The following is a 56,190-nucleotide window of genomic DNA, read 5'->3' as shown; positions in this document are numbered from 1 at the left end:
GGCGATCCGGGGCGCCAGGCGCCACGTTTTCCTCGAGAACTACATCATCCGCGACGACGAGATCGGCCGGGAGTTTCGCGATGCGCTCGTCGAGCGCGCGCAGGCCGGCGTCTTCGTCGCCGTCATTTCCGACTGGGTCGGCGCACTGGGCCAGTCGCGCAGCGCATTCTGGAATCCGCTGCGCGGCGCTGGCGGCGAAGTACGTATCTACAACCCTCCCCGTCTCGGCTCATCGTTCGGCTGGATCAGCCGCGATCACCGCAAGCTGCTTGTCGTCGACGGCGAGGTGGGATTCCTGTCGGGCGTATGCATCAGCGCGAAATGGCTGGGCGATCCGGACCGCGACGTCCCGCCGTGGCGCGACACGGGCGTATCGCTGCGCGGGCCCGCCGTGACGGAACTGGAGCATGGATTCGCCGATAGCTGGTCGACCTGCGGCGAAGCGCTGCCGGACGACGAACGGCTGCGGCGCGACGCGGACCCGCTCGCGGCGGGCGACGTGTCGCTGCGGGTGATCGCGACCCAGCCCAATACAGCGGGTATGTACCGGCTCGACCAGATGATCGCCGCGATGGCGCGTAAAACGCTATGGCTTACCGACGCCTATTTCGTCGGCGTGGCGCCGTATATCCAGGCACTGTCGGCAGCAGCTCGCGATGGCGTGGACGTCCGTCTGCTGGTTCCCGGTTCCAGCGATATTCCCATGGTCGCCAGCATGTCGCGCGCGGGCTACCGTCCGTTGCTGAAGGCCGGTATCCGCGTTTTCGAGTGGAACGGCTCGATGCTGCACGCCAAGACCGCGGTCGCCGACGCCCAGTGGGCACGCGTGGGTTCGTCCAATCTCAACATCGCCAGCTGGCTCGGCAATCGCGAAATCGATGTCGCTATCGAAGATTCGGGTTTCGCGGCAAAACTCGCCGCCCAGTACGAACGCGATCTGCAGAACGCCACCGAGATCGTCCTGAAACCGAAACGCCGCCGTCACGGCAACGAACAGCTCAGCAGCAACGAACCGCGCCCGCCACGCCCGCGAGGGGCAGGCGGCAGTTCGGGTCGCGCCGCCGCCGGTGCGTTACGCCTGGCGAATACCGTCGGCGCCGCTCTCAGCGGTCATCGCGTGCTTGGCGATACGGAAACCGGGCCGTTACTGGCTGGTATCGCGACGCTGACCGTCCTCGTCATCGTCGCCCTCCTGTGGCCCGCCGTCATCGCATGGCCGCTTGCCCTGCTGGGCGCATGGTTCGCGCTGAATCTCGGCATTCGCTGGCGGAACCTGCGCCAGCGACGAAAGCGTCGGGCACAACCGGAAGGGTGAACTCAGGACGGCTTGCGCGGACGGAATTCGAGGGGCTGTACGTCGGACTTTGCCGCCGACGGCCCACAGCTGTTGCACGAACCGCAACCGTCGCCGCAGCTACCCGTTGCCGTGGCCGGCTGAAGCCGCCGACCCAGCGCGCGCATCCATGTCGCGCGTCCGGACCGGTTGAGGCTGGCCGACCAGTTCGCCTGCCAGCGTTTCGCCGTCGCGGGCAGCAATTTGCGGAAAGCCACGACGGCACTCGTCAGGACGACAAGTCCGATGATGACCGCCTGCACGATATCGAATGCGGTCATGACAGCGCGCTCGCGATCTGGAAAGTAGCGAGCGACGCAAGATACGCCAGACCGAACAGATAGCCGGCGGAAATCGCCACGTTGCGCCACGAATTGGTTTCGCGACGGATCACCGCCAGCGTGGACATGCACTGCGGCGCGAACACATACCAGGCAAGCAGCGAGAGCGCCGTGGCCAGCGACCACTGATGGGCGATCAGGGGCCCGAGCTGCGCGGCGACGGTGTCGTCGCTGCCGGACATCGCATAGACGGTACCCAGTGCGGCGACAGCGACTTCGCGCGCGGCAAGACCCGGTACCAGCGCGATGCATATCTGCCAGTTGAAACCGATGGGCGCGAAAACGTATTCCAGAAGGTGACCGATACGGCCGGCGAGGCTGTAATCGATAGCCGGTTCCGTCGCGCCCGGCGGCGGCCCGGGGAAGCTGGACAGGAACCACAGCAACACGGTCAGCGCGAGAATGATGCCGCCCACGCGCTTCAGGAATATCTTCGCGCGTTCCCACAGACCGAGCGCGATATCGCGCACGTTCGGCAGGCGGTACGACGGCAGTTCCATGATCAGCGCGTGTTCGCTCTTGTCCTTGCGCATCCGTTTCATCACGAAGGCGACGCCCAGCGCGCTGAAGATACCGGCGAAGTACAGGACGAACAGCACCACACCCTGCAGGTTGAAGACACCGAGCACCGTACGGGCGGGAATGAATGCCGCGATCAGCAGCGTATAGACCGGCAGGCGTGCCGAGCAGGTCATCAGCGGCGCGACCATGATGGTCGTCAGACGGTCGCGCGGGTCCTGGATGCTGCGCGTCGCCATGATGCCGGGAATGGCGCAGGCGAAACTCGACAGCAGCGGAATGAATGCCCTGCCCGTCAGTCCCACCTTGAACATCATGCGATCGAGCAGGAACGCGGCACGCGGCAGATAGCCCGATTCCTCGAGTATCAGGATGAAGAGGAACAAGATCAGGATCTGCGGCAGGAACACCAGCACCGCGCCAAGGCCGGCGAAAATGCCGTCGTTGAGCAGGCTGTGCAGCGCGCTGTCGGCCGGAAGAAACCCCGTGACCCAGGCGCCGAGCGACGCCACGCCGGTTTCGATGCCGTCCATCACCGGCTGGGCCCAGGAGAACACGGCCTGGAAGATGAAGAACATCAGCACACCGAGGATCGCGAGGCCGAAAACCGGATGCAGCGCCCAGCGGTCGAGCACATCGTCGATGGCCACGGTCTGGCGCGGCATGCTGACGGTGGCCGCCATGATCTCGCGAACCTGCCCATGCAGTTCCTCGACCGTGACGTCCTCTTCCTTTGCGGCGCCAGCCAGCGTTACGTCGCGATCGATGTGTTCGATCAGCGCTTTCGCACCGCCGCGCTGCACGGCGATGGTTTCGACGACGGGCACGCCCAGGCGGCGGCTGAGTTCGGCGACATCGATGACGATGCCGCGACGGCGCGCTGCGTCCATCATGTTCAGCGCGAGTACGACCGGCCGGCCCAGACGGCGCACTTCCAGCACGAAACGCAGGTGCAGGCGCAGGTTGGTGGCGTCGGCCACGCAAACAATGAGATCCGGGGCTGCTTCGCCCGGATAGCGCCCGTAACAGACGTCGCGGGTGATCGCCTCATCGGGGCTCGTCGCCTCGAAACTGTACGCGCCGGGAAGATCGAGTACATGAAGCGTGCGACCGGACGGCGCGACGAAGCGCCCTTCCTTGCGCTCCACCGTCACGCCCGCGTAGTTGGCGACTTTCTGCCGGCCGCCGGTCAGCTGGTTGAACAGCGCCGTCTTGCCGCAGTTCGGGTTGCCGACAAGGGCGATACGCATTGCCGTGGCGCTCATGCCTGACCGTCCAGTGCCACGGTGATGCGGGCGGCTTCGGAGCGGCGCAGCGCGAAACGCGTCGAGCCGATCTGCACCAGCAGCGGATCGCCGCCGAGCGGCCCTCGCGCCACGATGCGCACGGGTTCGCCGGCGACGAAGCCGAGATCGCGCAATCTCTGCGCAATCAGATCGGCGGGATGGGCTTCTTCGACTTGTCGAACCACGGCAGGGGCACCTTTAGGTACGTCGGACAGGCGCACGGGGCGTACTCAAATAAGAATTGTTCGCATTGTATGCCTTTGTGTTCGCCGCTGCACGCAAGCGGTCTCAACCGCCGGAGCGAGTGGGCCCGTTATGATTGAGCGACCTAGCCCGGGAGCCACCCATGTCCGCCGTCATCGTCCAACGCGAGGGCTCCATCGCCCGCATCGTCATGAATCGCCCGGAAGTGCACAACGCTTTCGACGACGGCCTGATAAGCGATCTCACTGCCGCCATCGCGGCCGTAGGCAGCGACGACACGGTGCGCGCGGTGGTGCTGACCGGTGAGGGCCTGAGCTTTTCGGCCGGTGCCGATCTGAACTGGATGCGCGGTATGGCCGCCGCCAGCGAAATGGACAATCGCGCCGATTCGCTGAAGCTGGCAAAGCTGATGCGCGACCTGCAATTTCTTGCGAAACCGACGATCGCGCGCGTCAACGGCGCGGCTTACGGTGGCGGCGTCGGCCTGATCGCCTGCTGCGATATCGCCATCGGCGCGGAACACGCGAAGTTCGCGCTGTCGGAAGTAAAACTCGGACTGGTGCCCGCCGTTATCTCGCCTTATGTCATCGCCGCGATAGGCCTGCGCGAAGCACGCCGGCTATTCCTTACCGGCGAGGTTTTCGACGCGGAGCTCGCCGTGCGCATGGGGCTGTTGCACGAAAGCGTACCAGCCGATGCTCTCGACACCACGGTGGCGCGTTGCGTGACCCTGCTGGCCAAGGGCGGCCCGGTGGCGCAACACGAAGCCAAGCGCCTTGCGCTGGACATGGGTGGCATGACCGAAATGCAGGCCCATCACGTCGACGAAAAAAACGCGGCGCTCATCGCCCGTCTGCGTGTGTCGTCGGAAGGACAGAGCGGCCTGGCGGCCTTTCTCGCCAAGACGACACCGCCCTGGATCGCGGAATGACGAAGGCGCGCGTCGCCCTCGCCTGCTTCGCTCTGTTCGCGGCGCAGGCGGCGGGCGCCGAGGAGACGAGCGCGCTCGCCACGCGGATCGACGCCCATGTCGGGCAGCCCCGGTTCGCCGCCGCGTCCTGGGCCATCGAAGTTGCCTCGCTCGACGACAACCGCATCGTGTATGCCCACGAAGCGAACCGGCTCGTCCAGCCGGCGTCCACCGCCAAGCTGTTCACGGCAGCGCTGGCTCTGGACACTTTGGGCGCCGCTTATCGTGTCCGTACGAGCCTGCTGGCATCGGGCAAGGTCCGCGACGGCACGCTCGACGGCTCGCTGGTATTGCGCGGCGGTGGCGATCCGACGCTGGGCGTCGCACCCTCCAGCAACGACTGGCCGGAACGTCTCGCCGCCGCGGTGGCGCAGCAAGGCATTACCCGGGTCCACGGCGACCTGGTCGCCGACGACACTGCTTTCCAGAGCCCGGCGGCGGGCAGCGGCTGGGAGGCCATCGACCTGCAGAGCTATTTCGCCGCACCGGTTGCCGCGCTTAACGTCGGCGAGAACGTCGTGGATGTCACGGTGAACGCGGCGACCGCCGCTGGCCGGCCCGCGCACGTCGCATTCGAGCCAGGGGACGCCGCCATGCCCCTGAACAACCGTATCGCTACCGGTGCAACGGGATCGGCGGCGGACCTCAACCTGTATCGCGCTCCCGGCGCGAACGCGGTGGATGCCTTCGGCTCCGTACCGGCCGGTTCGCCTTCGACACGCATACATATGAGCGTCCCGGATCCCGCGCGACTGGCGGGCGAACGGCTGCGCCGGGCACTGCAAGCGCGTGGCGTCCGCGTCGACGGCAGCCTGCGCGCGGTGCACTGGCCGACGCGCGATGCCGTACTGACCGGTAGCGACCTGCGGGAGATCGCCGCCATCGACTCCCCACCCATGGGCGAGATTCTTCGCTCCGGGCTGAAGCGTTCGCAGAACCTCTATCTCCAGGCGATCTGGCTGCTATGCGGCGTTCACGCGCCGGACCCCGATGCCGTCGGATTTACCAGTACCGAGACACACGCGTCGCATGCGATGACCGAATGGCTCACCGGACTCGGCATCGGCCCCGCGACGACCCTTCTGGAAGAAGGCACGGGACTTTCCCGCCGCGATCTGACCACCGCCGGCGCACTGGTCCGTCTGCTCGTGCATATGGACGGCCAGCCGTCCGCCGCGACTTTCCGCGATGCGCTTCCCGTGGCCGGCGTCGATGGCACGCTCAGGGGACGCATGCGCGGCACACCCGCCGAAGGCAACCTGCGGGCCAAGACGGGGAGCATGACCTTCGTCAATGCGCTGGCGGGGTATGTCACCACGAAGGCCGGGCAGCGACTGGCGTTCGCGATCGTGCTGAACAACTATCAGCCGCCCGATGCGGAGGGGTTGCCTTCGTCGTCGGGCGATGTGGATGCTATTGCTGTGATGTTGGCGTCGCTGGACACCCGAATGTGACCATCGCGCGCAGACGCGCGCCAACAGAAAGCGTCACCGATGCTCTCTGTGGGAGCGCGCCTGCGCGCGATGGGTGCTTGCCTTAGCCCACCACCTTCGGCAAATCCTTCCCGATCTTCTCCGGCGTATCGGTCGGCGCATAACGCTTGACGACCTGCCCGTCCTTGTCGACCAGGAACTTCGTGAAGTTCCACTTGATCGCTTCGCTGCCCAGAATGCCCTTGCCTTCGTGCTTCAGCCAGCGATAAAGCGGGTGGGCTTTGTCGCCGTTGACGTCGACCTTGGAAAACATCGGAAAGCTGACCTCGTAGGTCAGCGAGCAGAAATTCTTGATCTCTTCCTCGTTACCGGGCTCCTGATGACCGAACTGGTCGCAAGGAAAACCCAGGACTTCGAAGCCACGCTCGTGCCATTCCTTGTAAAGCGCCTCCAGCCCGGTGTACTGCGGGGTGAAACCGCATTTGGAGGCCACGTTCACCACGAGGAGAGGCTTGCCGCGGAATTCGGCCAGCGAACGTTCGTTGCCGTCGATATCGCGGGCCGAAAAATCGTAGATGCTCGTCATCGTCTCAGGACCTCCAGAGGGCGTCCGGACATTGTACGCATGATCCCGGGCGGGTCTCGTCCGGTACACTCCCAGCCTGGTTTTGACCGAAGGCCCCACCCGCTCGTGATCCGATTCGCCGCCGTCACCAAATCCTACCGGGTCAACGGAGCGGACGTGTCCGCGCTGCATCCGGTCGACCTCGAGATCGCGCCGGGCGAAGTCTTCGGCATCATCGGCCATTCCGGGGCCGGCAAGTCGACCCTGCTGCGGCTGATCAACCTGCTGGAGCGGCCCAGTTCGGGCCAGGTCTTCGTCTCCGGCAAGGACGTGACGCATGCCGAGGGCGCCGAGCTGCGCGGGTTGCGCCGTCGCATCGGCATGATCTTCCAGCACTTCAACCTGCTGTCCTCGCGCACCGTCGCGCAGAACGTGGCGTTCCCACTGGAACTGCACGGACATGCGGATACCGCTGGCCGGGTCCGCGAGTTGCTGGCACTGGTCGGTCTCAGCGAGCATGCCGACAAATATCCGGCCCAGCTTTCCGGCGGCCAGAAGCAGCGCGTAGGTATCGCACGCGCCCTGGCCAGCAAACCCGAAATCCTCCTCTGCGACGAAGCGACCAGCGCGCTCGATCCGCAGACGACGGCCTCGGTACTTGAGCTGCTGGCGGACATCAACGAAAAGCTCGGGCTCACCATCGTACTCATCACACACGAAATGGACGTCATCCGTCGCGTGTGCGACCGCGTGGCGGTACTGGATGCCGGGCGCGTCGTGGAGTCCGGCAGCGTGGCCGATGTGTTCCTGCATCCGCAGCATCCCACCACGCGCCGTTTCGTCGCCGAAGCCGAGCACGAAGAAGGCCGCGGTCCCGACTACTCGGGCGTGACGGGGCGGTTGTTCCGCCTGTCGTTCCGTGGCGACACCACCTACGCGCCGCTGCTTTCGCAAGTGGTGCGCGACACGGGTGTCGAATACAACCTGCTTGCCGGTCGTATCGAACGCATCAAGAGCATGCCGTACGGCCAGCTGACGCTCGCCATGCGCGGCGACAACCTCGAAGCCGCGCTGGAACAACTGCGTAGCGCCGGCGTCGACATCGAGGACATCGCACGATGAATCCCTTCCTGCATAGCCTGTTTCCGAATATCGACTGGGTGGAGATCGCGCAGGCCTGCCTCGATACCCTGGTCATGCTGGGCGGCTCGCTGCTGTTCACCGTCGCTACCGGCCTTCCGCTGGGCGTGTCCCTGTTCCTTACCGCGCGTGGACAGCTGCATGCGAAGCCGCGCCTGTACGGCGTGATGTCGCTGCTGGTGAACGTCCTGCGCTCCGTTCCGTTCATCATCCTGATGATCCTGCTGATTCCGCTGACCAAGGCGCTCACGGGCGTCAGCATCGGCATTCGCGGAGCGATCGTGCCGCTGGTCATCGGCGCGGCGCCGTTCTTCGCCCGGCTGGTCGAAACCGCTTTGCGCGAAGTCGACCGTGGGGTGATCGAGGCCAGTCAGGCCATGGGTGCCACCACCTGGCAGATCGTGCGTCGCGTGCTGCTGCCCGAAGCCCGGGCCGGTCTTATCGCCAGCGCCACCGTCACGGCCGTGGCGCTGGTGGGCTATACGGCCATGGGCGGCATTGTCGGTGCCGGCGGCCTGGGCGCCCTCGCCTACCAATATGGCTACAACGGCTACAAGCCGGACTACATGCTGGTCACCGTGACCCTGCTGATCGTTCTGGTGCAGATCCTGCAGATGCTCGGGGACCATCTCGTGCAACGGTATTCGCGGAGATAACCCACTCTTTGCATCCGGGCGTATGGACGTCTATGCTGACGCACCGCAGCATTCGCCAGGACGCCTCATGAAGAAGCTTATCGCCCCGTTCGTCGCCGCCGTCGTGCTGATCGCCGCCGGCTGTTCCGGTGGCGACAAGGCCGCCGAGAGCACGCACCTGTCCGTCGCCGCGACGCCGGTGCCGCACGCGGAAATTCTCAAGGAGATCAAGCCCCTGCTTGCCCAGCAAGGCGTGGATCTCGACATCAAGGTCTTCACCGACTACGTGCAGCCGAACACGCAGGTCGCGCAGAAGCAGATCGACGTCAACTTCTTCCAGACCGAGCCCTACCTCGACTCCTACAACCGCGACCACAAGACCGATCTGGTCAAGGTCGTCGGTGTACACATCGAGCCGTTCGGCGCCTATTCGCGCAAGTACAAGTCGATCGACCAGCTTCCCGACGGCGCCAACGTCGTCATCCCGAACGATCCCAGCAACAACAGCCGCGCGCTATTGCTGCTCGCCAGCCATGGCCTGATCACGCTGAAGAATCCCAACGATCGCCTGGCCACGCTGAAGGACATCGCCACGAATCCGAAGCATCTGGCCTTCCGCGAGCTGGAAGCGGCGATGTTGCCGCGCGTGCTGGACGAAGTGGATCTGGCGCTGATCAATACGAACTATGCGCTCGCGGCGAATCTGAATCCGGTCAAGGATGCGCTGCTGATCGAGGACAAGGATTCCCCGTACGTGAACTTCCTCGTGGCGCGCCCGGACAACAAGGACGACCCGCGTGTGCAGAAGCTGGCGAAGGCGCTGACGAGTCCGGAAGTGAAGGCGTTTATCGAGAAGACGTATCACGGGGCGGTGCTGCCGGCGTTCTGAACCGACGCAGGTACGACGTCCGCTTCGGTCATCCTCGCATTCACCCTCATCGTCATTCCGGCGTGCGCCGGAACGACGATGAGGGTCGTCGTGCCATAACGAGCAGCCAGCGAAGCGAGATATCCTCGCTCACGCAATATCGAACACCCGCCGCAGATACGCCACGTACTCCACGTCGTCGCTCATATTCTTCCCCGGCGTATCGGAAAGCTTCGCTACCGGCTGCCCGTTGCAGCGAACCATCTTGATAACGACCTGCAACGCATCGGGCCCGACGTCGTTCGTGAGGTTCGTGCCCACGCCAAAGGCAAGCTGACAGCGCCCGCGGAAATGCGCGTAGAGCTTCATGACTCGCGGAATATCCAGCCCATCGCTGAAGACCAGCGTCTTCGTACGCGGATCGACGCGGTTCGCCACGTAATGCGCCAGCACCCGTTCGCCCCACTGGAACGGCTCGCCCGAATCGTGCCGCGCGCCATCGAACAGCTTGCAGAAATACATGTCGAAATCGCGCAGGAAGGTATCCAGTCCGTAGACGTCCGATAGCGCGATACCCAGGTCGCCGCGATACTCCTTCGCCCAGCCTTCGAAAGCCGCCACTTGCGAATCGCGCAGGCGCGGACCGAGCGACTGGAATGCCTGCAGGAATTCGTGCGCCATGCTGCCCAACGGAACGAGACCATGCCGCATGGCGAGCCATACATTGCTGGTGCCCGCCAGTTGCCGGCCGAGTTCGTCCTTCAGGATCGTCAGCATTTCGTCGTGCCAGGCTCGCGAGAAACGACGGCGCGTGCCGTAATCGGCAATACGGCAGGTTTCGTAACCGTCCGTATCGCGAAGCAGTTCGATCTTCGCGCGAAGGCGCCTGCGTCCCTCGGCCAGATCCATATCCGGATACCGTGCCGAGAAATAGATCTCGTTGACGATGGCCAGGATCGGCACCTCGAACATGATCGTATGCAGCCACGGGCCAGCGATGGCGATCTCGATCTCGCCATTGCCTTTCGCCGACGGCTCGACGCTGACGTACTTCGCGTTGAGGTGGAACAGGCCGAGAAAATCGACGAAGTCGCTGCTCAGGAAGCGCTGGCTGCGCATGTACGCCAGCTCGTCGTCGGTAAAGCGCAGCGTGCACAGCGCATCGATTTCCTCGCGGATTTTTTCGATGTACGGCACCAGGTCCACATCCGGCGTGCGGCACTTGAAACGGTATTCCACCTGCGCCGCCGGATACTGGTGCAGTACCACCTGCATCATCGAGAACTTGTAGAGGTCGGTATCCAGCAGCGAACGGACGATCATACGGTGGCCCCCGTCGCGGCAATCTGTTTGTTCACGGCATCCACGAATGCATCGGTTCCAGGCCACGCCGTGATCCGGCCGAGCTTCCTGCCGCGATGGAACAGGAAGAACGCCGGAATGCCATGCAGACCGAAGCGTGTCCCCATGCGCGGATCGTCGTATACGTTGTCGTGAAGCCAGCGCACGCCGGGCCATTCGAATCGTTCCGGCGTCAGCAGCATCGACCGCTTCGCGATATCGCAGTTGGGGCAGTCGCGCCCCCACAGGAACAGGATCGCGATGCGGTTGTCGTCGACGCCAAGATTGGCGTCCAGATCGACATCGGCGATGCGCTGCATCGGGAACCGGTCGAAGAACTGAGGGACGGCGCTGTCTGCCATGGCTGGACTCTTTGCGTACGTAACGCACGCGATATGGGGCGTAATAGACGATAATCCAGAGTACGTGACCGGATTACGTGCAGACAGGGAAAACGCCGTGCGTGCTTTGCTGGGAATCATTCTGTCGCTGGTCGCGACCACCGCTTTGGCCGCCACGCTGGAGATCGACACCGGCCACGGCCGGCGCACATTCGATACGGCCACCCTGCTCGGGCGCTCCGACATACGGACGATCGACGTGCCCGGCGATATCGCCTACCACCGCACCATGCGCTATCGAGCGGTCCCGCTGCGCGCGCTACTGGGCGACATGTCGCCCGATGCCCATCTGCAATTCGTCGCGATGGACGGCTTCGCGGCGGAAATTCCAGCCGCTCTACTGCTGAACGATCGTGGCGCCGAGCCCTGGCTGGCTGTGGAAACGCCGACGGCACCCTGGCCGAAGCTCGGCGACGACAAGCCCGGCGGCGGCCCTTTCTACCTCGTCTGGCTGCATCCGGAACGCGCTTCGATCGGTCCGGAACAATGGCCATACCAGATCGCATCGATCCGTACTCTGACCGATCCGGCCAGCCGTTTTCCCGCCATGCGTCCGGATGCCGCGCTGCCTCGCGACAGCGCCCCGGTACGCGGCTTCGCCGTCTTCCAGCACTACTGTCTGGCGTGCCATACCCTCAACGGTCAGGGCGACGCAAAGCTCGGACCGGATCTGAACATGCCGCATAGCCCCACCGAATACTTCCGCGAAGACACACTCCGTTCGCTGATCCGCGACCCCTCGTCGCTGCGCCGCTGGCCGCAGAGCAGAATGCCCGGCGTCGGGCGCGACACGCTGAGCGACGGCGATCTGGATGCGCTGATCGCCTACCTGCGTCACATGGCAGGCAGGCCCAGGCCGTAGTCAGGCGTTCTCGCCTTCCTCCACGCCGAGATTCGTCGACGCGCGGTTATAGATATCCACATCGAGAATGCCGCGCTCGCGCGCGACCAGCACCGGCACCACCATCTGGCCGGTGACGTTCGTCATCGTGCGCATCATGTCCAGGATGCGGTCGATGGCGACCAGATAACCGATGCCTTCCAGCGGGAGGCCCGCCGAGCTGAGCACCAGCGTGACCATCACGATCGCGGTCCCGGGCACGCCCGCCGTGCCGAACGAACCGAGCACCGACGCCAGCAGGATGATGAAGTATTGCGAGGCATCCAGGTTCAGATGGAAGTACTGGGCGATGAAAACGGATGAGATGGCCGGGTAGATCGCACCGCAGCCGTCCATCTTGATACTCGCGCCCAGAGGCACGGCGAAGGCGGCGTATTCCTCTTTCACGCCCATGTTGTGCACCACGCTGCGCAGCGCGACCGGCATCGCCGCGAAACTGGACGACGAGGTAAAGGCCACCTGCATGGCGGGGAACGCCGCGCGGAAAAACCGGATCGGATTAAGGCGATGGGCCATCAGCAAGCCGCCGTATACGACGAAGATCTGGATGGCGCAGGCCAGGTAAAGCGTAACCACGAAGGTGGCCAGCGGCAGCAATTTGGCGAAGCCGTAGCTGCCCACCAAGGCCGCGATCAGGCCGAAGGTGCCGATCGGCGTAACTTCGAGCACGAAACGGGTCACCTGGATCATTGCGTCGTTGGCCTCGCCGGCGAGCGCGCGCAAGCGCGAGGACTTCTCGCCGATGCGCACCAACGCAAGCCCGAGCAGGCCGGCGAAGAAGATCACCTGAAGGATTTTCCCCTCGGTCAGCGCCCGGAACGGATTGGCGGGAACCACATCCAGCAATACCTGTACGGGCGTCGGAACCACCCTGACCTTGTAGTCGCTGGCCATGGTCAGTTCGCCGACACCGAGACCGGGGTTCGTCAGGTGAGCGATCGCCAGGCCCACCACGACCGCCAGCGCCGCCGTGATGGCGAACCAGACGAAGGTCCTGCCACCCAGGGCGGCGACGTCCTTTACGCCATGCAGGCTCGACACGCTGTGCAACACAGCGAAGAACACCAGCGGCACGGCGATCATCTTGATCAGCGTGACATACAGCTCGCCCAGCGGCGCGAACCATGTCTGCGCGGCCGGGCCCATCAGCCAGCCCACCAGCGCGCCAAGCACGAAACCCGCCGCGACCCGCTTCCAGAAGCGGATACGGAACCAGAAAGAGAAAAGCGCCACGCCGTGTTTCCCCATTGAGCAGGGTCCGACCTTACACCGCGAAGCCATCTGGCGGGAACAGCGAACCGGACGCTGTGTTTCCTCTCGCGAACGCTGAGGGGGTTGCAAGCGGTCCGTCGGGACCCAGCTCGTACGCAACTCCGCATCCTTCCAAGGCTTCACCTCCATGCGCAATCCGACCGTATCCCGCTCGCTGTTCGAGCCCACCCGAGCCGGCGATATCGAACTGGCCAACCGCATCGTGATGGCGCCGCTGACGCGCGATCGCGCGGGCGCCGGCCGCGTGCCGACACCGCTGATGGCCGAGTACTACGCGCAGCGCGCCGACGCCGGACTCATCGTCGCCGAGGGCACGCAGATTTCCCCGGAAGGCCAGGGCTATCTCGATACTCCGGGCATCTACAGCGCCGCCCAGGTGAAGGGGTGGAAGGCCGTGACGGACGGTGTGCATGCGCGCGGCGGCCGTATCGTGCTGCAGTTGTGGCACGTCGGACGCGTCTCGCACGTCAGTCTGCAGGCTGGCGGGAAACAGCCCGTGGCGCCTTCGGCGATCCGGGCGAAAACCAAAACGTTCACGGCGGCGGGTTTCGAGGACGTCTCCGAGCCTCGTGCCCTGGACGCGGGCGAGATGCCGCGCCTCGTCAACGACTACCGCCGCGCCACCGAGCTGGCGATGGACGCGGGGTTCGATGGCGTGGAAGTCCATGCCGCCAATGGCTACCTGATCGACCAGTTCATGCGCGACGGCAGCAATCGTCGCCAGGACGCATGGGGCGGCAGCATCGACAACCGGACGCGCCTGCTCCGCGAGGCGGTCGCGGCGGTGGCGAGCGTCGCCGGCGCCGGCCGCACGGGCGTGCGCTTCTCGCCGGTCACGCCATCCAACGACATCCGCGACTCCCGTCCCCAGGCTCTTTTCGAGCGGGCGGTAGACCACCTGGCACCGCTGGGCCTGGCCTATATCCACGTCGTCGAAGGCGCCACCGGTGGCGACCGCCATGTCGAACCCTTCGACTACGCCGCGCTACGTGCGCGTTTCGGCGGCACATGGATGGCTAACAACGGTTACGACACCGGTATGGCCAATGCGGCGCTCGCCAGCGGATACGCGGACCTGATCGCTTTCGGGCGGTCGTTTATTTCCAATCCGGATCTGGTGCGCCGTCTGCGCGAGGGTGCACCGCTGAACAAGCTCAATCCGGCGACGCTGTATGGCGGCGGAGCCGAGGGCTATACGGATTATCCGGCGCTCTGAGGTAAGGACGACAGAGCTGAAGGAGGCCTGTGGGAGCGCGCTTGCGCACGAAAGCCAACGGAGCGATGACGCTATGCGCGATGACCGCGAGCCGGGACGATGGGCTCGCGATGCAGGTCATTCGCATCGCCGTTCCATAGGCTTTCGCGCGCAGGTGCGCTTCCACAGAAGCGCCGCACGGGAAAACTAGGGAGTGGTGGCAAGCGCCTTGAGCTTCTCATCGCGCACCGCCTGCTTCAGCTTGGACAACCGCCGCACCTCGGCGAAGAACACGTCCCAGTCACCGTGCGCATCGGCGAACACGCGCGCGAACGATGCCGTCCACTGATCGTAAAGCCCGAAGGGCAAAAGCCGTGCGTTGTTGATCGGCGCCGCTACCCAGCGATCGTAACGACGATCGCCCTTCCCTTCGGTATCTCTCCACACCGCATAGCGCTCCCGGAAATCGACGATTTCATTCGCCTTCCCCGCACGCTTCATCTCGACGGAAATATCGCTCGTATAGAGTTTCGCGAGCCGGTCCCGCAGATCCATCACCTGCTGCGTGAAGGCCTTCGTCAACACGGCGCCCGCCTGGTCCGGCGGCGGTAGCCCCTTCGCCTGTCGCCACTGCCGCACGCCTTCTTCCTCGACGAAACTGGCGTACGACTCGTTGAAGGCCGTGTCGTCCTTCACGTATAGCTTCTGGTGCGCCAGCTCGTGAAATATCGTTCCCACCAGTTCGTCGTCGTCCCAACGCAGCATGCTGCTCAGAATGGGATCGGCGAACCAGCCCAGCGTCGAATACGCGGGCACATCGCCGACATAGACGTCGTCGCCCTCGTCGTGCAGCCGCTTCGCCTCTGCGTCGGCGAGGTCTTTACTGAAATACCCGCGATATGCCACGCAGCCGGCGACAGGAAAGCAGTGCGTTACGGGAACGAGCGACAGCTCGGGCGTGGCGAAAACGTTCCAGACCACGGCCGGACGATTCAGCTCGACGAAGTAGGTATAACTGCGATTGCGCGGCAGCTTCAGCGTGGTCGACGCGAACTCGCGCGCTTCCCCGGCGGTGCCTAGCCGTGCCGCCGTGCGCGCATCGGTCGCCGGATCGGCTACGACGCGCGCGATGGGCCGGCGGTCGAGCAGCAACGATGTCTGCCCGCGCGCCACGTGCGCGTAATAGCGAACTGAAGTGCAGCCCGAACAAAGGGACATGAGGATGATCAGGGCGATCGCGAAACGGCGCGGTAGAAGCATCCCGCATTGTGCCGCAACGGATCGCTATTCGCGTTCCTTGGGAGACTGTTTCCAACCGCGATTCGGCGCGCCTTCGGGTGCCTCGCGTCCCACGGGCCTGCTTTGCGGTCGACCGCCGTCGCCACCGGGAGGCGGTGACGGGCGATTGCCGCCACCCTGACCCTGCCAGCCACCCGGAGGCGGCCTGTGGTCGCCACCGCCGGGCGGACGATTACCGCCGCCCTGCCAACCGCCAGGGGGAGGACGATGGTCTCCGCCACCGCCTTGCCAGCCGCCAGGCGGCCGCGATCCATGATCGTCTCGATCGTTTCCGTTCCATCCACCCGGTCGACCGCGATCGTGATCGCGGTCGCGGTCGTAGTCGCGACGACGATCGTAATAGCGACCGTCCCGTCCGTCGCGATACCAGATCGTGGAAACGCCGATGCCGGAGTTATAGCAACAGCCGTAATAAGGGTCGGCATAACCGTAGCCGTATCCCGGCGAAACCACGGTCGTGGTTTCGCTGCCGTAATAGGCATCGCCGCCACCGCCGTTCCGGACATAGCGGTACCCCGTGTCGTAACAGCCCGAGAGCAGTGACGCGGAAGCAATGGCGAAACAGATGGCGACGGCGCGGCGCATTGTCGTACCCCTTGGAGTGTCGACTACGACACTAGGCGCGTGTGGTTGAACGGCCGCTAAAAAACGGGAGCCGCCACGCGCGGCTCCCATCCATTCGTTCAGCCTTTGCGTTTGTCCTGGTCGCCACGCTCGTGTGCCGTGGTGGCGTAAGTGGCTTCGGGCGAAGGAGCGCTGGGCGCATCGTGGACGTCGGCCTCCGGCGAGTAAGCGGGCCTGGATGCGTCGTCGGTGGGCCAGGAGGGACCCTGCGCCACACGCTCGCGCTTGGCGTCCAGCAGCGCCTGGATGTGCGCTACGGCCTCTTCCTGACTGATGTGCTGCACCGGCTCGTCCGGGATCGGGGCGGCGGGGACTGGCTGCCTACGCGCCACGGCCTTCGCCGGCGACTTCGAAACAGGTTTGTGTTCCACGACATGCGCACCGGCCTCGCGGTTGCCGACTGGCCGGGTTGCGGGCTTCTTGATCGGCGCCGCCTTTGCGGGCTTTACGGGTTTCGCGACGACGGTACGCGCGCTACGGGCCGGCGCGGCCTTCTTTACGGGTGCCTTGCGAACGGCGGCTTTCTTCACTGCCACCTTCTTTGCGGCGACTTTACGTGCAGGCGATTTCTTCGCCGTGGCCTTCCGGGCAACCGGCTTCTTCGCTACCGACTTCCGGACCGCCGATTTCTTCGTGACGGTCTTCTTCGCTACGCCCTTGCGAGCAGCGGTTTTTTTCGTTGCCGCCTTTCTTGCGGACGTCTTCTTCGCCGGCGCCTTTTTCGCAGCGACCTTGCGGCCCGCTGCCTTCTTCACGGCGGTTTTCTTTACGGACGATTTCTTCGCTGCCGCCCTCTTCGGAGCCGCTTTCTTCACGGCAGCCTTTTTGGCGACCTTGCGAGCACCGACCTTACGCGCGGGCGCTTTGCGTGCCGGGGCTTTCTTTACTGCGGTTTTCTTTACTGCTGCCTTTTTTACCGCGGTCTTCTTCGACGCTTTCTTTGCCGCGGACTTCTTCGCGGCGGACTTACGGGTAGTAGCCATGCGCTCATTCCTCCTGCGGTGGTATGCGACGCGAACTACCCGCGCTGGGGAAACTCGCGTTCGTCCGGAAGATGCCTATCGGAGATGGATGACGTTCCGGTGGCTCATCATCACTCACTCAACGCGCGAAGTCACATCTCCCGCGCAGCTACAATTCAGGAACGGAATATCAACGGAACGTCGGCTGGCTGATCTGGGCGATGAAATCGCCGAACACGGACGGGTCGATGAGCAACGTGACGGCTATGCCATACGCGCCTCCCCACAGGTGCGCGCTATGGTTGACGTTGTCGCCGCCACGCCGCTCCATCACGATCGAATAGGCCACATAAAGCACCGCGTACAGGATCGCCGGCATCGGAATCACGAAGACGAGGATGCGCGTCCAGGGCGCCATGAGGATGAAGGCGAACAGCACCGCGGAGACAGCGCCCGACGCGCCCAGGCTGCGGTACGACACGTTGTTCTTGTTTTTCAGGTAGGACGGCAGGATCGAAACCACCAGACCGCCGATGTAGAACGTGACGAAGCCCAGTGGGCCCATATGGGCGTTGTAGAAGCCTTCCATCACGCGGCCGAAGAAGAACAGCGTGAACATGTTGAAGAACAGGTGCGAACCATCGGCATGCACGAGCCCGTAGCTGACCAGCCGGTAATATTCGCGGCTGCGCGACAGCGCGGGAGGCCAGAGGATCAGATCGTTCATCAGGCGGACGTTCCTGAACGCCAGGATGGATACGACAGCGGTAACCAGGATGATAAGCAGGGTAATCATGCGAAGAAGCGATTCCGTACGCGAGTCGACCGCGCATCTTCGCCGTCTTGGGGGCCTCTTGTCGATCTTCGGGGCGCATAGGGGCGTTCGGACGGCTATCATGAACGATCCCCGTCACGCCCCGATCCCGACCCCATGTCCCTCATCCGCTACATGCAACTCGATGTTTTCGCCGCCCGGATGGGCGGTGGCAACCCGCTTGGCGTCGTCGTCGATGCCGCCGGCTGGACAGACGACCAGATGCAGCGCTTCGCGCACTGGACGAATCTGGTCGAAACCACCTTCCTGCTGCCCGCGACCGATCCGCGTGCCAGCTATCGCGTCCGCATTTTCACACCCACGCGCGAGATCGCGTTCGCGGGCCATCCCACCGTCGGCAGCGCGCATGCCGCACTCGACAGCGGGCTGATCGTGGCCGATGGCGACGGGCTGGTCTGGCAGGAATGCGGCGCCGGCACGCTGCCGATCCGCGTCGAAGGCCAGGGTAGCGGGCGCGAGCTCTTCGTCCAGGCGCCAAAGGCACACGTTCTCAGCGAAGGTGGCGACGCCGAAGGCCGCCTCGCCGGCGTACTCGGTGCAACCGTAGCGGGTGCCCTGCCCCCCGCCTTCGTCGAAGGCGGCCGGCGCTGGTGGATCGCCGAATTCGCCGACGAGGCCGCCCTGCGTGCATGGCAGCCCGATCACGCGGCCATTGCCGCGCTCGCGAAAGCCAGCGACAGCCTTGGTCTTTGCGTCTTCGCGCGCTCGGGTTCCGGGATTGCCGTACGGGCCTTCCCCGCGGGCGTCGGTATCGTGGAAGACCCCGCCTCCGGTGCCGCCAACGGCCTTATCGCGGCGTATATCGCCCATGCCGAACCGCAGGGACCGCTTGCACGAGGCTACGAGGTCAGCCAGGGACGCGAAGTCGGCCACGATGCCCGCATCCTCATCCGTATCGATGGCGACGCGGTATGGGTAGGCGGCCGGACCAATACGGTCATCGACGGCCATGTGCACTGGAATCGGGCCTGAGCGATGAAGATATGGGTCGATGCCGATGCCTGCCCGGTCGTCATCAAGGAAATTCTCTTCCGCGCGGCCGAACGCGAGAAGATCGATGTCACCCTTGTGGCGAATCAGTGGATTCGCGTGCCGGCATCGCGCTTTATCCGCTCGATCCAGGTCGGCAGCGGCTTCGACGTAGCGGACGGTGAAATTGTCCGGCGCGTCGAGGCGGGCGACATGGTGGTGACCCAGGACATTCCGCTTGCCGCGCTGGTGCTGGAAAAAGGCGCGCTCGCGCTGAATCCGCGCGGCGAGCTGTATACCGCCGAGACCATCTCGCAGCGCCTGTCGATGCGTAATTTCATGGACGAACTGCGCGGCTCGGGCGTGGATACCGGTGGGCCACCGGTTTTTCATGCACGCGACCGCCAGGCATTCGCCAATCAGCTGGATCGCTGGCTGGCTCAACGCAAGCGCTGAAGCCCCGATCCGTTGTTTGTAGGAGCTGCGTCGCTGTGGAAATGCGGCTTATAACTCGTCCAGCCGCAGGGTCAGGCATTTCGCCGCGCCGCCGGATTTCATGAACTCGTCCAGCGCTACCTCGATAACGACGAACCCCGCATTCTCCAGCCGCAGCCGCAGATCGGCGCTGGCTCGGTTGAGTATCACGATTTTCCCGAGATTCACGGCATTGCAGGCGAATGCCAGGGCGTCGGCCTCTTCGACCGCGATGCGCTTGTCCGGCGACACATACGTTTCTATGACACCCAGCGATGCCTCGTCGAATGCCGACGGGAAATACACCGTATAGCCTCCCGCCAGCGGACAGAAACACGTGTCGAGGTGATAGAACCGTGGATCGGTAAGCTGCAACGGGAGTACCTCGACGCCGAGCATCTGCGCAAGCGCAGGCGCGGCCTCCCGGTCCGAGCGGTGTCCGTGCCCCATCCACAATCGCCGGCTCGCGCCGCGATCGAACAGCGCATCGCCGGCGCCCTCGAAAAATACGCCACCCGGCAGATCGACGATATCGAACCCGTGGCGGACGAACCAGGCGCGGTCATGCGCTTCTTCGTCGCGTCGTTCGGCGAAGCGGAAGCGGCTCGGGACAAAGGTATTGCGGAAGACCAGGCCGGCATTGGCGGCGAAGGTCATGTCCGGCAGGCTTTCCGCGGGTGGCTGCAGCACGACGTCGGCATGTTGCGCGACGGTTTCGCGCAGCGCGTCCCACTGGTGGCCCGAACGTTCCGGCGTCGTGTCGTGGACGTGGTGGGTCATCCACGGATTGATGACGTAGCTGACCTCGAAAAAGGTCGGCGCACACATGAGGACGCGCGGGACGGTGCGCTCGACCATCGGAGACATCGCTTCTGCCATGAACGGACTCACCGATCGGAAGACGAGCCCCGATCATGGCAGAACGACCGCGAATTCAGCCAGACAAACCGTCGACGATGGCGTTGACCGACTTCGGCGAGAAATGCAGTTCTTTCAGCGCCTCGGCGAGGCTGTCCCGGGAATTGACCTCGCTTTCGACCTGCTCGCCCACGCTGCTGGGCGACACATGGACGAAATTTTTGCCGTCCTGATAGGCAATGCCTTCGTCGTGCACGTTCTGTTTCGTCAGCACCTTGTATGTGCCGTCGCCCGACTCCCTGACCGTGATCGCGCGACCTTCCAGCTCGCCCTCGTACACCACCTTCCAGCTTGCCGTCATAACCACACCCCGCTGCCGCACCCAACGTGCCGGTTCATTCTGGCGAATACCGTGTGGTGACGATTGTGAAGAACGAACCTCAACGATCTTTCAGGTGTGCCCGGCCGGCCGCTACGCGCGCCAGCGCCGACCAGTCCAGGTCGCCATCGCCTGCCGCCATGGCTTCCAGCAGGTTGTCGTGCACGACGCTGGCGAACGGCATCGGCACGCGCTTTGCTTCGGCGGCACTGCGCGCCAGCCCCACGTCCTTGAAGCCCAGCGACATCTTGAACCCAGCAGGCGCGTAGCGTTCCTCGGCGATCAGACCGCCATAAGTCTTGAAGATCGGCGAGGCGAACAGCGAACCCGTCATCACTTCGAGGAAATCGCCCGCCGAAACGCCATAGGAGCGGGTCAGCGCCGAGGCCTCCGCCATGCTTTCGATGGCCGTGGCAATCATGAAGTTGCCGGCGATCTTCAGAATATGCGCGCGTATCGGGTCGTCGCCCAGCGGCCAGACTTTCTGGCCCAGCGTGTCGAGCAACGGCTGGACGCGCTGGACGGCGGCCGGGTCTCCGGACACGACGATATTCAGATTGCCGGCCGCGGCGACCTCCGGCCGTCCGAACACGGGCGCGGCGACGTACCCGATGCCGCGTTCGGCATGGGCCGCGATCAGTTCCTGTGCCAGCGCGATCGAAATCGTGGCGTGGTTTACATGCACGCTGCCGCGCGGCATCGCATCGAGCACGCCACCGTTTTCGATAACCTCACGCACGGCGGCATCGTTGGCCAGCATGCTGTGGACCACCTCGCCGCGTGCCGCGTCGGCGGGTGTCGCCGCAACGCGCGCGCCTTTCGCCTCGAGCGCCTTCGCGGCCTCCGGCGATCGATTCCACACCGTTACCTCATGGCCGGCCGCCAGCAGCTGGGCCGCCATGCCGGCGCCCATGGCACCCAGTCCAATGAATCCGATACGCATTGCCTGATTCCTCTGTCTACAGGGCCGAACCGGCCGCATGGCCCGACGCCCAAGCCCACTGAAAATTGTAGCCACCCAGGTGCCCGGTCACATCGAGCACCTCGCCGACGAAGTACAGGCCCGCGTGCTGCTTCGACATCATCGTGCTGGAGGAGACTTCGTCGGTATCCACGCCGCCCAGCGTCACTTCGGCGGTGCGATAACCTTCGGTACCGCTGGCCACGAAAGGCCAGTCCGCCAACTGTACGGCGATGTCCCGCAATTCCGCGTCACGATACTGTTTCATCGGCCGGCTGCCGAACCACAGCTCGCACAGACGCTCGGCCAGCCGGCGCGGCAGCAGCGACGAAAGCACGGTGCGCAATTCGGCCCCCGGGCGTTCGGCCCGCTGCGCGGCCAGCGCCTCGAAAGCATCCGTGCCCGGCAGCAGATCCAGGCGCAGGTCGTCGCCTGGCTGCCAATACGATGAAATTTGCAGGATGGCCGGCCCGCTGACGCCGCGATGGGTAATCAGCATGGCGTTGTGGAACGACTGTCCTCCGCAGCGCGCTTCCACCGGCAAGGCCACGCCCGCCAGTTCCGCGAAGCGCTCCTGGTGCTTGCCGCTGAGGGTCAGCGGGACCAGGCCTGCCCGCGTCGGCAGGATCGTATGGCCGAACTGGCGCGCCACGTCGTAGCCGAATCCCGTCGCCCCCATGCTTGGAATCGACAGACCGCCCGTCGCGATCACCAGGGCATCGGCCCGGACATGTCCGAGCGGCGTTTCGGCTGCGAAGCCGCCTTCCACCGCGCGAAGCCGGCTGACCGGACAATTCGCTTCCACCCGCGCGCCCGACGCCGCGCATTCGTCCAGCAGCATGCGCACGATCTGTTTCGACGAATCGTCGCAGAACAGCTGGCCCAGCTCCTTTTCGTGCCAGGCGATGCCATGGCGATCGACCATGGCGATGAAATCCCACGGTGTGTAGCGCGCCAGTGCGGATTTACAGAAATGCGGATTGTTCGAAAGATAATTCTGCGGGGTGGTACCGGTATTCGTGAAATTGCAGCGCCCGCCCCCGGACATCAGGATTTTCTTGCCCACCTTGTTGGCGTGGTCCACCACCAGCACGCGCCGTCCGCGCTGCGCGGCGACAATGGCCGTCATAAGCCCGGCGGCGCCTGCGCCGACGATGAGGGCGTCGTATTCCAAGAGGGGATTCCCGAAGAGACAAACGCATATGTTAATGCCTGCGGGGCTGGGCCAATGCATCACCCATCGCCCCATCCCATCCATCTCTCACCGTCGCTCCTGAGCAGGGGCGACGGTGAGAGATCGCGGCATTGCCATTAGAATCGGCGGCGAACCCATCCAAGGACATTCCCATGCCTTCCTTCGACGTCGTCTCCGAAGTCGACAAGCACGAACTGACCAACGCCATCGACCAGGCCAACCGCGAGCTTGCCAATCGCTTCGATTTCAAAGGTACCAGCGCGAAATTCGAGCTCGAAGGTTTCGTCGTCACGCAGACCGGCGACAGCGATTTCCAGCTTAAGCAGATGCTCGACATCCTGCGCAGCCGGCTCGTCACTCGCGGCATCGATATCCGCTGCATGGAAGAAGGATCCGTCGATACGAACCTGGGCGGCGCGAAGCAGAAAATCACGCTGAAACAAGGTATCGAGCAGCCGATCGCCAAGAAGCTGATCGCTACGATGAAGGAAGCCAAGCTGAAGGTGGAAGCCCAGATCAACGGCGACAAACTACGCGTTACGGGCAAGAAGCGCGACGATCTGCAGACCGCCATGGCCCTGCTGCGCAAAGCCGACGTCGAACTGCCGCTGCAGTTCGAGAACTTCCGCGACTGATTAGTGCGTCGCCAGACGGCTGCGGTTGCGGCCGTCGTCCTTTGCCTCGTACAGCGCTTCGTCGGCGCGCCCCAGTAGCGAATTGAGCGATTCGGGCGCGCGCCATACGGCCACGCCGGCGCTCACGGTGATCCTGATGCGGTATTCGCCGTGAACGATGACCATGCCGGCAAGCGCGCGGCGCACGCGTTCGGTCACTTCCAGCGCGTGTTCGGCAAGCGCGCCCGGCAGGCACAGGATGAACTCCTCGCCACCGAAGCGGCCGGCCAGGTCGTCGGCGCGGCACATCGACGACAGAACCCGCATCGTCTCGCGGATGACCGTGTCGCCAGCCAGATGCCCGAACGTATCGTTGACCGTCTTGAAGTCGTCGATATCGACCAGGACAAGACTGAAGGGAATGCCGTCGTTCGCCGCACCCATGCGCACGCGCTCGGCCTGCTCGAGGAAGCGCCGGCGATTCAGCGAACCGGTCAGTTCGTCGGTGCCGGCCAGATGGTTCAGGCGCTCGTTGGCCGCTTTCAGGTCGCGCGTCCGCGCATCGACTTCGGCCTGCAAAAGCACCGCACGGCGACGCAGGTACAGCGTCCGCAGATAAACCAGGCCGAAGAAAGCCGCCACGCCCAGGAGCACGACCGCCAGCAATACCCAGGTACTTTCGTACCAGCGCGGCGTCACGACAACGCGAATGGCCGTTTCCACCGTGCGCGCATCCAGGCCGCGCGTCGTGGCGCGCAATCGCAACGTATACGTCCCGCTGGCCAGATTCGTGTAGATCGCGCTTGGCGGAATACCGCGCGCCACTTCGTTCCAACCGCCATCCGCATCTTCCATCCGATACGCGTAACGGGTTTCCAGCGGCGCCCGGAAATCGATCAGCGCGAAGTCGACGCGAAGATTCCTGCCGTTCCCGCCAAGCTCCAGCCTGCCGTCGTCGTCGGGAATATTCCGGAACGGAATCGGCACGTCGTTGACGGCGATATGCGTCACCGCCAGTTTCGCCGGCGGCGTATCCGGCGCCGTCCAGTAAGGACGGACGACCGTCAGCCCACCCAGTCCACCGAACATCAGTTCGCCACCGGGCGCCTCGGCCGCAGCGCGATGGATATAGCTCGGAATGCGCAGGCCATCGCGAATGCCCAGATCGGAAACCCGGTGACTTGCGGCGTCGACCATGACGACACCGTTGGCCATGGACGCCCATATCCGGTTTCGCTGGTCGATCTGCAAAGCATTGATCTTGGTATTGGGCAAACCTTCGCGCGCGCCGATCAACCCGAAACGGAACGGCCCGTGCGGCTTGAAGTCGTCGATATAGGCAAGGCCGCCGAACGTACCGATCCACAGGCGATGGTGCTGATCGAACATCACCGAGCCGGTGTAATCCTGCGGAAGGCTGTCGCCGTCCTTCGGATCGTGCCGCAGATTCGTGAAGCCGGACGCCCCGTCGAACAGAATACTGATGCCGTTGATCGTTTCGAACCACCACGCCTCGGGCATGCGCACGATATAGCGGACCTGGTCTCCCACCAGGCTGCCCGGATCGTTTGCGTTGTGACGCAGTTGCTCCAGCGTGCCCTTCACCGTGTCGTAACGGAAGAGACCGTCGTAGCCGCCGATCAGAATGACGTCGCCATCGCGCTGCAACGACAGGATCAATCGTCCGTCGAGACTCGGCAGCATGGAACTGGTCAATGCGAAGGTATCGGGGTCGATTCGCGAAATGCCCTGCGCGCCCGCCCAGATGGAGCCGTCGGGCGCCACGACGAACGCCTGCACGTCGCGCTCGGCTTGTTCGCCCCCCAGCTGCAGATGACGCATCGTGCCGTTGGCCAGATCGAGGACGTCGATACGCCCCATGCCCAGGCCGAGCCATACGCGTCCGCGCGGATCGACGAACACCGAATGCACGTTGGCATTTGAAAGGGTATGGGTTTCCAGCGGCGACGGCAGGACCGAAAACACCCTGCGGCCATGCGGGTCGTAGCGCGCGGCGCCAAGTTCCGTGGCCACCCAGATATTGCCTGAGGTATCCCGAAGCAGATCGCGGGTAATATCGCCCGGCAGCGAAGACGGCATCGCGGCGTCATGCGCCAGCGTGCGCAGCCTGCCGGTATTCAGGTCGTAAACGACGACACCGGCACCGTCCGTCGCGGCCCACAGCTCGCCCTGTTCTGACTCGAGGAAGGCGCGCACGGTGCGTCGACGGGCCAGGCCATTCTTTCCGGAGAACCCCGGAACCAGATGCGCGGTTCCCTCTTTGTCGATGTAGATCGCGCCCGACTGCCCCGTACCGACCCAGAGCCGTCCGGCGGTGTCCTCGTGCAGCGCCCATACCTGATCCTTGAGAATCTCCTCGATCGCGGCGCCTTGCTGCGTATAGCGCTCGAAATGCCCGCCGGGCTTGCGGACGAACAGGCCGTTATCGGCGCCAGCCCACACATTGCCCTGACTGTCTTCGGCCACGACAAAGGTACGGGCAACCATGCCGGGCGCGTCTCCGTCCCGGCCGGATTCGTGGGTGACATGCCCGGTAGCGATATCGATCCGGTTCACACCGTTCTCGGTCGCCAGCCAGAATGCGTTCGGTTCGCGTGCTTTGGCGATCGAGAAAATCTTGCCGTTCGACGTGCCGTCCCGCCCTATCGGATAGACGTGGAACCGCGTCGTTTCCGGATCGAACCGGACCAGGCCGCCCGCATTGGTACCGATCAGCAGACCGCCGTCGTCCAGCGGTTGCAGGGCGCGTACATAGGCGTCGGGAAGCACGGCTCCGCCGTAGGAGTCGGGCTCCTGTCCGAAGACCTGCATGCGATAGCCGTCGTAACGGACAAGGCCGCCGAACGTACCGATCCAGATCAGGCCGCGCTTGTCCTGCACGATCGCCGTGGTCGTGGAGTGCGGCAGGCCATCGGCGACCGTCACGCTGTCGAACCATGCCGTTTCGAATACCGTCCAGGGATCGACGGGAACGGAGGCCGCGCGCGCGAACGGCATCGCCAGCGCGAAGCCGGTCAACAGGATAAAAAAGCGTAGCAACCGCCGCGGACTCATAACACTGCGACGTGGTCGCAGTTCAATGGGCATAGGCGGTCATGGATGGTTTCAGATATTGAAGGAACGCATCGGCGGTCATCGGACGGGCAAAGAAATACCCTTGTCCTATATCGCAACCCATATCGCGAAGCCAGTCGGCCTGAGCTTCCGTTTCCACACCCTCGGCGATCGTCTCCATGTTCAGTTTCTTGGCCAGGCCAACGATGGCCTCGGTAATTTCGCGGTCGGCGAGATTGTAGGCGCTGCCGCGCACGAACGACTGGTCGATCTTGATCGTACCCACCGGCAGCTCGCGCAGGTGACCCAGGTTCCAGTATCCCGCACCGAAATCGTCGATCAGCAGCGCGAAACCGTGCGAACGCAGTTTGCGTAGCTGGCGCAGGGTTTCTTCCGGCTGCCGCATGGCGCTGGATTCGGTCAGTTCGAAGCGAATCCGCATCGGATCGACTCCGAACGACTTCACGGCGCGATGGAGCGTATCGACAAACGCCGGACGACTGAGTTCGTGCATCGACAGATTGATGGCGACATAGTCGACCCGGGTGCCGACGGCGTCCCAGTCGCACACTTGCTGGAGCACGCTGTGCAGCATGTATTCGCCCAGCGCATGGATCAGCCCGGATCGCTCCGCCACCGCGACGAAAACAGTGGGCGGTACATCGCCACGGGTCGGATGATGCCAGCGCGCCAGCGCCTCCACGCCCGCCAGCGCCCCGGAGCGCAGGTTGCGCTTGGGTTGGTACTCGACACTGAGTTCGCCGCGCTGCAGGGCTTCGCGAAGCTCCACGGTCAGCGCCAGGCGTTCACGGGCCTGCTCGTGCATGCCTTCCTCGTAGAAACGGAAGTCCGCCTTGCCGGTTTCCTTCACCGCGTACATCGCGGCGTCGGCGTTGCGCAGCAGCGTTTCGGCGTCGCGACCGTCGTGCGGCGCCACGGCCACGCCGATGCTGGGGGACACGGCCACCAGTTGGCCGGCCACGTTCACCGGCTGGGAGACCAGGTCGAGCACCTTGCGGCACACCCGTACCAGGTTTTCCATACCGCCGTAGGACTGCACCACGACCACGAATTCGTCGCCGCCGAAGCGCGACACAGTGTCGCGTTCGCGGACGCTGCTGCGCAGCGACGTGGCCACGGCGCGCAGAAAGCTGTCGCCCGCCTGGTGCCCCAGCGTGTCGTTGATCGACTTGAAACCATCCAGATCGATGAACATCACGGCGAGCGCCGGCTTTTCCGTCGATGCAAGCGCCTCCTGCAGTTCGTGCATGAGGAATGCGCGGTTGGGCAGGCCGGTCAGCGTGTCGTGATAGGCGTGGAAGGCGAGCGCCCGGCGCGCCTGCTCGCGCGGGTCACGCAGGCGCTGGGATCGGTGGCGGCGCTGAAAGATCAGGAAGAAGACGAAAGCCGTCACCATGACCGAAACGGCCAGCAAGGCGATCGTCCATTCGGCGCCGGCGCCGAATGCCAGGGCCCCCGCGCAACGCGGGAGGTCGCCCGGGGTGGAAAAACTCGCGCGGACGCAGTTCGACACGGCGGTGCCCAAGCCGTTCTCGACAAGCCGTTCTGTCAGCACGCCACACTCCGATTCCGATCCATCGACCTCAACCGCTCGTTTCCGCGGAACGCCGATCTACGGTCTCACCCCAATCGATCAAGACCGCGGCACTCGTGACCGGTCGGTCCAGGCGCTGCGGATATGCATACCCGGTGGAATAACGGCCACCCCCGCGGGCGACTTTAGCGTGCCCTGACAAACAATGCAGCGTGTTCCGCCCCATCCCCGTGCGCCTTCACGCCTTGCCGGCCACCACGTTCACCGTGATGGCGATGATAATGACGTTGAAGAAAAACGCGATGACACTGTGCCCCAGCGCCACCCGGCGCAGTTTGTGGTCAGCGATCTGGACGTCGGAAACCTGGAAAGTCATGCCCAGCACCATGGCGAAATACAGGAAATCCCAGTAATCGGGAACCTTGGTTCCCGGGAACTGCAGCGCTTCGACCTCCACCGTGGCATCGCTGTAGCAGGCGTGTGCGTAGTGCAGCGCGAACATCGTATTCATGAACAGCCACGACAACAGCAGGCTGAAGCCAGCCACCGCGATGCCAAGCAGCCCGCTGGCGCTGTCCGAGCGCAGCTCGACCCCCAGCGCGACCAGCACCACCACCGACAGGGCCACGCTGATCCATAACGCCGTCCAGCGCCCGGGATCCTGTTCGCGAGCCCGTATCCGCATTTCCTCGATGGTCGCCCCCGCGAACATGGGCATGGTACTGCTGAGGAAAGTCAGGGCCGCGGCGTCGAATCCCAGCAGAAAGCCCAGGCTGGGGCGTATGCCGCTGGCGATCAGGCCGCCCGCCAGAAAGACGAAGATCGTCAGGGCGATGGTCCAGCGCGGCCTGAGCCGGAAATGCGGGGTAAATCGCCGCCATCCGGAGATACGTTTGCGTGGACTCATACCGGGTCGGTCCCTTTGGTACCGTGGATCAGGTCGAGCAGGACGGCATGGAGATCCGCCGTGCCATAGGGTTTGCGGAGCAACGGCCAGTCGCGCCAGCGCTCGTCCAGCCCGACGTCGTCGTAGCCGCTGCTGAAGACGAACGGGATACCCCGCGCGACCAGCACCTCGCCGACCCGCTCGCCGCTCTCGCCCGCCACGTTCACGTCCACGATGGCCAGATCGACCGTATGGGCGGCCAGGAAGACCAGCGCGGCCTCGACGTGTCCAAAAATGTGCACCGCCGTACTTCCGGCATCCAGAAGCCGGTCTTCCAACACCATGGCCAGCATGGCCTCGTCCTCGACCAGCAAGACGCTTCGTCCCTCGAGAATGCGTTCCGCCAGGCTCATTGTCCTTCCCATCCCTAACTGCATGCCGGACCGCAACCAGTCCGGCATGCAGTGTATCCGAGCGCGCTCAGGGCGTGGCTGACAGATACCGGTCGAACCACGAAAGTGCGCGGGCGAGCACATCGCGCTTGTTTTCGTCGCGAGCGAAGCCATGGCCTTCGCCCGGATAGACCACCAGCGACGTCGGAACGCCCTGTGCCTTAAGGGCGTGCCAGAACTCGAAGGACTGCGGCGCGGGCGTTTCCGCATCGCGCTCGCCGACCACGATCAGGGTGGGCGTCTTCACCTGGCGGATGAAGTCGATCGCGGAACTCTTCGCATAGACGCCCGGGTCGTCGTAAACCGACGCGCCGAAGTAAGGCGTCATCCACTGGTCGATCAGGTTCTGACCGTAATAACTCTGCCAGTTCGAGATACCGGCACCCGCCACCGCGGCGCGGAAACGATGGGTCTGGGTAACCGCGAACATCGTCATAAAGCCGCCATAGCTCCAGCCGGTGAGACCCAGTCGGGTATCGTCGATGGGATGGGTCTTCTCGATCGCGTCGACGCCTGCCAACACGTCGCGCAGATCGCCGTAGCCGAAATCGCGGCGGTTGGCCTGCACGAAGGCTTCGCCCTGCCCGTAGCTGCCGCGCGGGTTGGGCATGAACACGAAATAGCCCAGGGCCGCGAGCGGTGCGCCGCCGTAGCCGGCCGCCGGCCAACGGGGCAGCACGGCGCTGGCCGGACCGCCGTGGATCGCCACGATCATGCCGTAGTGCTTCTTCGGATCGAAGTTGGCGGGATAGAGCAGCCAGCCCTGCACATCGTGTCCTTCGTTTTCCCACGCGATGGATTCGGCCTTGCCCCAGGCCGGCTTCAACCCGGCATTGAAACGGGTGACGGACTGGGGAAGCGAACTGCCATCGAGTTTCGCCACCTGAACCTCGGGCGCCGTACCGAAGGAACTTTGGGTAAACGCGGCACGGGTGGCTGCCGTGTCCAGCGAAAGCGACATCGAAAGCCGCCCGTCGCCGATGCTCGCCGGCACACTGAACAGCGTCTGCTGCTTCAGCGATGCGCCCGCGGCGTCCATGCGATAAGCCGACACGCGACTGACGCCGCCCGCCACTTCCGAAACCACCAGCCGGTCGGCTTCCGGCCACGCGATCCATGACGGCGTCACTTTGCTGCCGGCCGTCAGGTTGACCGGCTCGCCACCGTTGGCCGCCACGCTGTAAATGTCGCCGCCGGTAGCTCCCTGATCGCTCATCAGGCCGCCGACGAACGCGATGCGCGAACCGTCGGGCGAGAAACGCGGTACGGCCATCTGCAACCCATGCAGCGATCCGGTCACCGTGGCGGTGTCGACGACGACCGTCGGCGACGAACCGGCAGCCGTGCCTTGCGCATAGAGCTTCGCCACCCACCAGTTGTTATCTCCCGGAGGCGGTGCCGCGACATAGGCGATGCGCGACGCATCCGGCGACCAGTTGAACTCATAGACGTGCAGACCGTCCGGCGTCAGCAGGCGCGGCTCGCCGCCGGCCGCGTCGATGGAAGCCACCTGCTGCACTTCGACACCGTCCACACCCACCTCGCCGAGCTGCGGCTTCGCCGCCGCGGTCGCGCTGGCACGGCGCGTGGCGCCCGGTACATACAGAAAGCCAAGGGTCTTGCCGTCGGCCGTCCAGGACAGCGCGTGGACATAGCCTTTCAGATGGGACACCTGAGCGGGCGCATCCTTTTTCTGCGTGTCGACCACGTAGATATCGTTCTGCTTGCCCTCGTCGGCGCCCGGCGCTTTGCCCGCGCAATCGGAAAGGAAGGCCAGGTGCCGGGAGTCCGGCGCCCAGACCGCGGCGGTCTCGCGGCACGCGCCCGCCTTGTAGGTAGTGACGCGATGAGCATGGCGGCCATCGACGTCGGCGACTTCCAGCACCGGCTTGCCATCGGTCTTCACCGTCCACGCAAGCTTCCGCCCATCGGGGGACAGCGACACCGAGTCGATGCTGCGCACCTTCTCCAGCGACGTCAGGATGGCTTCGATCCGCGGATCGGCAGGCTTCGCCGCCAGAGCCGCCGCATCGGCGGCTTGCACCTGCACGCCGGCCACGAAGGCCAGCGTCGCGAACGAAAGGGTCCAGGTTCTGGACATCGACATGACATACCCCCTAGCGAACGGCTTAAACGCCGAACGCTAGCACGCGTCCTTCCGTGCCGTCACCGGACGAAGGTCATGTCAGGAGCTTGTCGTACTCCGGGTGGCGCCTGAACCAGGTGCTTGCGTACGAGCAAGCCGGGATGATTTTCCAGCCCGCGGCTTCGGCGGTCTTCGCGGCGAAGAGGGTCAGTGCCGAGGCGATACCGCGTCCGCCCAGCGCCTGCGGCACTCCCGTGTGCGTGATCGTCATGATTTTGTCGCGCAGCTGGTATTCCAGCACGCTGACCTGTTCCTCGACCGTGGCCTTGAAGGCCTGGTTCGCGGTGTCGTGAACGATTTCCAGGGGTTGGGCGCTCATGTCTTCTCCTGTTCGTTGCGTGATGGCGAGACCGGTGGTGACGCTCCGCTTCGGATCGCGTTCGAGAGCGCTCCAACGACAAGCTTTTCATCGGGTGGGCGATAAGAATGCTCGTTCCCGCATGCGACTTCCACACCCACACCACGCTGGAGTCGTAAACTCAGGCACCCGTAACGGATCGATGAGGCGCAGGGCCGCGTGCTGACCATTCACCAACATGGCGAGGGCTCCGTGCCCCTTCAGTGGCAAAAGGACATGCCCATCCCCCACGGCATCCTCTGGCTGGACCTGATCGATCCCGACGAAGACGAGCGGGAATGCGCAAGAAAGGTCACGAACCTGCGTATTCCTCTCCGTCACGACATCGACAGTCTTGCGCTGTCCAGCCGTATCCGTACCGATGACGATGCGATGTATCTCAGCGTCCCCTACTTCGCCGACTGCGAAGGACATCATGCGCCGGCGCCCCTGGGCATCGTCGTGACCGCGAAGGTTCTGCTGACCGTGCGCTTCGCACCGTCGAAGGCATTCGATCTCGCTGCCAGCAACAGCGACGAACATCCCTGGACGTCCAGCGCGGACGCGCTCGCCACCTTGCTGGAATCCATCGTCAACCTTGCCGCCGGGCGCATGGAGGCAGTCGCCGTCGACCTGAGGAAACTGTCCGAACGGGTCTTTACCCGGACACGCCTGGGCACCGCCGCGCTACGCAACTGCATGCTGGACGTGGGGCACCTGGAAGGTCAGCAGACGCGCAACCGTTCTTCGCTGCTCGGTATCCAGCGCATCGTGTCGTTCGTTCGCAGCAAATCGCCCGAATGGATGTCCGACGATGTCGAAGTGCGCCTGCGCGTCGTGGATCACGACCTGCGCACGCTGGACGAATTCGACGATCAGCTGACCAATAAGCTCCAGTTCCTGCTCGATGCCTCGCTCGGCTTCATCAATACGGACCAGAACCATGTGATGAAGGTGCTGACGGTCGCTTCGGTCGCGACCATTCCACCGATCATCCTGGCCGGCGTATGGGGCATGAACTTCAAGCACATGCCCGAACTGGACTGGTACTGGAGCTACCCGCTGGCACTCGCCGCGATCGCGATCAGCACGATCCTGCCGGTGCTGTTCTTCAAGTGGCGCGGCTGGCTATCGGGCGACTGACCGTATGAGCCCTCCCCTTTCTTTCCTGATGGGCCCCGTCAGCGGCCAGATACGTCGCTGGGTACTCAGCGCGTTTCCGCGCGACCCGGCCGGCGGTATCGATTACGACCACCCGGTGGGCGATGCCGGCCTGTTCGGTCCCAACAGCGTCACCTGGAAAATCAACGCCGACTTTCCCGGGATGCTTTCGGGCGGCCTGTGCGCGCTGATGCTGCAGACCCTGCATCCGCAGGCACTGGCGGGCGTGTGGGACCATTCGAACTTTCGCGAAGACCTGGTCGGCCGTCTGCGCCGCACGACGGCTTTCGTCGGTGGGACCACCTACGCACCGACCGCCGACGCGCGTGCGCTGATCGACCGCGTGCGCCGCATTCATGGCCAGGTGCGTGGTGTCACCGAAGCTGGCGTTCCCTATTCCGCCGACGACCCCGACCTGCTGACCTGGGTGCACGTCACCGAGATGAGCAGCTTCCTCGCCGGCTACCGCCGTTACTGCCGTGCGGACCTCCCGCCCGGTGCGGCCGACGCCTACTACGACGAAACGCGCCGGGTCGCGGAAGCGCTGGGAGCGCGTGACGTACCGGCATCCGAACGCGAGGTGGAGGCGTACTTCGCCGACGTGCTCCCTCGCCTGGTCTACGGCGAACGCTCGCGCGTCGTCCTCGACGTGCTGTCGCGCATCCTGCTTCCGGTCCCCATGGCCGGCCTGTCGCGCGAACTGTTCCTCGGCGCCGGCGCGGCCCTGCTTCCGGGCTGGGCCGAGGACGCCCTTCAACGCACTGCCTCGCAGCGTCGCGGCGCCCGCCTGGCCGCACATACGTTGAAAGGCATGTCGCCGCTTTTCCGCCGCGCACTGAAGGACGGCGTGGCATCGCGGTCCTGCCGGCGCGTAGGCGTCACCCCCGAATTGCTGACCCGCTGGTAGCGGTCCCTCGTGCCGAAAAGCTGCCTCGATCCGGATGGCATGACGCCATCAGGCAAGGAACTGCGTCACAAATTGGCACATCGACTTGCATTTCGACTAAAGTAAGGGGCTGCGTTGCCGCTAAAGGACTAAGGAGAGATGTCCTCAGGCGCAACAGCACGTGGTTGAACACGGGGCGTTGAGCGCATCTACTCGGGGGAGGAAGCCGTCGGTGCCATCAGGAAACAACCCAGCGAAAAACCCTCCCGAGGCCGCTGCCTCGCGTCGGGCCGTGCCGGCATGAGAGGCACATGGCCCTTCGCTTCCGACGCCCTGCCCGAATCGCGGCTGCTCGCCTCCGTGGCCGAGTTCACCCATCACCGTGACATCGACGCCCTGGATCACAGCCTGGTCCTCTCGCTGGCCGAGCTGGTCACGGTCGGGTCGGTCGCCCTGTGCAAACGCGGCGACGATCCCCTGCATCCGATCGAGTCGCTGGTGGTGTGCACCCGGAACGACGAAGACACGCTGGTCGTGAACGCGGTCGGCGCGCACCAGGACGCCGTACTCGCCAAAAGCCTGATCCGCAGCATGGATACGCTCGAAGCCATCAGTGAAATCACTCCCGACGGCGTATCGCGCCTGATCGTTCCCGTACAGAGGGACCACGTCGCCATCGGCGCGCTGATGCTCGAATCGGGCGAGCCGCTGGACGCGATCCGCCCCCTGATCGACGGCTTCTCGCGTATTTACGGCAACTACATCGCCCTGCTCAACGAGAGCGAGCGCGACAAGCTCACCGGCCTGTACAACCGGCGGAGCTTCGAACAACGCCTGCGCCGGTTGCTGAAATCGCACTCCGAACGCGCACTCAGGCAAGTCGACGAGCGGCGCACGGCCGTCGACGATTCGCGGATATGGCTGGCCATCCTCGACATCGACCACTTCAAGCGCATCAACGACACCTACGGCCATGTCTACGGCGACGAAGTGATCCTGATGCTCGCGCAGCGGATGCGTGCGTCGTTCCGCCAGTCCGATATCCTGTTTCGCTTCGGCGGCGAAGAATTCGTCATGCTGATCACCGCTGCCGACGAGGCATCGGTAAACGCGACGCTCGATCGTTTCCGCCAGCACATCGCCGATCACAACTTCCCCCAGGTCGGCAACGTCACCGTCAGCATCGGATACGCCCTCATCGGCGAACACGACTATCCGGAAATCGTGCTCGATCGTGCCGACAAGGCGCTGTACTTCGCGAAGCAGAACGGCCGCAACAGCGTGTACGGCTACGAAGCGCTGACCGAACGCGGCGAACTGGCGACGCCGATGCCGGCGGGAAGCATCGACCTGTTCTGAGCGGACTCGCCTCTCCTTTGCAGGAACGCTCAAGAGCGCTCCTGCACAAGAAGCCCCGAGATCAACCCATCACAATGGCGCCGAATCGTCGTGCAACATGGCGCGACGAACGATCTTGATCGGCGCGAAACCCTGCCGCATGAAATCGTCGTGGAAGCGATGCACGTCGAACTTCGCCCCCTGCTTTGCCTGAAGGTCGGCGCGCAGCTTGAGTATCTCGAGCTTGCCGAGCGTGTAATAGAGATAAGTCGGATCGGACGTGCCACGTTTGGTTTCGATCAGGCCAACGCCGCGAGACTGATAGCCTTCCTTCACGAAGAAGTCGACCGCCTGATCGAACGTCATCTGGCCACTATGCATCTTGATGCCGACGATGAAGCGCGCGTTGCGCAGCAACGCATCCTGTAACTGACCCAGTTTCAGCAGTTTCTGCTGACGCGGATCGTTCGGATACAACGCCTGTGCAAAGCCTTCATCCAGCATCATCTGCTCGCAATAATGCGCCCAGCCCTCGGCATTGCTGTTCGCGCCCACGAGCTTGCGCACGCGGTCGTCCACCTGGTGCATCCACAGGAACTGGATGTAGTGGCCGGGATAGGCTTCGTGCACGGCAACGCTGCTGATTACCGGATAGCTGAACTGCGCCATGAAATCGTCGGTGCGCTGTTTGTCCCAGCCCGCCTCGGGCAGCGTGACGTTGAAATACGCTTCCTTGGCGACGGTTTCGTACGGTCCCGGGGTGTCCATGGAAGCGAACGTCGTCGCACGCATGAAAGGCGGCGTTTCTTCGAGGATCGGTCTTACCTTCGAGGGAATCGTGATGATGCCCTTGTCCTCGATGAAGCCTATGAGCTTGTCGAAACTGGCGCGGAACGTATCCAGCAGCTTGTCGCCCGGCGGATGATCGGCGGCCAGGTCGGCCAGCACCTGCGCTGGCGTTTTGGTCGGATCGAGCTCCTTCGCCACGCGCGCGAACTCACGCTGATTGGCGCGCATGTTTTCCATGTCGATGGCGACGAGCTTGTCGAGCGGCGTGTCCACCATCTCGTCGTACGCCAGTTTCTTGCGATACGTGTCGGCGCCGATCCGGAAGTCGCCCTTCGAGCGCGGCAGGACGTCGCTCTTCAGCCAGGTCTGGTAGTCGTCGAGCGCCTTTATCACGGCGCCGTTGGACGCATCGAACTCCTTGCGAAGCGCGGCATCCTTCACGTCGACGAACGCGGCGGGGACGTCGTTCTGGAAGAACGTCAGCAGACCCGGCAACTGCTCCAGCGCAATCTCCGTGTAGATCTTCGGCGGATTGACGAGATTGGTCCGCGCCGCGGCCAGTGTGTCGAGCATGTGCTTCTCGCGCGAAACCAGCGAGCGCATGCGATCGTCCGCCGAGGCGAACTTGCGCGCCATCAGCGTGAACGCGCTACTCGCGATGCCGCTTGAGTAGAAGTCCGGATTCTTTTCCCAGGGCTTGATGACGGTCAGCGTCAGCAGCTGACCGCGCACACTGTTCAGCAGCAACTCGCGATCGCCGGCTACCTGTTCGCCAAGCGTCTTGGGCGCTACGGCCGCGAAACGGGACTCCCAGTCGCGCAGCGCCTTTACCTGCGCATCGATACCTGCCTTGCTGGCATTCTCGAGCTGTCCGTCATAGCGATGGATGCCTGCCGTGGTGGCTGCGGTGGGATTGTTCGGAAAATAGAAACCGTCGAAGTACGCGTCGGCGAGCGCCATGAAAGTCTTGTCGCTCTGACTGGCCGGCTGGACCGCCTGAGCCGGCTCGGCGGCATGCGCGAACGTGGGCAGCGCGAGGACGAGGGCGGCACTCAGCAGCGTTCTGGACAACTTCGGCATGACGTACTCTCGGTGGCGTGGTCGACGCCGGAGTGTACGGCCGGGATACGCGGCGCCGCCAGCATGGCGACGCCGCGTGCTTGTGGTCTTACTTCACCACGCCGCAGACAATGCGCGCACCGCCGCCGCCCAGCGCTTCGGGATGATCGGAATGGTTGTCGCCACCGGCATGCACCATCAGCGCATGCCCCTTCAGCTCCGCCAGCGTCTTCAGACGCGGGGCAAGAACCTCCGTGGCACTGCTGCCATCGGCCGTCACGGTCAGCGCGGGAAGATCGCCTTCATGGCCCGAGTCGGAGTAAGGACCTTCGTGCTTGTTGGTCTTCGCCGGGTCGAAGTGGCCGCCGGCGGCAAGCGCCGCGCCCTTCTTGCCGTCCTTCTCGCCCGGTTCGCAGCTCGGATTGGCGTGCAGGTGGAAACCGTGGACGCCCGGTGCCAGCCCCTTGAGATCGGGCGTGAAAAGTAGGCCGTACTTGCTCTCGGTCACCGTGATCTTGCCGACCGCGGCGCCGACACCATCGGCGGTGACGGCGTTCATGGGCACTTCGAGGGTTTTGTCGGCGGCGAAGGCGGTGGAACACAGAAGCAGGCCGGTCAATGCGTATGCGATCTTGTTCATCGTGGGGGTTCCTCGTCCGTTAAGTGGGACATCGATACTGCAGGATCGGTGTAGGGGGCGTCTATCGCGCGGTGCGGGACCCACGAAACACAGCCGGGGGCGTGCCGGCACGCCCAGACACTATCGCTGCGGATTCCGGCATGCGCCGGAATCCGCAGCGAGGCAATCGGTTTTCGCTATACGCCGAGTGCTCTTAAGCCCGCTGCAACAAATCCCACCGATTCCCGTACAAATCCTCGAACACCACCACCGTCGCATAACTCTCCCGGCGCGGCTCTTCGATAAAACGCACACCCGCCTCGCGCATCCGCGCGTAGTCGGCTTCGAAATCCGTCGTATGCAGGAAATAACCCACGCGCCCGCCGGTCTGCCTGCCCACGGCAGCGCGCTGATCGTCCGTGTCGGCAACCGCGAGCAGCAGGCAGCTGCCGTTCGCACCGGACGGCGCCACGCGGACCCAGCGCTTCGAAGGCGACAGCGCGGTGTCCTCGAGCAACGCGAATCCGAGCGCACCGGTGAAATAAGCGATGGCCTCGTCGTAATCGCGAACGAGAAAAGTGACGGCCGACAGTTCCTGGCTCATGGGGACTCCGATGAAAAGATACGTGCGATATCCGCCGCGTCGAGCGCGCGCCACTGCCCCGATGGCAGACCGTCGAGCGTAAGACCGCCAAGCGAAACACGTTCCAGCGCTTCGACGTGATTGCCCACGGCGGCGAACATCCGGCGCACCTGGTGATAACGGCCTTCGGTCAGCGAGACCCTCGCTTTACGCGGTGTCAGCACGTCGAGCTTCGCGGGCGCGAGCGGATCGTTCTCGCCTTCGAGCATCAGCGTGCCGGCGGCGAAGATATCGCCTTCGTCGCCACGCAGGTCCGAGGCCAGCGTCGCTTCATACACCTTGGCCAATCGCGATTTCGGTGAAATGATCCGGTGCAGCAACGGACCGTCGTCGGTGAACAGCAACAGTCCCGACGTTTCGCGGTCCAACCGCCCGACCGTCGACAGCACGGGATTGCGCAACGCGAAGCGTGGTGGCAGCAAGTCGTAAACCAGACAGCCCACATCCTTGCGCGAGCAGGTAACGCCAAGCGGCTTATTCAGCAGTACGATCAGGCCTTGCGGCGGATCGAGAGGCTCGCCCTCGAACAGAATGCGATCGTGTTCGACCTTGTCGTCGGCGTACAGCACTTCGCCATCGACATCCGTGACCAGGCCTTCGCGAAACATCGCGGCCACCTGCTTACGGCTGCCATAGCCAAGATTGGCCAGAAGTTTTACCAGTTTCATCGCACACCCCGTGCTTCGATTACTTTGAATCCATCGCGTTCGATGACCGTACGCACCTGCACGAAGCGCGCCGCGAGCGTGCTCTCGTAAGGCAGGTGCCGGTTGGCCACCATCCACAGTACGCCGCCGTGCACGAGCGCATCCGCGGCGCGTTCGATAAACGCGCGACCGAGTTCGGGCTGGTCCGCCCTGCCCTGATGGAACGGCGGATTGGACACGATGGCGTGATAGCGCCGGTCGAGTCCGGCGGTGACATCGCGCCAGAGGACGTCGAAACGAACGGGCCTGTCGTGCCGCGCCACGGCCGCTTCCACATTCATGCGCGCGGGTTGCAGCGCGCGCGCCTCCGCCTCGTAGAGATCGATATCCGTCACGGCGGCGCAACGATCCAGCACTTCGCACGACAGATAGCCGAAGCCTGCGCCCAGGTCGGCCACGGTCCCTGAAAGATCGGACGGCAGCACCTCGGCAAGCAGCGCGGACGCCACGTCTATCCGGTCCCAGGCAAACAGGCCGCGCCGGCTGACGAAACGGTCGCCGGCGATGCGAACCGGTTCGTCCAACGCCAGCCAGGCTTGCATCAGCGCGTCGTCGACAATGGCGCCGGGCCGGGTCCAGAACACGCGACATTTGTGCTTGGATATCTGCGTGACGCCTCCGGCAAGCGCGGTCAGATCGCTTTCGGCTGTGCGTGCGCCTTCCGCGTTCGGAACGCTGGCGACGACGATCCCGCCCGGCGCGACCTGCCGAAGCGCCCGGGCGAACAGCGCGCGCGTTTCCTCGCGCTGACGCGTGGGCAGCACCAGCACCAGCGGGAACACCTCGTCGGGCGCATCGGCGACCACATCGAAGCCCGAACGCTCCAGCGCGTCGGCGAACGGCCGGAACGACTGCTGCATCACCCAGCCCGGGCGGCGCAGTTCGCGCGCGCGGAAGCCATCGCGCGCGCGCAGGAACAGCACGCGGCCGTCCGCCGGGAAACGCAGGTCGCCGGTGTCGAAGGGAACGAAGAGCGCATCGAGCGCCACGTCGGAATGAAGGCCTGGGGCCACGAGGTGCCTTGGGGCAAGAGGACGACCGGCGATTCTAGCGCATGGCTCCTCCCCCGGCCGTCGCATGTCCGCAACGGATCCCTGTGGGATGGCTCCCTGTGGTGGCTCTCTGTGGGAGCGCGCCTGCGCGCGAAAGCCAACGGGGCGAGGACGCCGGATACTCTCATCCGCGAGCCCTATCTTCTGGCTGCGGATGCCACCCACAGCATCGCCGCTTCGTTGGCTTTCGCGCGCAGGCGCGCTCCCACAGAGAGCCGGCCTCACTGGAGAGCCGTCCCACAGCAGAGCCTTGCTACAGAGAGCTAGCTGGCACCAAGGGTTTCGGAGGCCCCAGTCCAGCCCGATTACGAGCTACACGACAACATCGAACAACCGGCCTTTTCGCGCGCCCAGTCCGGGCGGCGCGCCGCGAACGCCTCCTTCCCAGGCTGCTCGTCATACGGGCGCCGCAACAGTTCGAGCAACTCCAGCACCCCGCCGTCGTCCCCGTCCGTCGCACGGTCGATCGCCTGCTGAGCCAGGTAATTGCGCAGCACATAGACAGGGTTGGCCGCATTCATCAGCGTCCCGCGCTGCTCGACAGATGCGCCGTCCTCACGCAAACGCACCGAATAACGCGCCAGCCAGTCGCGGAACGATGCTTCGGTCGCTTCCCGCTTTCCCGCGTCGTAAAACACATGCGAAAAAACCTCCGGGTCCGGCGCCTGCGGATCGAACCGGCCCAGTGCCCGGAAAAACAGCGTCATATCCATCTCGCCCGCCGTCAGCACCTCGCGCAGCGATTGCGCCAGCGCTTCGTCGCCTTCACGCCAGTCGGACAGGCCGAGCTTGGCGGCCGTAAAGGCGGAGTCGTCCGCCTCGAACCTGGCGGCATAGCGGCCCAGCCCTTCCTGCAACGCCTCGACGCCCGAAAACAACGGCGACAACGCCTGAGCCAGCCGATGCAGGTTCCAGTAAGCAATCTGCGGCTGCTGGCCGAAACGGTAGCGGCGATGCTGGCGGTCGGTCGTGTTCGGCGTCCAGTCCATATCGAAGTTATCGATCCAGCCATAGGGGCCGTAGTCGATGGTGAGACCCAGGATCGACATGTTGTCGGTATTCATCACGCCATGGACGAAACCGACGCGCATCCAGTGCGCCATCAGCGTCGCCGTGCGCTCGCACACTTCCCCGAACCAGTCGCCGACAATGCGCTCGTCATAGGTTTCCGCGATCCCGTAATGAGGAAAACCATGGCGAATCGTATGGTCGACCAGCCGGCGCAGCAGCGGGACATCGTTCCGGGACGAGGGCAGTTCATACGATCCGAACCGAAGGAACGACGGCGCCACGCGACAGACGATCGCGCCCGGCTCGGCCTCCGGATGCCCGTCGTAGAACATGTCCCGCATGACGCTGTCGCCCGTGGCAACCAGGCTCAGCGCGCGCGTGGTGGGCACGCCCAGGTGGTGCATCGCCTCGCTACAGAGGAATTCGCGAATCGACGAGCGCAATACCGCCCGGCCATCGGCCCCACGCGAATAAGGCGTGCGCCCGGCACCTTTCAGCTGTAGCTCGTAGCTCACGCCGCCCCGGCCGATAGCCTCGCCAAGTCCGATGGCCCGGCCGTCGCCGAGCTGCCCGGCCCAGTGCCCGAACTGATGGCCGCCATAGTTCGCCGCGTAGGACTGCATCCCCGGAAGTAACTCATTGCCGGCGAACACCCTGGCGAATTCAGGGTCTCGCGCCACGTCGGCGGGCATGTCCAGAAGCGCCAGCACCTCCCGCGAAACCGCGATGACCCGCGGTGCGGCAACCGGGGTCGGAGAGACGAAGGAATATGCGGCGCCCTCGACCTGCCGCGGCCGTCCGCCCAATTCGTCGTCGGCCGGCAACTCGCGGACAAATGCATTGTCGAAACGCAGTGATCGCATAGGGGTGTCGAGGGTATGGTGGGGAACGAACAACCGATATCCGGGCGACCGCGCGCAATGCAAGGCGCACATAACGCGTCCGGCTCAGGCACACTGTGCGCCCGCGCCCTTCCCGATCACGGCCCCATGCGACCTCGACGCCATACGGCCGCCCTGCTGGCCGCCCTCCTGAGCCCCGGCCTCGTTGCCGCGCCGGCGACGACCGTGCCGCGTAGCGACAAAACCCTGGTGGAGCTTATCAACGGCACCATGGGCACCTTGCCCAACGCCATGGATACGCTTTCCAGCCGGGTTCCCGGTGGCCTGCGGCCGACGGACGACGCACCGCCCCAGATCGTACGCAGTGCCGCCTTCATCACCCGGGACGGCTATCGCGTCACCGCTTTCGAAGCCCGTGGCAACGAAGATGGCGGCGACGTCCCCATCGTCCGGTTCACCAGCATCCAGCTCGAACAGAAGCCGTGTTTCGGACGGACCGACGCCGCCACCAGTTTCCATGGCACATCGTCCGAAACGAACCTGCCAGCCGCGCCAGCCATGCTCCCCAATCGCTATCTGGTCATGCAAATGCCCTGGGGGCGCCTGTCGTTCGGTAGCTCGCTGGACAGCGGCGGCTGCATCATCGCCATCGTGGGCGACGCCACCAACGGGGTACCCACGATGCCCGGTCCACTGCCGCTGCCGCTGCCGACCACCGTTCCCGGCATGCCCGACCTGCGCCGCAGCTGGCCGACCCCCGCCACGCCCTACCCCTCGCAGTCGTTGTAGGAGCGCGCAGCTAGCGTGCGCGGTGGCCGCTCATTTCGGCGCCGGCGTTACGCGGAAGCAACGCGCAGATCGGCGCGGCGAACAGCGAGACGATCGTCACCACGAGGAAGGCGACGCTGAAGTCGCCGATCTGCGCCTGCGTATGCCCACTGAACGTAACCGAGGCATGCAGCGAGGCAGCCGCGACACAGATACCCAGCGACAGCATCAGCTGCTGGAAGGTCGTATAAAAACTGGTCGCGCTGCTGAACCGCTCGCTGGGTACGTCCGCATAGGCGACGGTGTTGTACGCCGTGAATTGCAGCGACTGGAAGAACCCGCCGATCAAAAGCACGGCGTAGATGATCCACAACGGCCAGTCGGGCCGGAACGCCGCGCACAGGGCGATAAACGCCAGTGACAGCACGCCGTTCCACACCAGCACCGAGCGGAAGCCGAACCGTCGCAGCAGCGGAGCCGCCGTCGCCTTCATCGCCATGGCACCCAGCGCGGACACGAAGGTCACGATGCCGCTGTGAGCGGCGGACATGCCAAAGCCCAACTGCATCATCAACGGCAACAGGAAGGGAACCGACCCGGCGGTGATTCGGGTAAGCGACCCGCCGACGACCGACAGCCGGAAGGTCTGGTAGCGCATCAGCGACAGGTCCAGCAACGGATACCGGGTCCGCCGGGCATGCCAGATATACAGCGCACCCACGGCCAACCCACCGGCGACCAGGCCGGTCGAACCCAGCGGACTGGTCGCTCCGCGACTGGCCAGCTCCAGCCCGAAGACCAGGCACGACAGCGAGATACCGGACAGCACGAAGCCCAGACCGTCGAACGGCGTTCGCTCCGCGGCGCGGACATCCGGCACGAAGCGTGTCGCGAGAATGAAACCCACGATGCCGATCGGCAGGTTGATATAGAAGATCCAGCGCCACGAAAGCCACGTGACGATAAGACCGCCCAGCGGCGGCCCGATCACCGGTCCGATCAGCGCGGGAACCAACAGCCACGACATCGCCGAAACCAGCTCGTGCTTGGGTACCGAACGAAGCAAAACCAGCCGCCCGACAGGCACCATCATCGCGCCGCCGATACCTTGCAGCAGCCGCGCCAGGACCAGCGTCGGCAGATTGGGCGCGATACCGCACAGCATCGATCCGAGGGTAAACAGGACAATGGCCGTACGAAACACATCGCGCGCGCCGTACCGGTCGGCAACCGCTCCGCTGGCGGGAATGAACACCGCGAGACTCAGCATGTACGAGGTAAGCGCCACGCTCATATGCAACGGCGAGACGTCGAACGAGGTCGCCATGCTGGGCAATGCCGTCGCCAGAATGGTGCCGTCGAGCTGCTCCATGAACATCGCGCTGGCGATGATCAGGGCAATGGTGCGGAAACCTGGAGCGGGGCTCATCCGGAAAGACGCGGCGGGGAGGCGCATAGTCTGCGCCCGTTTACCTCAGTCGTCGAGGATACGGTCGCTCCGGAACACCCGTTCGCGACCGTCCAGCGGGTCGACGAAGCGCAGCTCGCTCGCCAACAGGCGCAGGGGATTCGAAAAATCGGTGGGATCTTCGGTCATGGGGTCGGGGTAAAGCGCGTCGCCGATCAGCGGCGCCCCGAGCCCCATCATGTGCACACGCAGCTGATGCTTGCGTCCGGTCACCGGCTGCAATGCATAGCGCCAGCGATCGCCGCGACGATCGATCGTGTCGATGCGCGTCCACGCGTTCGGTTCGCCGTCGACCTCACGCATCCGGAAGAATGGTTCTCCGCGTTCGATCCGCGTGGCGCGCGTCAGCGGGAATGTCAGGTCAGGCAACGGGGCCGCCAGTGCTTCGTAGGTTTTGTCGATCCGCCGTTCGCGGAACAGGCGCTGATACGCGTCCCGTGTGGATGGACAAGCCGAAAAAAGCACCAGACCGGCCGTACCGCGATCCAGACGATGCAAAGCCACAAGGTCCGGGTTGCCCAATGCACGCACCACACGCCGCGACAAGGTCTCCTCCACGAACCGGCCGGCCGGCATCACGGGCAGGAAGTGAGGCTTGTCGACCACGACCAGATGCTCGTCGACGTGCACGATCCGCTCCGCGAAAGGAATGACCGCTTCGGCGCCCACATCGCGAAAATAGCGCACGACAGCTCCCGCGCGGAAAGGATCGCCCACGGCGATCGGGAGGCCGTCCGCACCGAGAACGCGCCCTTCGCGCATCCGCTCTGCCCACGCATCCCTTCCCACCGAAGGGAAACGGTCGACCAGAAAATCGAGCACCGTAGGCCATGTGCCTTCGGGAAGGTGCACGCGGCTGGCGGCGGAAAGATCGGGAGAGGACGCAGACATCATGTTGCGTACTTTAGCTTCGCATCGCGCATACGCGCATGGCTTACACTTGCGACACAGCTAAACGGGCAACCCCGGGGACAAACGACAGCGTGATCGGCAAGTTCTTCAAACGGATTTTTGGCGGCCGCCGGAATGCTCGTCGCGCCCCCGAGGCAGGCTATGCCCTGCGCGAAACCCACGTAGCGATCCCCGAGATCGACAAACCCGCGGCCAATGCGATGGCGCCCGACGAGATCGAGCACCGCTTCTACCGGCTCATCCTCGGCATCGACGAAGCTCGCGAACCGACACTATCGGGCGCCGAACAGGCTGCATTGAAACGCATGCGCGAAGCCTTCGGCGGCGACCGTTTCGACGTGGCGCAACTGCCGCGCCTGCCGTCCGTGGTACCCCAGTTGCTCCGCTCGCTGCGCAACGACGACGCGGACAGCAAACGGCTGGCCGAGCAGATCGCGCGCGACACCGTCCTCGTGGGTGAAATCATCCGCGTGGCGAACACCGCGTATTTCCGCACCACACGCCCTGTATCCAGCCTGCCCCAGGCAATCGTGCTCATCGGCCAGGACGGCCTGCGTCGCGTCGTCATGCAACTGGTCATGCGCCCCATCCTGCATTTCGAAACGAGGCATTCGGGCAATCTCACCGGCGAACTGCTCTGGCAGCACGCCGAGCGCTGCGCGCATGCGTGCATCTACCTCGGCAAGGGCACGTGCGACCCGTTCGAAGCATATCTGGCGGGGCTGGTCAGCCACACCGGTGCGCAGGCCGCGATCATGGCCCTCGAAACCTATGCCGACCTTGGCGGCCAGCCCGCCTCGCGCCCCTTCGTCGCCGCCGTGGCGCAACAGATCGAGCGCCTTTCGCTGCACGCCGCGCGGCACTGGGTCTTTCCGTCGCGCGTGGTGCAGGCACTGGCCGAGCGAGCCGATCCAGCCGACGCGGGCGCGCAGACGCCACTCGGACGTTCGTTGCTCGCATCCAGCCGGCTGGCCATGCTGGACGTCCTGATCGAACAAGGCGTCGTCGATGCCGACACCACCTTGCTGGCGGTGCCCCAGCAGCGTATTTCCCAGGAACAACTGCTGCGCTGCCAGGAAGACCTCAGGGCCGCGTTCTCGCCGGTCGAAGCCTGAAAAGCGGGCCCTCTTTACCGCTTACTTACTTATGTGCCGACGGATCGGCGGTCGTCGCGGTGGCCCAGATCTGGTTGGCCACATCCTCGGACGTCAGCTCCAGCAGGCGCGGAATCGTCGCCTGATAATCCAGATCGGTGGCGGTCGTCTTCACGGGTACCGCCTGGCGCACCCTATAAGACTTCAACACCACCACGCCGCGCGATGTCACGCGGCAGGTCGCCTGAAGGTCCATCGTGGCCGTGGCCGGTGTAGCTTCCTTATCCACCGACACGCTTGCCTGCACGCCGCGGCAGCCCACGATCAGGTCGGTGTAATACTTCGGCTGCAACGCCTTGCGCAGCTGGGCTTCCACCCCGGCCGTCAGTTCCGGCGTCGGTTCGATCTTCACGCTGTGGTCCAGTCCGCTGACCGGCACGATGTTCGTGGCCGGTTCGACCGTCAACCACGGCGAACTCGGACCCGCTGCGATCACATTGTCCAGGCGCACAGGCACCCGGTCGTTCGCTCCGCCGCAGCCGGACAGCACCGCAACGGCCGCGATGGCCATGAGACGTTTCATTGCATTCCCCCAAACCCCGTTCGAACCCGCGAATCTACCGGCTGCCATGCTGCATAGCAACGGGGCGGCGGAAGTGTCTTACACCGGGGCCTTTATGTGACGTAGCTCACGTTTTAGCTATCATGGCGACCACACACGAACGGAATCCATTGATGGTCGGCCCGAACAATGCGAACAAGCGCGACATGGATGCGCTCTCTCGTCTTTCCTGGCACGACTTCGAGCACCTGCTCGCCGAGCACTATCGCGACCAGGGATACCGCGTCGAACACTTCGGCACGGCCGGTTCGCTGAAATCCCTGGAAGGCAGCGTCGACCTCCGCCTGCGTCGCGGCTCCGAGTTCGTGATCGCGCAGTGCCGTCACTGGGACGCCAAGGAAGTCTCCGCGAGCGACGTCCAGTTGCTGCTCGGCACCATGCTCAACGAAGCGGCCAACAGCGCCGTACTGATCACGCGCGGAAAATTCACGCCCGACGCGCGCAAGGCGGCATCGCGCCAGCCGCGCTTGCGCCTCGTGGATGGCGAAATCCTCCGCGTCATGCTCAAGCTTCCGGAACATCTCGGCGCGGTCATTCCCGAAACCGATCCGGTACGCGCGAGCGGCAAAGGTGCGAAAGCCCACAGGACGAAACGCCGCACGGCGTCGGAAACGTCGCGGCTGGGTCCGATCCTGCTCGCCGCGATCATCATCCTGATGCTAGGCATCTTCGCGTGGCGCGTCATGAATCCGCCGAAGCGTCCCGTCGAGGCCGCGGCGCCACCGGTCGCCACGCCCGAACCCGCGCAACCGCTCGTCCCCCCCGTGGTGCAGCAACCGGTCGCGCCACCTCCGGTCATCCCCGCCGCGCCACCGCCACCCGTCGTTCGTCATCCGGAAGATCGCGAAACGCAGCGCAAAAGCGAGGATGCGATGAAGGTCATGGAGCAGAACACGCGCGAGGTGGGCAAGCCCTAGCTTGCCGTGCTGCAACAGTTGGCGCGGTTACAAATGCCGCAGCAAGCGTGGAAGCCACCGCCCATAAGGACGACGCGAACGCATGATCGTCGCGGTCGCCTTCGCCAGATCGTCGCCAAGATAGAGGCCGCCGCCAAGCACCGGCCGGGTTCGCGCGCAAACCGCCACGCCCTCGCCATGAAGCACAGGATCGTCGGTTGCAAGCACGTGATCGATGCCTGCATGCACGGCAAGCGATGCACCCATCGTCACATCGCCGTCGTACATAAGAACCGTGGCGATACCCTCGCGACGCAACGCTTCGCAACAACCGCGCACACCCGGCCGCAATTCGTCGCGCCAGCGGACAATCCCAAGCGGCCGGTCGGCATCGACGACGATCCAGCTTTCGTCGCCGCTGGCGGCATACTCGTCGATACGTTCGTCGAACCACGCCGGCAGATGACTGCACGACGCATCGAGCCAACTTTCCACGGCGGTGCGATCGCCCTTCCGGTAAGGATGGCCTTCGACATCGGCGCCACTCAGATGCCGTTGCGGCGTATGTGCCAGCGTGCGTACGGCACCGCCGGCTACCGGGTGTGCCAGTCCCGCCAGCAGACAACCCTCCGGCGACGTATCGCCGATGCTGGCCAGTGCCGCCCCTTGGGCGAGATCCACCATGCCGACTCCGGGCGCGGGCACGAGTGCGAACGCTCGGCGCTGACCCAATGTCACCACCCCGCGGCGCTCGAGAACCAACATATCGACACCATGCGAAACCGTGCTCATGCCGCCATCCGCTCGTGACCGGCCAGATAACGCAGCGCGATCGACAAAGCCATGTCCACCCCCGCCTCCCGATCGCCGGGAACCACGACGGTCACCATCGCGGGATGACTCCCCTCGCCGTCGCGGTCGTGTATTTCGATAAAGGGCACGGGTAGCTCGCCGAGCGCATCGGTCAGCGACGCGCCGGCCGCATCGCCGTCCTCGGGGACATCCATGTCCAGTAAGACCAGCTCCGCGCCTTCCCCGCGAGAGGAACGCACGCATTCGGTCACGGCACGGACGCTGTCGCACACGCGCCAGACCAGCGTCTGCCCCGCCGCTCTTGCCCGTGTGACCAGCGCGAGCGCATCGGCATCGCTACCCGCTGTTTCCGTTATCACCATGATCGACATCGACGCACGCCTCTTTGGAGTGGAGTCAATGTAGACGCATGGGGTGTAAACAAGCTGCCCGTCAGCGGCCCGTTTCGAGTAATCAATCCGTAAAACTCCGCTCCCGGGTAACGCGCGGGAAATGTCCAAACGCACGGTAAACCGACAAGACATTTTCCCGGCGGCTGCCTAGCCTTTGGGTATGAATGCCTGCTCGCTCCCCGGGTCTCTTCCCTCGCCGCGGCCCGGCCCCGCGACCGATAGCGTGGCGGGCCGTCCGGAGTGAGCGGCACGGTCGTCATTCGTCGCTATGTCCCCATGCGCGTGCGCGCACTCAAAGCACTTCGCTGGGCAGCCATGTTTTTCCTGTGTGCCGCCTATCTCCACGATGCCGTCGCCATGCTGACCGACTTCGACGCCGCGGTGGCCCAGATGCGACATCTCGGCCTGACACCACCGAACCTTTTTGCCGCCCTCGTCGTTGCAATCGAACTCGGAGCATCCGCCATGATCCTCGCCGGTCGCGGACGCTGGGCGGGTGCCCTGATGCTTGCGGCGTTCACTGTCGCGACCAGCCTGTTGACACACGAGGGCTGGGCACACGCCATGCCCGGCACGACGGCGAATGCGCTCTACGAATCGCTGGCCATGACGGGTGGATTCCTGCTGATCTGCTGGATGGATATCACCGACAGCATGCGCGCGCCTGTCCCTGCGCCAGGTACGACACCGTAGAGTTACGGCACCGAAACAGGTACTTGGTCGCTGTTCGGCACTTCATACGTCCGCGAATACTGGCGTCTCCACCCCAAAGGCGAGACGAACCATGACCATATCCCCGCTCAACGCCCAACGTCTGTGCATCACTGCCCTCGCCATCGCGATAGCGTTCGGCGGTTTCACCATGGTGCACGCACAGGTCCAGGCCTCGGACACGATCCATCTGACGGGCGAGATCGTTTCCGTCGACAGCTCACTGTCCGAGCAACCCGATGGACGCGGGGAGCCGGCCAAGCTGGATCGGATCAGCGCGGCCGGACGATAACGACGGCAATAGCTGGGCGCGCACAGATGCGAGCCGCCTTTCAGGACACGCCGGGAATGTGTGGACCGGCGGACCGCGGGCTGCCCAGACCCGAACTCCTGAGCGGACAGTGGATATCGCCCAAGCCGATGCGGGTCGCGCGATAACTATCGGACGATCGCGATCATCGCGAAAACGACGACGGTCCCGAGAATGAGTATGACCGCGGTTTCGCTCAACTTCGATGTCGCTCGCCATCGACGCGTAAAGCCATGCAGATAACGACCGGTCCACAGGACGCCCAACACAATGGCCGCCGCCGGTTTGCCGCTATGTGTCGAACTGTTCATAGCGCCAAGCGCGAGAATCCCCAGAACCATACAGCCCAGAAGCCGTATGCGATCGCTCGCCGCAGGTGCCAGCAGAATGCAAATAAGAAGGTAGTACGGCCACGACACGAAACCGCCTGGCCAGTACCAGCCCGCCCATGAGATGGCGAACAGGGTAATCGCGATCAGGATCGGTCGATGACGCGGCGTCACGCCCAGCCGGGCCGCCACCGCCATGCGTTGCCGGTCGAACCACGCGGCTCCCTGCTGATGCCACAGACGGCCGCCGATGTTCACGGCGAACGCAAGCAGCAAGATGGCCGGTATCGCCATGATGAAAATGATCGGCGCACCGCCCAGCGGATCGGGCGCGAACACACGCGCGCTTGCGAACAGGGCCGCAAGCGCGATCGCCGTGGAGATAACCGGCGCCAGCATCCACACCTGCAACCAGTTCGGCCGGGTTGCGCTAACGCGCTCCCAGAACGCGAGGGTGTCGGACCCCACCACGTTTCCGACCGCCGTATAACCGTAGTGCCCGATAGCGCGTGCCAGAGCCGCCATGCCATCGTCGCGATAGCGCTTCGATTTCACCAGCCATCGCGCACGCCAGCCGTTCGTATGCCTGCGCAGCATGACAAGGCGTCGTACGGTCTCGTCGTCGCGCTCGTTTTCCAGCCACTCGCCCAGGTTCCGCGTCGCCAGCCGGGTCTCCAGCCCATGCAAGTCGATGCCTTCGATCGCGAATCTTCGCTGCGAGGCGTAGTCGTCCCAGTCGAAGAAACCGGCAAAAATCTCGATTGCCTGACGTGCCGGAATATCTTCCTCCGTCAGGCGACGAACCAGTACGCGGGACACCGCCGCCTTGAAGTCCAGCGGTAGAAGATCGTCGCGCGCACGCAGCCACATCTCGAACGATGGCCACGAAACATGCTCCTTGCGCGCCTCTGCCATCAGCAGACCCGCGACGTCGTACGGCGACGCGCGCACGGGCAATGCTATTGCCTCTGCGTTTTCACTGGATGCGTATTCCGGGGTGGATGCCGCGAGTTCGCGAACGGGCATAGCACGTGTGGACCGGCTATGCGTTGTTCCGAAGTGTGCGATCAGGCCTTCGTAGGCTTCGCGCAAACGCGCGAAACCCTGCGGATCGTCCTCGGGACGGCATTGCTTCAGCCGCGTACCGTAGGCGCGTTTGATCTCGCGCATGTCGGCGGTTGGCGCGATACCGAGAACGTCCCACCACGAACCGGTCACACCGGCGAATCCGCTTCGACGCTGGACAGGAGCTCGTCCATTCTTTTCTGCGCCGAACGGATACGTAACGGGTCCTGCGTTTCCAGCACGCCGCGAAAACCCTGCAACCATTCGGTCAGCATGCGGCGTACCTCGCCCGTGCGCTCTTCGTAGAGTCGCTCGGCGCGCTCGATCAGCGTCACGTTTACCTGGTCCTCGCGCGGATGGATCTTCAGGTGCGAGAGCAGCACCAGCCGCCGCGCGACCTCGGCGTCGTCGAGAATGCCCGGATTGTGCAGGATCACCAGCTGATGGCGCTCCTGCGTGGATTGCACGAGCGCCTCCACCTGGATGATGCCGCTGACGTCATAGGTAAAACGCACATCGACGGGCGTGTCCTGCGCGCGAGCGCGCGGCAACGGCACTTCGATCTCGCCGAGCAGCACATTATTGACCACACGCGGCGCCTCGCCCTGAAATACGCGCAGTTTCAGCGTCGCCTGATAGTCGGTAACCGGATGAAATGTTTCGACGCGACTGGTAGGTACGACGGTATTGCGCTCGATGACCGGCGCGAACATGCCGTCCTGATGATGGCCGCCCTCCCCCCGTCGCGTGATCTCGATACCCAGCGTGTAAGGACAGACATCGGTCATCACCACTTCGCTGAGCGCCTCGGCACGCGACAGCAAGCCCGCCATGACCGCCGTACCGCGGGCAATGGCTTCGTCGGGATGGATGTGCCGGAGCGGCAGACGGCCGAACATGCGCGTGATGAGGCGGCTGACCATCGGCATGCGCGACGCGCCGCCGACCAGCAGGATATCGTCGAGATCGCCGCTGGAGAGTTTCGCGTCGCGAAGCGCCCTCTCGATGGGTGCGCGCATGCGCGCCATCAGCGAACCCGCGCGTTGCTCGAACGTCGACTCGTCGATGCTGAAAGAATACGTGGCGCGAGCCAGCTCGACGGATGCGTCGGTCACCGGCCCCTGCGACAACCGGCGCTTGATCCGTTCCATCCCGTCGCGAAGACGCGCGCGGTCGGCATCGTCGAGCGTGCCGGCATCCAGTGCATGGTTGGCGCAGAACTCGTGCATCAGCACATCGACGAAGTCTTCGCCGCCCAGATAATTGTCGCCAGCCGTCGCGTGGACTTCCATCACGCCATCGAATATCTCGAGGATCGACACGTCGAAGGTGCCGCCGCCCAGATCGAGTACCAGAAAGCGCGACTCGTTGCCCCGCTGTTCCAGCCCGTAGGCCAGTGCCGCCGCCGTGGGTTCGTTGACCAACCGGTCGACCCGGATACCGGCAAGCGCGCCGGCATTGCGCGTGGCCTTGCGCTGGGCATCGCTGAAATACGCGGGCACGCTGATCACGGCCTCCGTCGCATCCACACCGAGTTCGGCACGAACATCCGCCAGCAACGACTTCAGGACCAGCGCCGAAAGCTCTTCGCTGCGAAAGCGATGATCGCCCAGCTGCGTGACGCGGTCGGTACCCATATAGCGCTTGAACGCCGCCACGGTGGACTGCGGATGCGACACCAGACGTCCCTGCGCCTGCGCCCCCACGAGCACGATACCGGCATCGTCGACGCCCACGACCGAAGGCGTGAGGAATTTGCCCTGCGCGTTGGGAATCAGCCGCGGACCATCGTCCGTCCAGACGCTTACCAACGAATGAGTGGTACCCAGATCGATTCCTACCAGCATTGTCCGACCGCCCTCTGTCCGGTCCTTCCAGTGCCGATGAGAATAACCGACCGGAGAGGTACCGATGCACTGCCCTCTGGCAGTTGTCTTGACCCACCGGACAATTCGTATCATTGTAAGTTACATGAAAAAAGACACCCGACTTTCCGACGTTCTGCATGTCCTTCTCCACATGGCAGAGCACGACGGACCCGTCACCTCCGACGCCCTGGCCCAGTCCATGCGCAGCAATCCTGCCGTCGTTCGCCGCACCATGGCGGGCCTGCGCAGGCAGGGACTGGTCCATTCCAGCAAGGGGCACGGCGGCGGATGGACGATCGCGCGTGACCTTGCTTCGGTCACGCTTCGCGACGTGTACGAGGCCCTCGGCAGTCCTCCCGTCTTCGCACTCGGACATCGCGCCGAGAATCCGCATTGCCTCGTCGAAGCCGCTGTGAACGACGCCATGAAGGACACCTTCGATGCGGCGCGAGCGATCCTGCTCGGCCGTCTGGAAGAAGTCACGCTCGCCGGGCTCTCCGCCACCTTTCATCAACGCTATGCGATGTGCCAAAAGGAAAACCGCCATGCCACATGATGTCGTCATCGTCGGAGGCAGCTACTCCGGACTTGCCGCGGGGCTGCAGCTGGGCCGCGCGCGCCGCGACGTTGTCGTGATCGACGGCGGCGAACGACGCAACCGCTACGCGGCGACCTCGCACGGATTCCTCGGTCAGGACGGCCAGCCACCCGCCGTCATCGCGGCGCGAGGTCGCGCGGAACTGCTCGCTTATCCCACCGTGACATGGCACGACGACCGGGTAACGAACGCCCGATCCGTCGGGCCGGATTTCGAAGTGACTCTCGCATCGGGCAGCACGATCCGGGCGCGCCGTATCATCCTTGCCACCGGCGTCGTCGATCATCTTCCCGATGTGCCCGGCCTCAGGGAGTTATGGGGCCGTCGCGTGTTTCATTGCCCGTATTGCCACGGTTACGAACTTGGCGAGGGACCCATCGGCGTACTCGCCAGCAGCGCCCTTTCGATGCACCACGCCATGATGCTTCCGGACTGGGGCCCCACGACGTTTTATACGAATGGCGCATTCGAACCGGATGAAGAGGAACGCGCGGCGCTGTCGCGACGCGGAACGGCGATCGACGAAACCGCCGTGCTTTCGCTGGAAGAACATCCGGAAGGCGTCGACCTGAACCTGGCCGATGGACGCCGTGTCCGCGTCGCCGGCCTGTTCGCCATTCCGCGCACGGAAGTCGCCGGCCGTCTTGCGCAGCAGCTGGGCTGTGAATTCGAATCCGGCCCTCTCGGCGATTTCATCAAAGCCGACCCGACCAGGGAAACCAGCGTGCCCGGCATATTCGCCTGTGGCGATGCGGCACGTGCCATGGGCTCGGTGGCCATGGCTGTCGGCGATGGCGCGATGGCCGGCGTCGGCGCCCACCAGACGCTGATCTTCAGGAACGATGTGCGTTCGGCGGCATAACGACGCATCCGATAATGCTGGCGAAGGCCCGGACACCATCCGGGCCTTCGTTCGTTCAGGCCGGCATATGACAGACGGCTTCGACGTTGTGGCCGTCCGGATCCAGCACGAACGCACCGTAATAATGCTCGTGGTAATGCGAGCGCAGACCCGGCGGCCCGTTGTCCGTTCCGCCAGCGGCCATGGCCGCCCGATAGAACGCGTCGACATCGATGCCAAGATGATCGAGCATGGGCGATTCCTTCCATAGGGGTGGCGACGTTCGGCGAAGCATATGCGGAGCACGAAACGCACGCCGTCGAACTCGTCTTATGCCTGGCGAGACGTCACGGCATCCTAACTACCCCGGCACTTCCAGCGGGTCGTGTTCCACGTCCATCCAGCCCGTCGGTTTGCCCAGGGCCCATTCGATACGCCGCGCTACCAGGCAGTCTATCGGCCGTTTCGCCTTCATACGGGCTAGTGCGGCGGCATCGACGCCGCCGATGCGCAGCGCCTGTTCCTCCAGGCCTTCGATACCCTGAGCCCTCATTTCGGCCAGAAGGGCGTCGAGGTTGATATGGCGAATCCGCTGGCGGTGCATGAGATGCCCTCCCGGTGTTCTCGCCACGCTATCGGCCGGATCGCGCGAAACTTTAGCCCGCCCACATCGCCCCGGGAACTCCCGGGCCCGTGTTACCGTCCAAGTGTGTGCACATGGGCGCGCCCGGCGCGTTGTTGCACCTGTCCCCGGAGCCGAACATGAAATCCTCGCACTTCCTCGCCACCCTTGCCCTCAGCCTGATCGCGACCGGCGCCTGGGCGCAGAACGCCGGCAAACCGCTGAACCTGAAGCTGCCACCTACCGACTTTCCCCCGCCGGCCAGTACAGCCCCGGCGCCCGCAAAGGACGCTCCCGGCACTTATTACGGCGACCACAGCACCCGAATCCAGACCGACGACGAGTACGCCGACGGCACCCCTCGCTGCGACGACGCCACCTATAACAAACCTCAGGTCCACGGCAGCGTCAGTACGGGCGTCGTCAGTTCCAGCCGCGGTGGCAGTGGCAGCTACCAGGCCGGCACGGTCAATCTCAGCCAGCGTTTCGGCGACTGCGATCACCCGACCGGCGGCGTGAGCATTTCGGTGGGCGGCGGGACCGGGCATTTCTCGGGACGAGGACGCTGAGCGCTCCATGGAAATCCGTCTCGACGATCTGACCGGCGACGCTATTGCCGAGTTGCTGAGCGCGCACGTGGAAAGCATGTCGCTGCATTCGCCGCCCGAGAGTATTCACGCGCTGGACCTCGGCGCCCTGCGCAAGCCCGGGATCTCCTTCTGGTCGGTATGGCAGGACGACGAGCTGAT

At 64.4% G+C, this 56,190-nt stretch carries 58 protein-coding genes and 1 pseudogene (2 of these 59 cut by a window edge); 23 read left to right on the top strand and 36 right to left on the bottom strand.

The window, feature by feature from the left end; all coding sequences use genetic code 11:
• Positions 1–1,315, top strand: the 3' portion of a protein-coding gene (locus tag EC912_RS13475; RefSeq protein WP_132144899.1) for a phospholipase D-like domain-containing protein. The gene continues 146 nt to the left of window position 1, outside the view; the window shows 1,315 of its 1,461 coding nt (coding positions 147–1,461); its start codon lies off the left edge, out of view; it ends in the stop codon at positions 1,313–1,315.
• A 2-nt stretch (positions 1,316–1,317) separates the two neighbouring features.
• Here EC912_RS13475 and EC912_RS13470 read toward each other — a convergent pair whose 3' ends face one another.
• Genes EC912_RS13470 through EC912_RS13460 form a run of 3 tightly spaced genes read right to left on the bottom strand, consistent with a single transcriptional unit; the run spans position 1,318 to position 3,700 of the window.
• Entirely contained in the window at positions 1,318–1,614 is a 297-nt protein-coding gene (locus EC912_RS13470; RefSeq protein WP_132144897.1) for a DUF6587 family protein, read from the bottom strand.
• Positions 1,611–3,458 (bottom strand): ferrous iron transporter B, encoded by a 1,848-nt coding sequence (gene feoB, locus EC912_RS13465; protein ID WP_132144895.1) that lies wholly within the window; start codon positions 3,456–3,458, stop codon positions 1,611–1,613. Before feoB ends, EC912_RS13470 begins: the two co-directional genes overlap by 4 nt.
• Entirely contained in the window at positions 3,455–3,700 is a 246-nt protein-coding gene (locus EC912_RS13460) for a FeoA family protein (RefSeq protein WP_132144894.1), read from the bottom strand. The genes feoB and EC912_RS13460 overlap by 4 nt, the downstream gene beginning before the upstream one ends.
• A 125-nt stretch (positions 3,701–3,825) precedes the next feature.
• Between EC912_RS13460 and EC912_RS13455 the strand changes: the two genes are divergently transcribed.
• Complete coding sequence (locus tag EC912_RS13455; protein WP_132144893.1) at positions 3,826–4,614, top strand: enoyl-CoA hydratase-related protein; 789 nt, start codon at positions 3,826–3,828, stop codon at positions 4,612–4,614.
• A complete protein-coding gene (gene dacB / locus EC912_RS13450; RefSeq protein WP_132144892.1) occupies positions 4,611–6,107 on the top strand; it encodes a D-alanyl-D-alanine carboxypeptidase/D-alanyl-D-alanine endopeptidase in 1,497 nt (498 codons plus the stop codon). Before EC912_RS13455 ends, dacB begins: the two co-directional genes overlap by 4 nt.
• Positions 6,108–6,189: 82 nt before the next feature.
• Here the strand turns inward: dacB and EC912_RS13445 are convergent, their stop codons facing one another.
• Positions 6,190–6,672 (bottom strand): glutathione peroxidase, encoded by a 483-nt coding sequence (locus tag EC912_RS13445; RefSeq protein WP_132144891.1) that lies wholly within the window; start codon positions 6,670–6,672, stop codon positions 6,190–6,192.
• 105 nt (positions 6,673–6,777) lie between these two features.
• Between EC912_RS13445 and EC912_RS13440 the strand changes: the two genes are divergently transcribed.
• The 3 genes from EC912_RS13440 (at position 6,778) to EC912_RS13430 (ending at position 9,315) form a co-directional block, all read left to right on the top strand.
• The gene (locus tag EC912_RS13440) at positions 6,778–7,773 is read left to right on the top strand and encodes a methionine ABC transporter ATP-binding protein (protein ID WP_132144890.1); all 996 of its coding nucleotides are present in this window, start codon (positions 6,778–6,780) and stop codon (positions 7,771–7,773) included.
• The gene (locus EC912_RS13435) at positions 7,770–8,447 is read left to right on the top strand and encodes a methionine ABC transporter permease (RefSeq protein WP_132144889.1); all 678 of its coding nucleotides are present in this window, start codon (positions 7,770–7,772) and stop codon (positions 8,445–8,447) included. The genes EC912_RS13440 and EC912_RS13435 overlap by 4 nt, the downstream gene beginning before the upstream one ends.
• 67 nt (positions 8,448–8,514) lie before the next feature.
• Positions 8,515–9,315, top strand: a complete 801-nt coding sequence (locus EC912_RS13430; RefSeq protein ID WP_132144888.1) for a MetQ/NlpA family ABC transporter substrate-binding protein — start codon at positions 8,515–8,517, stop codon at positions 9,313–9,315.
• A gap of 129 nt (positions 9,316–9,444) precedes the next feature.
• On the opposite strand, the gene pncB is transcribed toward EC912_RS13430, so the two are convergent.
• Entirely contained in the window at positions 9,445–10,617 is a 1,173-nt protein-coding gene (gene pncB, locus EC912_RS13425; protein WP_132144887.1) for a nicotinate phosphoribosyltransferase, read from the bottom strand.
• Positions 10,614–10,997 carry a thioredoxin family protein gene (locus EC912_RS13420; RefSeq protein ID WP_132144886.1) on the bottom strand — a complete coding sequence of 128 codons (384 nt, stop codon included), beginning with the start codon at positions 10,995–10,997 and terminating at the stop codon, positions 10,614–10,616. Before EC912_RS13420 ends, pncB begins: the two co-directional genes overlap by 4 nt.
• Positions 10,998–11,094: 97 nt before the next feature.
• On the opposite strand from EC912_RS13420, the gene EC912_RS13415 reads away from it, so the two are divergent.
• Entirely contained in the window at positions 11,095–11,898 is an 804-nt protein-coding gene (locus EC912_RS13415) for a cytochrome c (RefSeq protein ID WP_243649272.1), read from the top strand.
• On the opposite strand, the gene EC912_RS13410 is transcribed toward EC912_RS13415, so the two are convergent.
• The gene (locus tag EC912_RS13410; protein ID WP_207906845.1) at positions 11,899–13,170 is read right to left on the bottom strand and encodes a dicarboxylate/amino acid:cation symporter; all 1,272 of its coding nucleotides are present in this window, start codon (positions 13,168–13,170) and stop codon (positions 11,899–11,901) included.
• A gap of 166 nt (positions 13,171–13,336) precedes the next feature.
• Here EC912_RS13410 and EC912_RS13405 point away from each other — a divergent pair, with 166 nt between their 5' ends.
• On the top strand, positions 13,337–14,425 hold the full coding sequence (locus EC912_RS13405) for an alkene reductase (protein ID WP_132144883.1): 1,089 nt from the start codon (positions 13,337–13,339) through the stop codon (positions 14,423–14,425).
• A gap of 186 nt (positions 14,426–14,611) precedes the next feature.
• On the opposite strand, the gene EC912_RS13400 is transcribed toward EC912_RS13405, so the two are convergent.
• From EC912_RS13400 to EC912_RS13385, 4 genes are all read right to left on the bottom strand, one after another.
• Positions 14,612–15,664 (bottom strand): aminopeptidase, encoded by a 1,053-nt coding sequence (locus tag EC912_RS13400; RefSeq protein ID WP_243649271.1) that lies wholly within the window; start codon positions 15,662–15,664, stop codon positions 14,612–14,614.
• A 24-nt stretch (positions 15,665–15,688) separates the two neighbouring features.
• Positions 15,689–16,288: a hypothetical protein gene (locus EC912_RS13395; protein WP_132144882.1), complete on the bottom strand. Its 600-nt coding sequence runs from the start codon at positions 16,286–16,288 to the stop codon at positions 15,689–15,691.
• Between the two features lie 98 nt (positions 16,289–16,386).
• Entirely contained in the window at positions 16,387–17,310 is a 924-nt protein-coding gene (locus EC912_RS13390) for a histone H1-like repetitive region-containing protein (protein WP_132144881.1), read from the bottom strand.
• A 169-nt stretch (positions 17,311–17,479) separates the two neighbouring features.
• Entirely contained in the window at positions 17,480–18,085 is a 606-nt protein-coding gene (locus EC912_RS13385; protein WP_132144879.1) for a rhomboid family intramembrane serine protease, read from the bottom strand.
• Positions 18,086–18,220: 135 nt separating this feature from the next.
• On the opposite strand from EC912_RS13385, the gene EC912_RS13380 reads away from it, so the two are divergent.
• Positions 18,221–19,096, top strand: a complete 876-nt coding sequence (locus tag EC912_RS13380) for a PhzF family phenazine biosynthesis protein (RefSeq protein WP_207906844.1) — start codon at positions 18,221–18,223, stop codon at positions 19,094–19,096.
• Between the two features lie 3 nt (positions 19,097–19,099).
• A complete protein-coding gene (locus tag EC912_RS19535; protein WP_207906843.1) occupies positions 19,100–19,549 on the top strand; it encodes a YaiI/YqxD family protein in 450 nt (149 codons plus the stop codon).
• Positions 19,550–19,597: 48 nt separating this feature from the next.
• On the opposite strand, the gene EC912_RS13375 is transcribed toward EC912_RS19535, so the two are convergent.
• The 4 genes from EC912_RS13375 to EC912_RS13360 form a co-directional block, all read right to left on the bottom strand.
• On the bottom strand, positions 19,598–20,446 hold the full coding sequence (locus tag EC912_RS13375; RefSeq protein ID WP_132144877.1) for a dimethylarginine dimethylaminohydrolase family protein: 849 nt from the start codon (positions 20,444–20,446) through the stop codon (positions 19,598–19,600).
• 55 nt (positions 20,447–20,501) lie between these two features.
• Positions 20,502–20,786 carry a hypothetical protein gene (locus EC912_RS13370; protein ID WP_132144875.1) on the bottom strand — a complete coding sequence of 95 codons (285 nt, stop codon included), beginning with the start codon at positions 20,784–20,786 and terminating at the stop codon, positions 20,502–20,504.
• Between the two features lie 79 nt (positions 20,787–20,865).
• On the bottom strand, positions 20,866–21,786 hold the full coding sequence (locus tag EC912_RS13365; protein ID WP_279389034.1) for an NAD(P)-dependent oxidoreductase: 921 nt from the start codon (positions 21,784–21,786) through the stop codon (positions 20,866–20,868).
• Positions 21,764–22,894 carry an NAD(P)/FAD-dependent oxidoreductase gene (locus EC912_RS13360; RefSeq protein ID WP_428993102.1) on the bottom strand — a complete coding sequence of 377 codons (1,131 nt, stop codon included), beginning with the start codon at positions 22,892–22,894 and terminating at the stop codon, positions 21,764–21,766. The genes EC912_RS13365 and EC912_RS13360 overlap by 23 nt, the downstream gene beginning before the upstream one ends.
• A 218-nt stretch (positions 22,895–23,112) precedes the next feature.
• Between EC912_RS13360 and EC912_RS13355 the strand changes: the two genes are divergently transcribed.
• Complete coding sequence (locus EC912_RS13355) at positions 23,113–23,595, top strand: YajQ family cyclic di-GMP-binding protein (RefSeq protein WP_132144869.1); 483 nt, start codon at positions 23,113–23,115, stop codon at positions 23,593–23,595.
• On the opposite strand, the gene EC912_RS13350 is transcribed toward EC912_RS13355, so the two are convergent.
• The 6 genes from EC912_RS13350 to EC912_RS13325 form a co-directional block, all read right to left on the bottom strand.
• Positions 23,596–26,649 (bottom strand): ligand-binding sensor domain-containing diguanylate cyclase, encoded by a 3,054-nt coding sequence (locus tag EC912_RS13350; RefSeq protein ID WP_165973596.1) that lies wholly within the window; start codon positions 26,647–26,649, stop codon positions 23,596–23,598. It lies immediately after the preceding gene.
• Between the two features lie 22 nt (positions 26,650–26,671).
• A complete protein-coding gene (locus EC912_RS13345; protein ID WP_132144865.1) occupies positions 26,672–28,225 on the bottom strand; it encodes a putative bifunctional diguanylate cyclase/phosphodiesterase in 1,554 nt (517 codons plus the stop codon).
• A gap of 217 nt (positions 28,226–28,442) precedes the next feature.
• The gene (locus tag EC912_RS13340) at positions 28,443–29,111 is read right to left on the bottom strand and encodes a DUF1345 domain-containing protein (RefSeq protein ID WP_132144863.1); all 669 of its coding nucleotides are present in this window, start codon (positions 29,109–29,111) and stop codon (positions 28,443–28,445) included.
• The gene (locus EC912_RS13335; RefSeq protein WP_165973595.1) at positions 29,108–29,503 is read right to left on the bottom strand and encodes a response regulator; all 396 of its coding nucleotides are present in this window, start codon (positions 29,501–29,503) and stop codon (positions 29,108–29,110) included. The genes EC912_RS13340 and EC912_RS13335 overlap by 4 nt, the downstream gene beginning before the upstream one ends.
• A gap of 67 nt (positions 29,504–29,570) precedes the next feature.
• The gene (locus EC912_RS13330) at positions 29,571–31,643 is read right to left on the bottom strand and encodes an alpha/beta hydrolase family protein (RefSeq protein WP_132145247.1); all 2,073 of its coding nucleotides are present in this window, start codon (positions 31,641–31,643) and stop codon (positions 29,571–29,573) included.
• 79 nt (positions 31,644–31,722) lie between these two features.
• A complete protein-coding gene (locus tag EC912_RS13325) occupies positions 31,723–32,007 on the bottom strand; it encodes a GNAT family N-acetyltransferase (RefSeq protein ID WP_132144859.1) in 285 nt (94 codons plus the stop codon).
• 255 nt (positions 32,008–32,262) lie between these two features.
• Between EC912_RS13325 and EC912_RS13320 the strand changes: the two genes are divergently transcribed.
• From EC912_RS13320 to EC912_RS13310, 3 genes are all read left to right on the top strand, one after another.
• Positions 32,263–33,168, top strand: coding sequence for a CorA family divalent cation transporter (locus tag EC912_RS13320; RefSeq protein ID WP_132144857.1), 906 nt, complete (start codon positions 32,263–32,265; stop codon positions 33,166–33,168).
• Positions 33,169–33,172: 4 nt separating this feature from the next.
• Positions 33,173–34,093: an oxygenase MpaB family protein gene (locus EC912_RS13315; protein WP_132144855.1), complete on the top strand. Its 921-nt coding sequence runs from the start codon at positions 33,173–33,175 to the stop codon at positions 34,091–34,093.
• 279 nt (positions 34,094–34,372) lie between these two features.
• Positions 34,373–35,431 (top strand): GGDEF domain-containing protein, encoded by a 1,059-nt coding sequence (locus tag EC912_RS13310; RefSeq protein ID WP_132144853.1) that lies wholly within the window; start codon positions 34,373–34,375, stop codon positions 35,429–35,431.
• A 69-nt stretch (positions 35,432–35,500) separates the two neighbouring features.
• Here EC912_RS13310 and EC912_RS13305 read toward each other — a convergent pair whose 3' ends face one another.
• The 6 genes from EC912_RS13305 to EC912_RS13280 form a co-directional block, all read right to left on the bottom strand.
• Positions 35,501–37,279, bottom strand: a complete 1,779-nt coding sequence (locus tag EC912_RS13305) for a DUF885 domain-containing protein (RefSeq protein ID WP_132144850.1) — start codon at positions 37,277–37,279, stop codon at positions 35,501–35,503.
• A gap of 88 nt (positions 37,280–37,367) precedes the next feature.
• Positions 37,368–37,898: a superoxide dismutase family protein gene (gene sodC / locus EC912_RS13300; RefSeq protein WP_132144848.1), complete on the bottom strand. Its 531-nt coding sequence runs from the start codon at positions 37,896–37,898 to the stop codon at positions 37,368–37,370.
• Positions 37,899–38,091: 193 nt separating this feature from the next.
• Positions 38,092–38,481: a VOC family protein gene (locus EC912_RS13295; RefSeq protein ID WP_132144846.1), complete on the bottom strand. Its 390-nt coding sequence runs from the start codon at positions 38,479–38,481 to the stop codon at positions 38,092–38,094.
• Positions 38,478–39,188, bottom strand: a complete 711-nt coding sequence (locus EC912_RS13290) for a pseudouridine synthase (RefSeq protein ID WP_132144844.1) — start codon at positions 39,186–39,188, stop codon at positions 38,478–38,480. Before EC912_RS13290 ends, EC912_RS13295 begins: the two co-directional genes overlap by 4 nt.
• Complete coding sequence (locus tag EC912_RS13285; RefSeq protein WP_243649269.1) at positions 39,185–40,240, bottom strand: class I SAM-dependent methyltransferase; 1,056 nt, start codon at positions 40,238–40,240, stop codon at positions 39,185–39,187. The genes EC912_RS13290 and EC912_RS13285 overlap by 4 nt, the downstream gene beginning before the upstream one ends.
• A 344-nt stretch (positions 40,241–40,584) precedes the next feature.
• On the bottom strand, positions 40,585–42,153 hold the full coding sequence (locus tag EC912_RS13280; protein ID WP_132144840.1) for a protein adenylyltransferase SelO: 1,569 nt from the start codon (positions 42,151–42,153) through the stop codon (positions 40,585–40,587).
• A 126-nt stretch (positions 42,154–42,279) separates the two neighbouring features.
• On the opposite strand from EC912_RS13280, the gene EC912_RS13275 reads away from it, so the two are divergent.
• Positions 42,280–42,921, top strand: coding sequence for a hypothetical protein (locus EC912_RS13275; protein WP_132144838.1), 642 nt, complete (start codon positions 42,280–42,282; stop codon positions 42,919–42,921).
• Between the two features lie 10 nt (positions 42,922–42,931).
• On the opposite strand, the gene EC912_RS13270 is transcribed toward EC912_RS13275, so the two are convergent.
• Positions 42,932–44,329, bottom strand: a complete 1,398-nt coding sequence (locus EC912_RS13270) for an MFS transporter (RefSeq protein ID WP_243649268.1) — start codon at positions 44,327–44,329, stop codon at positions 42,932–42,934.
• Between the two features lie 45 nt (positions 44,330–44,374).
• On the bottom strand, positions 44,375–45,259 hold the full coding sequence (locus EC912_RS13265) for a pseudouridine synthase (protein WP_132145245.1): 885 nt from the start codon (positions 45,257–45,259) through the stop codon (positions 44,375–44,377).
• 92 nt (positions 45,260–45,351) lie between these two features.
• Between EC912_RS13265 and EC912_RS13260 the strand changes: the two genes are divergently transcribed.
• Complete coding sequence (locus tag EC912_RS13260) at positions 45,352–46,395, top strand: HDOD domain-containing protein (RefSeq protein WP_165973594.1); 1,044 nt, start codon at positions 45,352–45,354, stop codon at positions 46,393–46,395.
• A gap of 25 nt (positions 46,396–46,420) precedes the next feature.
• Here EC912_RS13260 and EC912_RS13255 read toward each other — a convergent pair whose 3' ends face one another.
• Complete coding sequence (locus EC912_RS13255) at positions 46,421–46,957, bottom strand: hypothetical protein (protein ID WP_132144832.1); 537 nt, start codon at positions 46,955–46,957, stop codon at positions 46,421–46,423.
• A gap of 122 nt (positions 46,958–47,079) precedes the next feature.
• Here EC912_RS13255 and EC912_RS13250 point away from each other — a divergent pair, with 122 nt between their 5' ends.
• The gene (locus EC912_RS13250; RefSeq protein WP_132144830.1) at positions 47,080–47,913 is read left to right on the top strand and encodes a restriction endonuclease; all 834 of its coding nucleotides are present in this window, start codon (positions 47,080–47,082) and stop codon (positions 47,911–47,913) included.
• A 27-nt stretch (positions 47,914–47,940) separates the two neighbouring features.
• Here the strand turns inward: EC912_RS13250 and EC912_RS13245 are convergent, their stop codons facing one another.
• Both EC912_RS13245 and EC912_RS13240 read right to left on the bottom strand, forming a co-directional pair.
• Positions 47,941–48,684 (bottom strand): HAD family hydrolase, encoded by a 744-nt coding sequence (locus EC912_RS13245; protein WP_132144828.1) that lies wholly within the window; start codon positions 48,682–48,684, stop codon positions 47,941–47,943.
• Positions 48,681–49,076 carry a hypothetical protein gene (locus tag EC912_RS13240; RefSeq protein ID WP_132144826.1) on the bottom strand — a complete coding sequence of 132 codons (396 nt, stop codon included), beginning with the start codon at positions 49,074–49,076 and terminating at the stop codon, positions 48,681–48,683. Before EC912_RS13240 ends, EC912_RS13245 begins: the two co-directional genes overlap by 4 nt.
• Positions 49,077–49,337: 261 nt before the next feature.
• Here EC912_RS13240 and EC912_RS13235 point away from each other — a divergent pair, with 261 nt between their 5' ends.
• Positions 49,338–49,790, top strand: coding sequence for a DoxX family protein (locus EC912_RS13235; RefSeq protein ID WP_207906842.1), 453 nt, complete (start codon positions 49,338–49,340; stop codon positions 49,788–49,790).
• A gap of 91 nt (positions 49,791–49,881) precedes the next feature.
• Positions 49,882–50,100 carry a hypothetical protein gene (locus EC912_RS13230; protein ID WP_132144824.1) on the top strand — a complete coding sequence of 73 codons (219 nt, stop codon included), beginning with the start codon at positions 49,882–49,884 and terminating at the stop codon, positions 50,098–50,100.
• Between the two features lie 146 nt (positions 50,101–50,246).
• On the opposite strand, the gene EC912_RS13225 is transcribed toward EC912_RS13230, so the two are convergent.
• Positions 50,247–51,665, bottom strand: coding sequence for a J domain-containing protein (locus EC912_RS13225; RefSeq protein ID WP_132144822.1), 1,419 nt, complete (start codon positions 51,663–51,665; stop codon positions 50,247–50,249).
• A complete protein-coding gene (locus EC912_RS13220) occupies positions 51,662–53,359 on the bottom strand; it encodes a molecular chaperone HscC (protein ID WP_132144820.1) in 1,698 nt (565 codons plus the stop codon). Before EC912_RS13220 ends, EC912_RS13225 begins: the two co-directional genes overlap by 4 nt.
• Positions 53,360–53,483: 124 nt before the next feature.
• On the opposite strand from EC912_RS13220, the gene EC912_RS13215 reads away from it, so the two are divergent.
• Entirely contained in the window at positions 53,484–53,936 is a 453-nt protein-coding gene (locus EC912_RS13215; protein WP_132144818.1) for an Rrf2 family transcriptional regulator, read from the top strand.
• Entirely contained in the window at positions 53,926–54,840 is a 915-nt protein-coding gene (locus EC912_RS13210; RefSeq protein WP_132144816.1) for an NAD(P)/FAD-dependent oxidoreductase, read from the top strand. The genes EC912_RS13215 and EC912_RS13210 overlap by 11 nt, the downstream gene beginning before the upstream one ends.
• Before the next feature lie 55 nt (positions 54,841–54,895).
• On the opposite strand, the pseudogene EC912_RS13205 reads toward EC912_RS13210, so the two are convergent.
• Positions 54,896–55,096 (bottom strand): annotated as a pseudogene (locus tag EC912_RS13205) (VOC family protein); the annotation flags it as partial.
• 84 nt (positions 55,097–55,180) lie between these two features.
• Positions 55,181–55,423 (bottom strand): hypothetical protein, encoded by a 243-nt coding sequence (locus tag EC912_RS13200; RefSeq protein WP_132144814.1) that lies wholly within the window; start codon positions 55,421–55,423, stop codon positions 55,181–55,183.
• Positions 55,424–55,581: 158 nt separating this feature from the next.
• Here EC912_RS13200 and EC912_RS13195 point away from each other — a divergent pair, with 158 nt between their 5' ends.
• Both EC912_RS13195 and EC912_RS13190 read left to right on the top strand, forming a co-directional pair.
• Entirely contained in the window at positions 55,582–56,010 is a 429-nt protein-coding gene (locus tag EC912_RS13195) for a hypothetical protein (RefSeq protein WP_132144812.1), read from the top strand.
• Between the two features lie 7 nt (positions 56,011–56,017).
• Positions 56,018–56,190, top strand: the 5' end (the start) of a protein-coding gene (locus tag EC912_RS13190) for a GNAT family N-acetyltransferase (protein ID WP_132144810.1). It continues 283 nt past the right edge of the window; 173 of the gene's 456 nt are visible here — the first part of the coding sequence; its start codon is at positions 56,018–56,020; its stop codon lies beyond the right edge, outside the window.

Source organism: Luteibacter rhizovicinus (assembly GCF_004342265.1).
Taxonomy (GTDB): Bacteria; Pseudomonadota; Gammaproteobacteria; order Xanthomonadales; family Rhodanobacteraceae; genus Luteibacter; species Luteibacter rhizovicinus_B.
This window is presented reverse-complemented; position numbering and strand designations above follow the sequence as displayed.

Coding starts and splice junctions, on each gene's coding strand:
- EC912_RS13470 (WP_132144897.1), bottom strand. CDS start 1,614: ATGACCGCATTCGATATCGTGCAGGCGGTCATCATCGGACTTGTCGTC.
- feoB (WP_132144895.1), bottom strand. CDS start 3,458: ATGAGCGCCACGGCAATGCGTATCGCCCTTGTCGGCAACCCGAACTGC.
- EC912_RS13455 (WP_132144893.1), top strand. CDS start 3,826: ATGTCCGCCGTCATCGTCCAACGCGAGGGCTCCATCGCCCGCATCGTC.
- dacB (WP_132144892.1), top strand. CDS start 4,611: ATGACGAAGGCGCGCGTCGCCCTCGCCTGCTTCGCTCTGTTCGCGGCG.
- EC912_RS13445 (WP_132144891.1), bottom strand. CDS start 6,672: ATGACGAGCATCTACGATTTTTCGGCCCGCGATATCGACGGCAACGAA.
- EC912_RS13435 (WP_132144889.1), top strand. CDS start 7,770: ATGAATCCCTTCCTGCATAGCCTGTTTCCGAATATCGACTGGGTGGAG.
- EC912_RS13430 (WP_132144888.1), top strand. CDS start 8,515: ATGAAGAAGCTTATCGCCCCGTTCGTCGCCGCCGTCGTGCTGATCGCC.
- pncB (WP_132144887.1), bottom strand. CDS start 10,617: ATGATCGTCCGTTCGCTGCTGGATACCGACCTCTACAAGTTCTCGATG.
- EC912_RS13420 (WP_132144886.1), bottom strand. CDS start 10,997: ATGGCAGACAGCGCCGTCCCTCAGTTCTTCGACCGGTTCCCGATGCAG.
- EC912_RS13405 (WP_132144883.1), top strand. CDS start 13,337: ATGCGCAATCCGACCGTATCCCGCTCGCTGTTCGAGCCCACCCGAGCC.
- EC912_RS13400 (WP_243649271.1), bottom strand. CDS start 15,664: ATGCTTCTACCGCGCCGTTTCGCGATCGCCCTGATCATCCTCATGTCC.
- EC912_RS13395 (WP_132144882.1), bottom strand. CDS start 16,288: ATGCGCCGCGCCGTCGCCATCTGTTTCGCCATTGCTTCCGCGTCACTG.
- EC912_RS13390 (WP_132144881.1), bottom strand. CDS start 17,310: ATGGCTACTACCCGTAAGTCCGCCGCGAAGAAGTCCGCGGCAAAGAAA.
- EC912_RS13385 (WP_132144879.1), bottom strand. CDS start 18,085: ATGATTACCCTGCTTATCATCCTGGTTACCGCTGTCGTATCCATCCTG.
- EC912_RS13380 (WP_207906844.1), top strand. CDS start 18,221: ATGTCCCTCATCCGCTACATGCAACTCGATGTTTTCGCCGCCCGGATG.
- EC912_RS19535 (WP_207906843.1), top strand. CDS start 19,100: ATGAAGATATGGGTCGATGCCGATGCCTGCCCGGTCGTCATCAAGGAA.
- EC912_RS13375 (WP_132144877.1), bottom strand. CDS start 20,446: ATGGCAGAAGCGATGTCTCCGATGGTCGAGCGCACCGTCCCGCGCGTC.
- EC912_RS13370 (WP_132144875.1), bottom strand. CDS start 20,786: ATGACGGCAAGCTGGAAGGTGGTGTACGAGGGCGAGCTGGAAGGTCGC.
- EC912_RS13365 (WP_279389034.1), bottom strand. CDS start 21,786: ATGCGGCCGGTTCGGCCCTGTAGACAGAGGAATCAGGCAATGCGTATC.
- EC912_RS13360 (WP_428993102.1), bottom strand. CDS start 22,894: ATGACGGCCATTGTCGCCGCGCAGCGCGGACGGCGCGTGCTGGTGGTG.
- EC912_RS13355 (WP_132144869.1), top strand. CDS start 23,113: ATGCCTTCCTTCGACGTCGTCTCCGAAGTCGACAAGCACGAACTGACC.
- EC912_RS13350 (WP_165973596.1), bottom strand. CDS start 26,649: ATGAGTCCGCGGCGGTTGCTACGCTTTTTTATCCTGTTGACCGGCTTC.
- EC912_RS13340 (WP_132144863.1), bottom strand. CDS start 29,111: ATGAGTCCACGCAAACGTATCTCCGGATGGCGGCGATTTACCCCGCAT.
- EC912_RS13335 (WP_165973595.1), bottom strand. CDS start 29,503: ATGAGCCTGGCGGAACGCATTCTCGAGGGACGAAGCGTCTTGCTGGTC.
- EC912_RS13330 (WP_132145247.1), bottom strand. CDS start 31,643: ATGTCCAGAACCTGGACCCTTTCGTTCGCGACGCTGGCCTTCGTGGCC.
- EC912_RS13325 (WP_132144859.1), bottom strand. CDS start 32,007: ATGAGCGCCCAACCCCTGGAAATCGTTCACGACACCGCGAACCAGGCC.
- EC912_RS13320 (WP_132144857.1), top strand. CDS start 32,263: ATGCCCATCCCCCACGGCATCCTCTGGCTGGACCTGATCGATCCCGAC.
- EC912_RS13315 (WP_132144855.1), top strand. CDS start 33,173: ATGAGCCCTCCCCTTTCTTTCCTGATGGGCCCCGTCAGCGGCCAGATA.
- EC912_RS13310 (WP_132144853.1), top strand. CDS start 34,373: ATGAGAGGCACATGGCCCTTCGCTTCCGACGCCCTGCCCGAATCGCGG.
- EC912_RS13305 (WP_132144850.1), bottom strand. CDS start 37,279: ATGCCGAAGTTGTCCAGAACGCTGCTGAGTGCCGCCCTCGTCCTCGCG.
- sodC (WP_132144848.1), bottom strand. CDS start 37,898: ATGAACAAGATCGCATACGCATTGACCGGCCTGCTTCTGTGTTCCACC.
- EC912_RS13295 (WP_132144846.1), bottom strand. CDS start 38,481: ATGAGCCAGGAACTGTCGGCCGTCACTTTTCTCGTTCGCGATTACGAC.
- EC912_RS13290 (WP_132144844.1), bottom strand. CDS start 39,188: ATGAAACTGGTAAAACTTCTGGCCAATCTTGGCTATGGCAGCCGTAAG.
- EC912_RS13280 (WP_132144840.1), bottom strand. CDS start 42,153: ATGCGATCACTGCGTTTCGACAATGCATTTGTCCGCGAGTTGCCGGCC.
- EC912_RS13275 (WP_132144838.1), top strand. CDS start 42,280: ATGCGACCTCGACGCCATACGGCCGCCCTGCTGGCCGCCCTCCTGAGC.
- EC912_RS13270 (WP_243649268.1), bottom strand. CDS start 44,329: ATGAGCCCCGCTCCAGGTTTCCGCACCATTGCCCTGATCATCGCCAGC.
- EC912_RS13265 (WP_132145245.1), bottom strand. CDS start 45,259: ATGTCTGCGTCCTCTCCCGATCTTTCCGCCGCCAGCCGCGTGCACCTT.
- EC912_RS13255 (WP_132144832.1), bottom strand. CDS start 46,957: ATGAAACGTCTCATGGCCATCGCGGCCGTTGCGGTGCTGTCCGGCTGC.
- EC912_RS13250 (WP_132144830.1), top strand. CDS start 47,080: ATGGCGACCACACACGAACGGAATCCATTGATGGTCGGCCCGAACAAT.
- EC912_RS13245 (WP_132144828.1), bottom strand. CDS start 48,684: ATGAGCACGGTTTCGCATGGTGTCGATATGTTGGTTCTCGAGCGCCGC.
- EC912_RS13240 (WP_132144826.1), bottom strand. CDS start 49,076: ATGTCGATCATGGTGATAACGGAAACAGCGGGTAGCGATGCCGATGCG.
- EC912_RS13230 (WP_132144824.1), top strand. CDS start 49,882: ATGACCATATCCCCGCTCAACGCCCAACGTCTGTGCATCACTGCCCTC.
- EC912_RS13220 (WP_132144820.1), bottom strand. CDS start 53,359: ATGCTGGTAGGAATCGATCTGGGTACCACTCATTCGTTGGTAAGCGTC.
- EC912_RS13215 (WP_132144818.1), top strand. CDS start 53,484: ATGAAAAAAGACACCCGACTTTCCGACGTTCTGCATGTCCTTCTCCAC.
- EC912_RS13210 (WP_132144816.1), top strand. CDS start 53,926: ATGCCACATGATGTCGTCATCGTCGGAGGCAGCTACTCCGGACTTGCC.
- EC912_RS13200 (WP_132144814.1), bottom strand. CDS start 55,423: ATGCACCGCCAGCGGATTCGCCATATCAACCTCGACGCCCTTCTGGCC.
- EC912_RS13195 (WP_132144812.1), top strand. CDS start 55,582: ATGAAATCCTCGCACTTCCTCGCCACCCTTGCCCTCAGCCTGATCGCG.